55 protein-coding genes, 3 tRNA genes and 2 pseudogenes (1 of these 60 cut by a window edge) are annotated in these 56,239 nt (G+C 63.1%); 17 read left to right on the top strand and 43 right to left on the bottom strand.

Going from position 1 to position 56,239, the window contains the following annotated elements; all coding sequences use genetic code 11:
• The 21 genes from AB7D48_RS10250 to AB7D48_RS10150 form a co-directional block, all read right to left on the bottom strand.
• Positions 1–37, bottom strand: partial view of an OmpH family outer membrane protein gene (locus AB7D48_RS10250; RefSeq protein WP_427978504.1) — the beginning only. It extends 746 nt beyond the left edge of the window; the window shows 37 of its 783 coding nt (coding positions 1–37); the start codon lies at positions 35–37; its stop codon lies beyond the left edge, outside the window.
• Positions 38–2,422, bottom strand: coding sequence for an outer membrane protein assembly factor BamA (gene bamA, locus AB7D48_RS10245; RefSeq protein ID WP_427978501.1), 2,385 nt, complete (start codon positions 2,420–2,422; stop codon positions 38–40).
• A 112-nt stretch (positions 2,423–2,534) separates the two neighbouring features.
• The gene (gene rseP, locus AB7D48_RS10240) at positions 2,535–3,614 is read right to left on the bottom strand and encodes an RIP metalloprotease RseP (protein WP_427978498.1); all 1,080 of its coding nucleotides are present in this window, start codon (positions 3,612–3,614) and stop codon (positions 2,535–2,537) included.
• A gap of 2 nt (positions 3,615–3,616) precedes the next feature.
• On the bottom strand, positions 3,617–4,780 hold the full coding sequence (locus AB7D48_RS10235; protein ID WP_427978496.1) for a 1-deoxy-D-xylulose-5-phosphate reductoisomerase: 1,164 nt from the start codon (positions 4,778–4,780) through the stop codon (positions 3,617–3,619).
• Positions 4,771–5,586: a phosphatidate cytidylyltransferase gene (locus AB7D48_RS10230; RefSeq protein WP_427978494.1), complete on the bottom strand. Its 816-nt coding sequence runs from the start codon at positions 5,584–5,586 to the stop codon at positions 4,771–4,773. Before AB7D48_RS10230 ends, AB7D48_RS10235 begins: the two co-directional genes overlap by 10 nt.
• The gene (gene uppS, locus AB7D48_RS10225; protein WP_427978492.1) at positions 5,570–6,280 is read right to left on the bottom strand and encodes a polyprenyl diphosphate synthase; all 711 of its coding nucleotides are present in this window, start codon (positions 6,278–6,280) and stop codon (positions 5,570–5,572) included. Before uppS ends, AB7D48_RS10230 begins: the two co-directional genes overlap by 17 nt.
• Positions 6,280–6,843 (bottom strand): ribosome recycling factor, encoded by a 564-nt coding sequence (frr, locus tag AB7D48_RS10220; protein ID WP_427978489.1) that lies wholly within the window; start codon positions 6,841–6,843, stop codon positions 6,280–6,282. Before frr ends, uppS begins: the two co-directional genes overlap by 1 nt.
• A gap of 16 nt (positions 6,844–6,859) precedes the next feature.
• Complete coding sequence (pyrH, locus tag AB7D48_RS10215) at positions 6,860–7,582, bottom strand: UMP kinase (RefSeq protein WP_427978486.1); 723 nt, start codon at positions 7,580–7,582, stop codon at positions 6,860–6,862.
• Positions 7,583–7,658: 76 nt separating this feature from the next.
• A complete protein-coding gene (gene tsf, locus AB7D48_RS10210; protein WP_427978484.1) occupies positions 7,659–8,564 on the bottom strand; it encodes a translation elongation factor Ts in 906 nt (301 codons plus the stop codon).
• A gap of 95 nt (positions 8,565–8,659) precedes the next feature.
• A complete protein-coding gene (gene rpsB, locus AB7D48_RS10205) occupies positions 8,660–9,418 on the bottom strand; it encodes a 30S ribosomal protein S2 (RefSeq protein WP_427978482.1) in 759 nt (252 codons plus the stop codon).
• Between the two features lie 266 nt (positions 9,419–9,684).
• Entirely contained in the window at positions 9,685–10,368 is a 684-nt protein-coding gene (locus AB7D48_RS10200; RefSeq protein WP_427978479.1) for an OmpW/AlkL family protein, read from the bottom strand.
• Between the two features lie 156 nt (positions 10,369–10,524).
• Positions 10,525–11,871 carry a Tol-Pal system beta propeller repeat protein TolB gene (gene tolB, locus AB7D48_RS10195; RefSeq protein WP_427978477.1) on the bottom strand — a complete coding sequence of 449 codons (1,347 nt, stop codon included), beginning with the start codon at positions 11,869–11,871 and terminating at the stop codon, positions 10,525–10,527.
• An 8-nt stretch (positions 11,872–11,879) separates the two neighbouring features.
• Positions 11,880–12,833, bottom strand: a complete 954-nt coding sequence (locus AB7D48_RS10190; protein ID WP_427978475.1) for a hypothetical protein — start codon at positions 12,831–12,833, stop codon at positions 11,880–11,882.
• Positions 12,834–12,853: 20 nt separating this feature from the next.
• A complete protein-coding gene (tolR, locus tag AB7D48_RS10185) occupies positions 12,854–13,285 on the bottom strand; it encodes a protein TolR (protein WP_427978473.1) in 432 nt (143 codons plus the stop codon).
• Entirely contained in the window at positions 13,286–14,002 is a 717-nt protein-coding gene (gene tolQ / locus AB7D48_RS10180; protein ID WP_427978471.1) for a protein TolQ, read from the bottom strand.
• A gap of 13 nt (positions 14,003–14,015) precedes the next feature.
• On the bottom strand, positions 14,016–14,411 hold the full coding sequence (locus AB7D48_RS10175) for a YbgC/FadM family acyl-CoA thioesterase (RefSeq protein WP_427978469.1): 396 nt from the start codon (positions 14,409–14,411) through the stop codon (positions 14,016–14,018).
• A gap of 57 nt (positions 14,412–14,468) precedes the next feature.
• A complete protein-coding gene (gene ruvB, locus AB7D48_RS10170) occupies positions 14,469–15,497 on the bottom strand; it encodes a Holliday junction branch migration DNA helicase RuvB (RefSeq protein ID WP_427978467.1) in 1,029 nt (342 codons plus the stop codon).
• 69 nt (positions 15,498–15,566) lie between these two features.
• A complete protein-coding gene (gene ruvA / locus AB7D48_RS10165) occupies positions 15,567–16,163 on the bottom strand; it encodes a Holliday junction branch migration protein RuvA (protein ID WP_427978465.1) in 597 nt (198 codons plus the stop codon).
• On the bottom strand, positions 16,160–16,675 hold the full coding sequence (ruvC, locus tag AB7D48_RS10160; RefSeq protein WP_427978463.1) for a crossover junction endodeoxyribonuclease RuvC: 516 nt from the start codon (positions 16,673–16,675) through the stop codon (positions 16,160–16,162). The genes ruvA and ruvC overlap by 4 nt, the downstream gene beginning before the upstream one ends.
• A complete protein-coding gene (locus AB7D48_RS10155) occupies positions 16,675–17,424 on the bottom strand; it encodes a YebC/PmpR family DNA-binding transcriptional regulator (protein WP_427978461.1) in 750 nt (249 codons plus the stop codon). Before AB7D48_RS10155 ends, ruvC begins: the two co-directional genes overlap by 1 nt.
• A 53-nt stretch (positions 17,425–17,477) precedes the next feature.
• Positions 17,478–20,531 (bottom strand): PAS domain S-box protein, encoded by a 3,054-nt coding sequence (locus tag AB7D48_RS10150; RefSeq protein WP_427978458.1) that lies wholly within the window; start codon positions 20,529–20,531, stop codon positions 17,478–17,480.
• A 214-nt stretch (positions 20,532–20,745) separates the two neighbouring features.
• On the opposite strand from AB7D48_RS10150, the gene AB7D48_RS10145 reads away from it, so the two are divergent.
• Positions 20,746–20,820 (top strand) — tRNA-Val (locus AB7D48_RS10145).
• Between the two features lie 156 nt (positions 20,821–20,976).
• Here the strand turns inward: AB7D48_RS10145 and acnA are convergent.
• Positions 20,977–23,664 carry an aconitate hydratase AcnA gene (acnA, locus tag AB7D48_RS10140; protein WP_427978455.1) on the bottom strand — a complete coding sequence of 896 codons (2,688 nt, stop codon included), beginning with the start codon at positions 23,662–23,664 and terminating at the stop codon, positions 20,977–20,979.
• A 90-nt stretch (positions 23,665–23,754) separates the two neighbouring features.
• Here acnA and ccmA point away from each other — a divergent pair, with 90 nt between their 5' ends.
• Both ccmA and ccmB read left to right on the top strand, forming a co-directional pair.
• A complete protein-coding gene (ccmA, locus tag AB7D48_RS10135; RefSeq protein ID WP_427978452.1) occupies positions 23,755–24,321 on the top strand; it encodes a heme ABC exporter ATP-binding protein CcmA in 567 nt (188 codons plus the stop codon).
• Entirely contained in the window at positions 24,318–24,962 is a 645-nt protein-coding gene (gene ccmB / locus AB7D48_RS10130) for a heme exporter protein CcmB (RefSeq protein WP_427978450.1), read from the top strand. The genes ccmA and ccmB overlap by 4 nt, the downstream gene beginning before the upstream one ends.
• Positions 24,963–25,043: 81 nt before the next feature.
• Here ccmB and AB7D48_RS10125 read toward each other — a convergent pair whose 3' ends face one another.
• The 4 genes from AB7D48_RS10125 to AB7D48_RS10110 form a co-directional block, all read right to left on the bottom strand.
• Entirely contained in the window at positions 25,044–25,748 is a 705-nt protein-coding gene (locus tag AB7D48_RS10125) for a CBS domain-containing protein (protein WP_427978447.1), read from the bottom strand.
• A gap of 64 nt (positions 25,749–25,812) precedes the next feature.
• Positions 25,813–26,589 carry a Crp/Fnr family transcriptional regulator gene (locus AB7D48_RS10120; protein ID WP_427978444.1) on the bottom strand — a complete coding sequence of 259 codons (777 nt, stop codon included), beginning with the start codon at positions 26,587–26,589 and terminating at the stop codon, positions 25,813–25,815.
• 9 nt (positions 26,590–26,598) lie between these two features.
• Positions 26,599–27,522: a lysostaphin resistance A-like protein gene (locus AB7D48_RS10115; protein ID WP_427978441.1), complete on the bottom strand. Its 924-nt coding sequence runs from the start codon at positions 27,520–27,522 to the stop codon at positions 26,599–26,601.
• A 114-nt stretch (positions 27,523–27,636) separates the two neighbouring features.
• On the bottom strand, positions 27,637–28,866 hold the full coding sequence (locus tag AB7D48_RS10110) for an MFS transporter (RefSeq protein WP_427978438.1): 1,230 nt from the start codon (positions 28,864–28,866) through the stop codon (positions 27,637–27,639).
• 45 nt (positions 28,867–28,911) lie between these two features.
• Here AB7D48_RS10110 and AB7D48_RS10105 point away from each other — a divergent pair, with 45 nt between their 5' ends.
• The gene (locus AB7D48_RS10105; protein WP_427978436.1) at positions 28,912–29,040 is read left to right on the top strand and encodes a hypothetical protein; all 129 of its coding nucleotides are present in this window, start codon (positions 28,912–28,914) and stop codon (positions 29,038–29,040) included.
• 81 nt (positions 29,041–29,121) lie between these two features.
• On the opposite strand, the gene AB7D48_RS10100 is transcribed toward AB7D48_RS10105, so the two are convergent.
• A tRNA-Pro gene (locus AB7D48_RS10100) sits at positions 29,122–29,199 on the bottom strand.
• Between the two features lie 187 nt (positions 29,200–29,386).
• On the opposite strand from AB7D48_RS10100, the gene AB7D48_RS10095 reads away from it, so the two are divergent.
• Both AB7D48_RS10095 and AB7D48_RS10090 read left to right on the top strand, forming a co-directional pair.
• Positions 29,387–30,181 carry an N-acetylmuramoyl-L-alanine amidase family protein gene (locus AB7D48_RS10095; RefSeq protein ID WP_427978434.1) on the top strand — a complete coding sequence of 265 codons (795 nt, stop codon included), beginning with the start codon at positions 29,387–29,389 and terminating at the stop codon, positions 30,179–30,181.
• Between the two features lie 61 nt (positions 30,182–30,242).
• Complete coding sequence (locus AB7D48_RS10090) at positions 30,243–32,852, top strand: penicillin-binding protein 1A (protein WP_427978432.1); 2,610 nt, start codon at positions 30,243–30,245, stop codon at positions 32,850–32,852.
• A gap of 66 nt (positions 32,853–32,918) precedes the next feature.
• Here the strand turns inward: AB7D48_RS10090 and AB7D48_RS10085 are convergent, their stop codons facing one another.
• Both AB7D48_RS10085 and AB7D48_RS10080 read right to left on the bottom strand, forming a co-directional pair.
• On the bottom strand, positions 32,919–33,629 hold the full coding sequence (locus tag AB7D48_RS10085) for a molybdopterin-dependent oxidoreductase (protein ID WP_427978429.1): 711 nt from the start codon (positions 33,627–33,629) through the stop codon (positions 32,919–32,921).
• On the bottom strand, positions 33,626–34,213 hold the full coding sequence (locus AB7D48_RS10080) for a cytochrome b/b6 domain-containing protein (protein ID WP_427978426.1): 588 nt from the start codon (positions 34,211–34,213) through the stop codon (positions 33,626–33,628). Before AB7D48_RS10080 ends, AB7D48_RS10085 begins: the two co-directional genes overlap by 4 nt.
• A 168-nt stretch (positions 34,214–34,381) precedes the next feature.
• Here AB7D48_RS10080 and AB7D48_RS10075 point away from each other — a divergent pair, with 168 nt between their 5' ends.
• The 3 genes from AB7D48_RS10075 to AB7D48_RS10065 all read left to right on the top strand — a co-directional run bounded on the left by AB7D48_RS10075 (position 34,382) and on the right by AB7D48_RS10065 (position 36,243).
• Positions 34,382–34,645, top strand: coding sequence for a hypothetical protein (locus tag AB7D48_RS10075; protein ID WP_427978423.1), 264 nt, complete (start codon positions 34,382–34,384; stop codon positions 34,643–34,645).
• A gap of 114 nt (positions 34,646–34,759) precedes the next feature.
• Complete coding sequence (locus tag AB7D48_RS10070) at positions 34,760–35,383, top strand: peroxiredoxin-like family protein (protein ID WP_427978420.1); 624 nt, start codon at positions 34,760–34,762, stop codon at positions 35,381–35,383.
• Positions 35,374–36,243 carry a LysR family transcriptional regulator gene (locus tag AB7D48_RS10065; RefSeq protein ID WP_427978417.1) on the top strand — a complete coding sequence of 290 codons (870 nt, stop codon included), beginning with the start codon at positions 35,374–35,376 and terminating at the stop codon, positions 36,241–36,243. Before AB7D48_RS10070 ends, AB7D48_RS10065 begins: the two co-directional genes overlap by 10 nt.
• 30 nt (positions 36,244–36,273) lie before the next feature.
• On the opposite strand, the gene AB7D48_RS10060 is transcribed toward AB7D48_RS10065, so the two are convergent.
• The gene (locus AB7D48_RS10060) at positions 36,274–37,740 is read right to left on the bottom strand and encodes a glycosyltransferase family 39 protein (RefSeq protein WP_427978414.1); all 1,467 of its coding nucleotides are present in this window, start codon (positions 37,738–37,740) and stop codon (positions 36,274–36,276) included.
• A gap of 93 nt (positions 37,741–37,833) precedes the next feature.
• On the opposite strand from AB7D48_RS10060, the gene prfB reads away from it, so the two are divergent.
• Positions 37,834–38,965, top strand: a protein-coding gene (prfB, locus tag AB7D48_RS10055) for a peptide chain release factor 2 (protein WP_427978647.1) whose coding sequence is annotated in 2 segments (ribosomal slippage) — positions 37,834–37,902 and positions 37,904–38,965 — 1,131 coding nt in all. Because the reading frame shifts where the segments join, the coding sequence is not laid out codon by codon here.
• Between the two features lie 80 nt (positions 38,966–39,045).
• Here the strand turns inward: prfB and AB7D48_RS10050 are convergent.
• Positions 39,046–39,507 carry an Hsp20 family protein gene (locus AB7D48_RS10050; protein WP_427978411.1) on the bottom strand — a complete coding sequence of 154 codons (462 nt, stop codon included), beginning with the start codon at positions 39,505–39,507 and terminating at the stop codon, positions 39,046–39,048.
• A gap of 204 nt (positions 39,508–39,711) precedes the next feature.
• On the opposite strand from AB7D48_RS10050, the gene AB7D48_RS10045 reads away from it, so the two are divergent.
• Both AB7D48_RS10045 and AB7D48_RS10040 read left to right on the top strand, forming a co-directional pair.
• Entirely contained in the window at positions 39,712–40,584 is an 873-nt protein-coding gene (locus AB7D48_RS10045; protein WP_427978409.1) for a PrsW family glutamic-type intramembrane protease, read from the top strand.
• 69 nt (positions 40,585–40,653) lie between these two features.
• Positions 40,654–41,067: a hypothetical protein gene (locus tag AB7D48_RS10040; RefSeq protein ID WP_427978407.1), complete on the top strand. Its 414-nt coding sequence runs from the start codon at positions 40,654–40,656 to the stop codon at positions 41,065–41,067.
• 10 nt (positions 41,068–41,077) lie between these two features.
• Here AB7D48_RS10040 and cydC read toward each other — a convergent pair whose 3' ends face one another.
• Both cydC and cydD read right to left on the bottom strand, forming a co-directional pair.
• Positions 41,078–42,706 (bottom strand): thiol reductant ABC exporter subunit CydC, encoded by a 1,629-nt coding sequence (gene cydC, locus AB7D48_RS10035; RefSeq protein WP_427978404.1) that lies wholly within the window; start codon positions 42,704–42,706, stop codon positions 41,078–41,080.
• Positions 42,703–44,391, bottom strand: a complete 1,689-nt coding sequence (gene cydD, locus AB7D48_RS10030; protein ID WP_427978402.1) for a thiol reductant ABC exporter subunit CydD — start codon at positions 44,389–44,391, stop codon at positions 42,703–42,705. Before cydD ends, cydC begins: the two co-directional genes overlap by 4 nt.
• 77 nt (positions 44,392–44,468) lie before the next feature.
• Between cydD and panC the strand changes: the two genes are divergently transcribed.
• The gene (gene panC / locus AB7D48_RS10025) at positions 44,469–45,293 is read left to right on the top strand and encodes a pantoate--beta-alanine ligase (protein ID WP_427978399.1); all 825 of its coding nucleotides are present in this window, start codon (positions 44,469–44,471) and stop codon (positions 45,291–45,293) included.
• Between the two features lie 47 nt (positions 45,294–45,340).
• Here panC and AB7D48_RS10020 read toward each other — a convergent pair whose 3' ends face one another.
• From AB7D48_RS10020 to AB7D48_RS10010, 3 genes are read right to left on the bottom strand one after another with little or no spacing between them, the layout of a single operon-like run.
• On the bottom strand, positions 45,341–46,768 hold the full coding sequence (locus AB7D48_RS10020) for a hypothetical protein (protein ID WP_427978396.1): 1,428 nt from the start codon (positions 46,766–46,768) through the stop codon (positions 45,341–45,343).
• Positions 46,768–47,502: an ABC transporter ATP-binding protein gene (locus AB7D48_RS10015; RefSeq protein WP_427978393.1), complete on the bottom strand. Its 735-nt coding sequence runs from the start codon at positions 47,500–47,502 to the stop codon at positions 46,768–46,770. Before AB7D48_RS10015 ends, AB7D48_RS10020 begins: the two co-directional genes overlap by 1 nt.
• 42 nt (positions 47,503–47,544) lie before the next feature.
• Positions 47,545–47,940 (bottom strand): winged helix-turn-helix transcriptional regulator, encoded by a 396-nt coding sequence (locus AB7D48_RS10010; protein WP_427978391.1) that lies wholly within the window; start codon positions 47,938–47,940, stop codon positions 47,545–47,547.
• A 108-nt stretch (positions 47,941–48,048) separates the two neighbouring features.
• On the opposite strand from AB7D48_RS10010, the gene AB7D48_RS10005 reads away from it, so the two are divergent.
• Entirely contained in the window at positions 48,049–48,912 is an 864-nt protein-coding gene (locus tag AB7D48_RS10005; RefSeq protein ID WP_427978389.1) for an NAD(P)H-binding protein, read from the top strand.
• Between the two features lie 34 nt (positions 48,913–48,946).
• On the opposite strand, the gene guaB is transcribed toward AB7D48_RS10005, so the two are convergent.
• On the bottom strand, positions 48,947–50,443 hold the full coding sequence (gene guaB / locus AB7D48_RS10000) for an IMP dehydrogenase (protein WP_427978387.1): 1,497 nt from the start codon (positions 50,441–50,443) through the stop codon (positions 48,947–48,949).
• Positions 50,444–50,548: 105 nt separating this feature from the next.
• Positions 50,549–51,631, bottom strand: coding sequence for a hypothetical protein (locus tag AB7D48_RS09995; RefSeq protein ID WP_427978656.1), 1,083 nt, complete (start codon positions 51,629–51,631; stop codon positions 50,549–50,551).
• Here AB7D48_RS09995 and AB7D48_RS09990 point away from each other — a divergent pair.
• Complete coding sequence (locus AB7D48_RS09990) at positions 51,616–51,834, top strand: hypothetical protein (protein ID WP_427978654.1); 219 nt, start codon at positions 51,616–51,618, stop codon at positions 51,832–51,834. The two genes, AB7D48_RS09995 and AB7D48_RS09990, sit on opposite strands and share 16 nt — an antisense overlap.
• Positions 51,835–51,968: 134 nt before the next feature.
• Here the strand turns inward: AB7D48_RS09990 and AB7D48_RS09985 are convergent.
• The 3 genes and pseudogenes from AB7D48_RS09985 to AB7D48_RS09975 all read right to left on the bottom strand — a co-directional run.
• A pseudogene (locus AB7D48_RS09985) lies at positions 51,969–52,595 on the bottom strand (hypothetical protein); the annotation flags it as partial.
• Positions 52,596–52,763: 168 nt separating this feature from the next.
• A complete protein-coding gene (locus AB7D48_RS09980; RefSeq protein ID WP_427978385.1) occupies positions 52,764–53,438 on the bottom strand; it encodes an RlmE family RNA methyltransferase in 675 nt (224 codons plus the stop codon).
• Positions 53,435–54,493: a Ppx/GppA phosphatase family protein gene (locus AB7D48_RS09975; protein WP_427978382.1), complete on the bottom strand. Its 1,059-nt coding sequence runs from the start codon at positions 54,491–54,493 to the stop codon at positions 53,435–53,437. Before AB7D48_RS09975 ends, AB7D48_RS09980 begins: the two co-directional genes overlap by 4 nt.
• Before the next feature lie 147 nt (positions 54,494–54,640).
• On the opposite strand from AB7D48_RS09975, the gene AB7D48_RS09970 reads away from it, so the two are divergent.
• Together AB7D48_RS09970 and AB7D48_RS09965 are read left to right on the top strand one after the other, a co-directional pair.
• Positions 54,641–54,714 (top strand) — tRNA-Gln (locus AB7D48_RS09970).
• Between the two features lie 89 nt (positions 54,715–54,803).
• Positions 54,804–55,079, top strand: a pseudogene (locus AB7D48_RS09965) (transposase); the annotation flags it as partial.
• 50 nt (positions 55,080–55,129) lie between these two features.
• On the opposite strand, the gene AB7D48_RS09960 reads toward AB7D48_RS09965, so the two are convergent.
• Entirely contained in the window at positions 55,130–55,564 is a 435-nt protein-coding gene (locus AB7D48_RS09960) for a hypothetical protein (RefSeq protein ID WP_427978380.1), read from the bottom strand.
• A gap of 65 nt (positions 55,565–55,629) precedes the next feature.
• Complete coding sequence (locus tag AB7D48_RS09955) at positions 55,630–55,989, bottom strand: tlde1 domain-containing protein (protein WP_427978378.1); 360 nt, start codon at positions 55,987–55,989, stop codon at positions 55,630–55,632.
• Positions 55,990–56,239: the final 250 nt, after the last annotated feature.

Here is a 56,239-nt window from a genome sequence, read left to right as displayed (position 1 = left end):
GCGGCAAGACGAGCGCATAGCGGGAAAGAGCGGACACTTAGAACCTCGTACCAAAAGAAACGCGGAATTGCTGGACCTGATCGCCCTCCTGCTTGACCACGGGCTGGGCCAAGGAGAGGTTGATCAGCCCGAAAGGCGTATTCCAGGACACACCAACACCCGCGCCGACACGCGGCGCGGAACTATCGTGGAGCGTCGCCGTGCCAATCGGGTTCGCCCCCCAGAGAGAGCCGACATCGACGAAGGCGAAACCTGAAATGCCAAGATCCGGGGAAACCGGCAACGGGAAATGCAGCTCGGTGCTCTGCGTCCACATGTAACGGCCACCGATCTGGCCGCCGCTGCTGGTGAGCGTCCCGGAACTATTATAAACCGGCTCGACATAAGGGCCGACACCGCCATCGGCAAAGCCGCGCAACGTGTCGCCACCCAGGAAGAAGCGGTCCTCGATCTTGTCCTGGTAGCCGCGCATATCGACCAGATAGCCCGCCGAACCGCTGAACTTCAGCACCCAGCGCTTATTGCCGAATATACGCTCCAGGGGAATGTAATAGGAGACATCCGGGCTGATACGGAGATATTTCGCATCCCCGCCCAGACCCGCCAGATCCGTCGTCAAATTCACCATCAGACCGGAAGTCGGGTTCTGGTCGTCGTCCAGATAGTCGAAAGTCAGGGTCTGGCTGAGCTGCGAAAGCGAGGATTTGCCGGCTTCGCTCTCAATGTAGATATTGGTGCTGCTGCCGGTTGGAATGTCGTAAATGTTACGTTCGCTGACCGTATAGGTGAAGGTCTGGCGTACATTCTGGTTGAAGCGGTAACCCAGCCTGACATCCGCGCCGATCGAGCTTTCGGAATAGGAATAGGCTTGCGAGGTGGCGGTATAGGAATCCGTCACCGTGCGGAACACATCCCAGCCCGCAATCAGGTTGCGATCCAGGAAATACGGGTCGGTCATGCCCAGATTGATCTGGGTGCCGCGCTGGGCGATCAACGCGTTGATCGAGGCATTGATGCCCGTGCCCAGGAAGTTATTCTGGCTTAAGCCGGTATTCAGCAGCGCGCCGATCGAGGTGGAATAACCACCCCCAAGAGAAAACTGGCCGGTCGCCTGCTCCTGCACAGCCGTATTGAGCACAACCTGCTGCGGCGTGGATCCGGGCGAGGTGGTAATCTTCTCATCCTTGAAGAAGCCCAGATTTTTCAGGTTTTGCGTCGATTTATCAATCTTGCTTTGATTATAGGCGTCGCCTTCCGCCACCGTCAGCTGGCGGCGGATCACCTTGTCCTCGGTGCGGGTATTGCCGGTGATATCGATGCGCTGGATCCAGACGCGCGGCCCATTGACGACATTGAGAACAATATCGAGCGTATGGGTTTTCTTGTCGCTCTTCACCTGCGGGTTCACCGTCGCGAAGGCATAGCCGAGATCGAGCGCTCGCTTGTTCAAGGCGTCGATCCCTTCTTGCAGGGCATCGCCGTCGAACCAGTCCCCCTTGGAAAGCGGCACCAGCCCGCGCAGATCCTTCTCGGACAGATGCGGAATGCTTGAAACGATCTTGACCGAACCGACCTTGTAACGCGCCCCTTCATCGACCGTGAAGGTCAGGTAGAAGGATTTGCGATCCGGGCTGAGATTGGCATTGGCGCTCAACACCTGGAAATCCGCATAACCCTTATGAAAATAGAATTTATGCAGCAGATACTCGTCATATTCCACACGCTCGGGATTGTATTCATCGGCGCTGGAGAGGAACCGCCACCAGGCGGACTGGCGGCTGGAAACGACTTGGCGCAGCGTGGATTGCGAGAAATGATGATTCCCAACGAAGCCGATACGGCTGATCAGCGTCTCCTTGCCCTCATCACACTGATACACCACGTTCACGCGGTTGTCCGGCAGCTTGATGATATTGGCCGTGACCTGAGCGTTGTAATGGCCCTTCTTGGCATAGGCATCCAGCAAGGCGCGCCGCCCGGCCTCGGCGGCCTCGGGCGTATAGACCGAGCGCGGCTTCATACTGACGGCGGCCAGCGCGTCCTTGTCGGACAAGGCGCTGTTGCCTGAGAACAAAACCTGGTCCACCAGCGGGTTTTCCACCACCGCCACATCAAGATCATTGCCCTTGCGGGTAATGTTCACGCTCTTGAACAGGCCGGTGGCATAGAGCGTCTTGACCGATTGGTTGATCTGCTGCGGATCGAACGGCGACCCTGGCTGCACCACCATGTAAGCGGTGATGGTGCTGGCTTCTATTCGCTTGTTACCCGTGACATTGATGGCGGCTATCGTTCCGCCCGCGGGCACCGCGGCGGCGGCCGGCGTGGCGGCCAGCGCCCTGGTGCTGCCAGGGCTTGGGGCGGCGAGCATGGCCGGCAGCAGGCAGACAGATGCCAGAAGAACGGAGCGCGGCTTTAGCAATCGAAATCTCCCAACCAGGAACCCCCGGACCCCCGGGACTTGTCATCTCGCGGCGTTTGGCACGCGCCAGCCCTCCGGGCAAGGTGTCCGCACTGTACCGTGCCGCTTTAACTTAAAGTAAATGTGCAAACCACGCGACCGCACCCAGCCGCGTGAGATCGTTAAATGTCACTAAAACCACCAGCGACAGAATAATGGCCATCCCGACGCGCAAGCCAGCCTCACGCGCCTGTTCCGGCACGGGCCGGCGAATCAGGAACTCCACGGCATAGAAAAAAAGATGGCCACCATCCAGAATCGGAATGGGAATCAGATTGACGAGCCCTAGATTGATCGACAGCAGCGCGATCAGGCTGATCAAGGGCACCACCCCCATCGCCGCGGCCTGCCCCGACACTTCGGCGATGCCTAGCGGCCCGGCCAGATCCCTCAATCCCTTATGCTGCACAATCAAAGTGGCCATGCCCGAGAACCAGCCCGAAATCTGGCGCCCGGTTTCCCGGAACGCGGCGGCGACAGCCTCCGGCGGCGACAGCCGTTTCAGGGTGGACTGCGTGCCCACAACCCCGAGATGACCGATTTTATCGCCATCGAGCGAGCTCTCGCCAACCGTAACGGGCAGCACCAGACGGGCATCGCCACGCTTGACCGTGAAATCCAGCACCGTATCCGGGTGGTCCATCACGATCCGCTGGAGATCGGAAAAATTGCGGATCTGCGTGCCACCGATGGCGAGCACCTGATCTCCCGCCAGCAGATGCGAGCGCGCCGCCGGTGAACCGGCCTCGATCTGGCTCAGCACCGGCTTCGTGTGGAGTTGCCCGGCGGTCATGAACAACCCGGCATAAATCAGCACGGCCAGCAGCAAATTGGCGAGCGGCCCGGCCGCGACGATCACGGCCTTGGAGCCGAGCGAGGCCGCGGCAAAGGAGCCTGGTTTGGCGGGGCCGGAGATGGTTTCCTCTCCCCAGCCCTGCATCTTCACATACCCGCCGAGCGGCAAGGCTGAAATCTGCCAAACCGTGCCGGATTTCGCCTTGAATTTAAGCAGCGCGGGACCGAACCCGACCGAAAACGTCTCGACCGTGACCCCCTGGCTGCGCGCCGCGAGATAATGCCCCAGCTCATGGAAAAAGATCAAAATGCCTATATCGACGACAAAGGCGAGAATCGTGCGCAGCGTATCCAGCATGTTCAGGCCGCCTTGGCACTGGCCAGGGCCGCGGCCGCGGCCCGCGCGGCCTCGTCGATGGCCAGCACGGCCCCAAGGTCGGGCACGGCGGGCGCGCCAAGCTTCTGCATCACGGCTTCGACAATCCCGGCAATATCCAAAAATCCGATCTTACGGTCCAAGAAGGCCGCCACGGCAACCTCATTGGCGGCATTCAACACGGCCGGCGCGCCCGCTCCCTCCGCCAGCGCCTCACGCGCCAGACGCAGCGCGGGAAAGCGCGTTTCGTCCGGCGCATGGAATTCAAGCCGCGCCACCTGCGCCAAATCCAGCTTTGGCGCCTGGGTGGCGAGCCGCCCGGGCCAGGCCAACGCGTGGGCGATGGGGATACGCATATCCGGCGAGCCGAGCTGCGCCAAAACCGAGCCATCCGCATAGCAGACCATGCCATGGATGACCGATTGCGGATGCACCAACACCTCGATTTTTTCCGAAGGCAGGCAAAATAATCTCGCAGCCTCAATAACTTCGAGGCCTTTGTTAAACATCGTGGCGCTGTCGATGGAAATCTTCGCGCCCATCGACCAAACCGGATGGCGCAAAGCCGCCTCACGGGTGATGGAGCGCATCTCCTCAAGGCTGTGATTGCGGAACGGGCCACCGGAAGCGGTCAGCACGATCTTGTCGATGGCCTTAACATTTCCATCGGCCATCGCCTGCAAAATCGCGTTATGCTCTGAATCCACGGGCAAGAGCGTGGCTCCCGCGGCCTCCACCTCACGCAGAAACACATCGCCGGCCGAAACCAGCGATTCCTTGCAGGCAAACGCGATCGTGCCGCCCTGCCGCACGGCGGCCAGGGTCGGCTCTAGCCCAACGGTGCCGGTAATGGCACACATGGTCCAGTCCGGCTTGCGCGAAGACGCTTCCAACACCGCCTCCCGTCCCGCCGCGACCGCGAGCCCACTGCCCGCCAAGGCCTCGCGCAAAACCGGCAGCAGCCCCTCATCCGCGATGACCGTGATTTCAGGACGGAATTTCCGGGCCTGAGCCGCCAGCAATTCGACATTGCGTCCGCCTACAAGCGCGCAAATCTTATAGGCCGACGGGTTTTCAGCGACCAGATCGAGGGTCTGCGTGCCGACACTGCCCGTGGAACCCAGGATTGTCAGCCGCTTCACCCCCATAATGCCGTGCCTCCTTGCATGAACACGGCAAATAACGCCGCCAGGGGCGCTGCCGTCAAAAACCCATCGAGCCTGTCGAACAATCCACCATGACCGGGAATCGTCCGGCCGGAATCCTTCACGCCCAGTTTGCGCTTGATCGCGCTTTCCAGCAAATCCCCGGCCTGCGCGACGAGGCTGAGCAACACCCCCACGCCAAACGCCCGCAACGGCGCTCCCAGCGTGGCCGCCGCCAAGCCCGCCCCGCAGGCCGCCCCTATCACCAGCCCACCCAGCGCGCCGCTCCAGGTCTTGCCTGGCGAAACGCGCGGCGCCAGCTTCGCGCCCCCCAACCAGCGTCCGGTTACATAGGCGCCAATATCCGTTCCCCAGATCACCAGAATCAGAAACGCGGTATCGAGCATGCCGGTTTCGGGCCTGTGCCGAAGCCATAGCAGCGCCACGCCGCACAGCCCGGCATAAGGCACGCCGGCGGCGGCAAACCGGCCAAACCCCGGCCAAGCGGCAATGCCCAGAAACAGGACGGCTTGCAAACCCGCGCCAACGCCCATCGACAAGCTCACGGCCCAGACGATCAGCATGAGTCCCGCCAAGGGCCAGCCATGCTTACGGCCGGAGAGCTTGGCCCATTCATGCCCCAGCCCCACCATCGCCGCGCCGACCAGCACGTCCCACCACAGGCCGCCGCGCCAGAGGCATAACAACGCCACCGGTCCCAGCACCAGCGCCGATGCCGCGCGGACGGACAGATCGGACCAACGGTTGCGTGTTGCGGGCTTGTTCACGGCCTCAAACAGGGCGGGCACCGAATCGCCGCTCCCTGCCCGCATAATCCTCCAAGGCGCCGGCGAAATCCGTGGCGCAAAAATCCGGCCACAGCACCTTGGTGAACCAGATCTCGGCATAGGCAAGCTGCCAGAGCAGAAAATTACTGACCCGCTGCTCCCCCGAGGTGCGGATCACCAGATCCGGGTCGGGAATACCGGCGGTAAACAGAAAATTCACAAAGTTCTGTTCGGTCAGCTCCTCCGGCCTGAGCCCCGCCTCGATCGCGCGCCGCGCCGCCGCCACGATCTCCGCCCGCCCGCCGTAAGACAGGGCCAAAACCAGCGTCAGGCGTTTATTATCGGCGGTTTTTCGCTCGGCCTCTTCCAGTTCCTTCGCCAAGGCCGGGCCGAAGCGCTCCCGCTCGCCGATGACTTTGAGCTGCACGCCCTCGGCATGCAGTTCCGCCAGTTCTGAGCGCAGATAATGCTTCAGCAGAAAGGTCAGGTCCTGCACCTCCCCCGCCGGACGCTGCCAGTTCTCCGAGGAAAAGGCGAACAAGGTGAGATAGCGCACACCATGATTGACCGCCGCCTCGATCGCGCGGCGCACGGCCTTGGCCCCCTCGCGGTGGCCGGCCACGCGCGGCAGCCCACGCGCGGCGGCCCAACGGCCATTGCCATCCATGATGATGGCCACATGCAAAGGCACGGAATGGGAGGCGGCGTCAGCCATCAGACCTGCCGGATATCCTTTTCCTTCTCGGCGAAGTTCTCATCCACCCGCTTAATATAGCTGTCGGTCAATTTCTGCACCTGCTCCGCCCAGTCACGCTCCTCATCTTCGGAGATTTCGGACTTCTTCTGCAAGGCCTTGATCTGCTCCATGCCGTCGCGGCGCACACCGCGCACAGCGATACGCGCGGCCTCGGCATATTTATTCGCGGCCTTCACCAGCTCAATGCGTCGCTCCTCGGTCAGCACCGGCAGCGGCACGCGGATCATCTGCCCATCCGGCTGCGGGTTGAGCCCCAGCCCGCAATCGCGAATGGCCGCGACGGTGGAATTGACCATCGAACGGTCCCAGACCTGCACGGTGATCATCCGCGCTTCCGGCACGGCGATGGTGGCCACCTGATTCAACGGCATCAGCGAGCCATAGGCCTCCACCTTCACCGGCTCCAGCAAGGCGGGGCTGGCGCGGCCGGTCCGCAGGCCGGAGAATTCGCGCTTCAGCGCCTCAAGCGCGCCATCCATGCGGCGGGTGAGGTCGGTCTTGATCGTTTCTAAATCGGCCATTTGGTGAACCTTCTTTTCAGCTCTCGATAATCCGGGTGAAGGGGCCCTCGCCGCGCATCACGGCGGCGAAGGCGCCTGGCGCATGGATGTTGAAGACGAGAATCGGCAGCTTGTTCTCGCGCGACAGCGAGATGGCGGAGGCATCCATCACGTTCAGATCCCGCGCCAGCACATCCAGATAGGTCAGCTCCTCATATCGCTTGGCGTTCTGGTCCTTGCGCGGGTCGGCGGAATAAACGCCATCGACCTGCGTGCCCTTCAGCATCGCGTCGCACTTCATCTCCGTGGCGCGCAGGGCGGCGGCGGTATCGGTGGTGAAGAAGGGGTTACCGGTGCCAGCGGCGAAGATCACCACCCTGCCCTTTTCCATGTGCCTCTCGGCGCGGCGGCGTATATAGGGCTCGCACACCGACTCCATGGAGATGGCGCTCTGCACCCGGGTCGGCACACCGGCCTTCTCCAGGGCGGATTGCATGGCCAGCGCATTCATCACCGTGGCCAGCATGCCCATATAGTCGGCCTGGGCACGGTCCATGCCCGACGAAGCCCCCGCCACGCCGCGGAAGATATTGCCACCGCCGATCACCAGGCACACCTGAACCCCCATGGCGATCACATCGCGCACATCGGCGGCAATGGCCTTCACCGTTTCCGTATCCAGCCCGTAATCGCGCTGGCCCATCAAGGCCTCGCCGGAAACCTTCAGCAATACGCGTTTATATTGGGGGGAATTGCTCATGGAACGTCCTTATAGGAAGGGCGGTGCCAAGCAAAATGCCCGGACCGCCCCTTGGGTAGCGCAAAGACGGAAAGGATTAAACCCCAGCCGCCGCCGCAACTTCAGCCGCGAAATCAGACACTTCTTTCTCGATGCCCTCACCGAGGGTAAAGCGCGCGAACCGGACGACATTGGCGCCGGCCTTCTTCACCACGTCCTTCACCTTGCTTTCGCCGTCATGCACCCAGACCTGCTCCAGCAGCACCACGTCTTCGTAATATTTCTTCACACGCCCCTCGACCATCTTTTCAATGATGTTTTCGGGCTTGCCGGAGGCGCGGGCCTGCTCGGAGAGCACTTTCTTCTCGCGCTCCAGGGCGGCGGGGTCGACTTCGGCGACAGACAGCGCATCCGGACGGGTGGCCGCGACATGCATGCCGATCTGACGGCCAAGCTGCTCCAACGCCTCGTTGGCGTTGCCTTCCAGCCCGACAATCACGCCGATCTTGCCCAGACCCGGCTTCAGCGCGCCATGCACATAGGCGGCGGCGGTCCCGCCGGGAACATCGATGACGGCGGCGCGGCGGACATTCATGTTCTCGCCGATGGTGGCGACCAGATGCACGGTCTCCTCGGCCACGCTGCGCCCGGTACCGGGATAAGCGGCGGCCTTCAAGGCCTCCACGTCCTCACCCACCTCAAGCGCCAGCTTGGCGACGGTCTCGACAAAATTCTGAAAAGCCTCGTTGCGGGCCACGAAATCCGTCTCGGCATTCACCTCGACCATGGCGGCCTTGCCGGCGGCCAGGGCAACGCCCACCAGCCCCTCGGCGGCCACGCGGCCGGACTTCTTGGCCGCGGCTGAAAGCCCCTTCTTGCGCAGCCAGTCGATGGCGGCTTCCTTGTCGCCATTGGTCTCGGTCAGCGCCTTCTTGCAATCCATCATGCCAGCGCCAGTGGTCTCGCGCAGGTCTTTCACCAGGGCGGCGGTAATCTCGGCCATGTGCTTTTGCTCCTTACGACGTGTTTGCGCGGCACCCGGAGCGGGCACCGCGCGAATTTCTCAATAGTTTCCTAGCCAGGAAGGCCGGGAAAAGCTCAACCTTCGGCCGGAACCTCTTCCAGCACCGGCTCGGCGGCCGCGCCGAGATCCACGCCGGCGGCGCCCAGCTCGGCGGAAATGCCATCCAGCACCGCGCCGGCGACCAGGTCGCAATACATGGTGATGGCGCGGATCGCATCGTCATTGCCCGGGATGGGATAGGTCACACCCGCGGGATCAGAGTTGGAGTCGAGAATGGCGACAACCGGGATACCCAGCTTGTTGGCCTCCTCGATGGCCAGCTTCTCCTTGTTCGTGTCGATCACAAACAGAATGTCCGGCAGGCCGCCCATATCCTTGATGCCACCCAACGCCCGTTCCAGCTTCTCGCGGTCACGGGTGAAATTCAGAATTTCCTTCTTGGAATATCCCTGGGTCTCACCGGACAGCATCTCGTCCATCTGGCGCAGGCGCTTGATGGAACCGGTGATGGTCTTCCAGTTGGTGAGCATGCCGCCCAGCCAGCGGTGATTCACGTAATACTGCCCGCAACGCTGCGCGGCGTCGGCCACGTGCTCGGCGGCGGCGCGCTTGGTGCCGACAAACAGCACCCGCCCGCCAGCGGCGGTCACATCGCGGATCGCCTTCAGCGCACGCTCCATGAGGGGCACGGTCTGCTGCAGGTCAATGATATGGACCTGGTTGCGCACGCCAAACAAATAAGGCGCCATGCGCGGATTCCAGCGCCGGGTGTTATGGCCAAAATGCACGCCCGCTTCGAGGAGCTGACGCAGGGAAACATCGGGAAGTGCCATCGGCAGTTCTCTTTCCTGTCTTAATCCGGTTCTATCCTCCGTGGGGGAAGCACCCTGCTCCAAACTTGAAGCGGACACCGGACCTTCGGCTCTCGCCAGGAAAGGCCCCCACGTGTGAATTTGCCCGCACCATGCGGACGCGCGCCCTATGACGCATTTTTACACGAGATTCAACCCGAAACCGGACCAAAGCCCGGCGGACAATAACCTCCAAACACAAAAGAGGCGGCCAAAGCCGCCCCTTCGCGTCTCCAATCCGTCGTGGATCAGAATTTGTAACCGACACCGAAGCCCACCACCGTGGGGTCCAGCCCGGTCATCGCATGAATGGAGCCATGGTCCAGGCGCGCCGCCGTGGGCAGGATCATCTGCTTCACATCCACATTCATGCTCCAGTTCCCCTTCACCGGAACGTCGAACCCCACGTCGAAGGACGGGCCAACCGCAGTGCGCAGACCGAGCTTATCGCTGGTGCCAAGCAATTGGGAGCTGGGGCTGGTGCCATAGAAGAAAGCCACGGTGATACCCACGCCGACATAAGGCCGGACCACGCCGATCTGCGGGAAATGCCACTGGGCCGTCAGGGTCGGCGGCAGCACCCAGGTGGAACCCAATGTGGCGCCATTCCCCAGCGCGCCGCCCTTGGCGGTGATCGTGTGGCGGCTCGTCGCCGCGATCAACTGGATGGAGAGATTCGGAGTCAGGAAGTAAGACGCATCCAGTTCAGGGGAGACGCCGCTGGAAATGCCAAGCCGCGCGCCGGGAACACCGGTGATATGGCTGTCGATATTCTGCGGTATCACACCGATGATGCTCAAATGCGTCATGATGTTCCCGGCCTCATAGCCGGTGGGGCCGGAGAAGAGGCTGTAGCTGTCCGCCAAGGCCGGGGTGGCAGCCATGCCAGCCAACAGTGCGGCCGAGGCAACTGTACGGAATAAGGGGTTCATAGTGTGAGGCTCCGAATTGACTTAACGAGCTACCGGATACCTCACCGCTTCATGACCAATCTTTGATCTGGAGCAAAAATTCCCGGCTGAGCCGGGAATTGGGAAACTGTGACATTTTTGCAAAACTCAGCCGGGATACACGGGCCGGGCCCGTCCTCACGCCAGCAACGGCCCCCAGGACGGGTCGGAGGCATAAGTGGGCGTGTCGACCATGCGTTCATTGAACCCGTCCACGCCGATTGTCACCAGATTGGAGCTATGTCCCGAAGCGGTGGGAGACTGACGATAGAACATGATCACACGCCCGTTCGGACAGAAGGAGGCTCCCTCCACCAGCCACCCCTGGGCAATGATCCGCTCGCCGGTGCCGTCGGGCGCCATCACGCCAATGGAGAATCCGCCCGACCCCCAGAAGGTATACGCGATGAGATCGCCGCGCGGAGACCAGCACGGCTCGGCATATTGGCCAGGACCGAAGGAAATGCGCTTCACGCCCGAGCCATCGGCGTTCATCACAAAGAGCTGCTGATTGCCATCGCGGTCTGAATTGAAGGCAATCTGCGACCCATCGGGAGAATAGCAAGGGGTAACGTTGATCGAACTGCTGTCGGTCAGCTGCGTCATGCCTCCGCCATTCAGATTGGTCCTTATGATCGAAGCGCCGCCATTATGGCCGACGGACATCAGCAAGGAATTACCATCCGGCGAGAAGCGCGGACCGATGGTCATTTCACCGAAGCTGCCCACCAGCTTGGTGGCGCCCGTCTGCAAATCGAACAGATAGACGCGCGGGCTGCCGCCGCCGCGATAGCTGACAAAAGCCAGTTGCTGGCGCACCGGGTTATATTGCGGCGAAAGCGCCATGTTGGCGCCGTTCGTGAGAAACTGCACGTTCGCGCCATCATAATCCATGACGGCGAGGCGGCGAATCGGGCTGGTCACCGGCCCTGAAACGGAGATGAAGGCCACCCGGCTGTCGAAATAGCCCTTCTCCCCGATCATTTGCTGATAGACGGTATCGGCGATGATATGGGCAATGCGCCGCCAGTTATCCTTGGTGGTGGTATAGGCCGTGCCCTGTACCTGCGCCTGGCTCTGCACGTTCCAGAGCCGAAATTCGACCCGCAACTGGCCGCCGCCGGAATCCTGCACATCGCCGGTCACCAGCCCCTGAGCCCCCAGTAGCGACCAGTTCTGCCAAACCGGCGTGCCGTTATTGACGGAGTTCGGCACGAAGCTGGAAGGGTCGATGGCCCGGAACAAACCGGAATGAGACAGATCGTCCGTGATCACCTGGGTGATCTGCGCCCCGACCCCGGAGGTGGCGAAAGGCGAGATCGCTATGGGAATGGGAGCGTTCTGCGCGCCGCTCACCTGGATGGCGGGACCATTATCCGCCGTGGCGGACTGTGCGTGGGCGCCGGAGGCCAGAAGACTCGCGGCACCCGCGGCACCCAGCAGGCGGCGGCGGGAAAACGGCGGCAAAAGAAGACGCGTCATCATCGAACCTCTTAGGGCGTGAAATTGAACAGGAAGGTTTGCACCTTACCCAGCATGTAGGACGGCAAGGGCAGCGTCGCACATTGATAATTCTCCACAGCCGCGATCGCGCGCTGGGCATAGGCCGCATAAAGCGGATTACCCATATCGCCCTGCGAGGCCGGCGCCACCACGGCTTGGCGCACCGTGCCGGACGCATCCGTGGTCACCAGCAATTGCACGGAGAACCCCTGTATCCCGGGCGCCCCCGCGTCGATGCCCCAGCAAGGACGCACATGCGCGCCGATAGCGTTGCGGTCCGCTTCGCTGAGATGCGAATTGGCCGTGCTGTTGGGGCTGCCGCCACCATCGGGCGCCCCACCCTGGTCCGGGTTATATTGCGAGGTGGGTGGCTTGTCCTGCTTCTGGTTCACACGCAGCTGCGAGAGCGTGTTGAGCACGTTCTTACTGAGCGGCATGGGGTTTTTCACCTCATGCTGCTGGTGCGTGGCCGATTTTTCGGGCGCGGGCGGCTTCTTCTCCTCCACCGGCTTCGGCGGCGGCTTTTGCGTGCTCTGCTGCTTTTGCGGCGGTTGCGGCGGCGGCGGCGGCGGCACTGGCTGTGGCGTCGGCGTGGGGGCTGGCGGCGGCGGCGGAGCCGCCGGCGTTGGTGGGGTGGGTGTAGGTTTCTGCTCCGGCGCCGGTGGTGGCGGCGGGGGCGGTGGCGGGGGCGCCACCACAGGCTGCGGCTTTGGCTGGGTGGGGTTCACGGGCCCTTCATGCGGCACCGGCGTATTATTGGGGGCCGCCACCTTGCCGGCGGTTTGCGCCGTCTGCGGCTGGGTGGGGCCGACAAGGTCGACATCCACGCTTTCATCCGCCGATGTGTTCAGCGGCTGCATGGGCAGCGTCACGATCGCGGCGATGATGATCGCCGCGTGGATGACAAAAGAGACAATCGCGCTACGGCGCAGATCGCGGTCCAATTGTAACTCCCTGCCTGGCCTTATTGTCCAGGCTGCTGGGCCAGCAGCGAAACCTTGGTGAAACCGCCCTGAACGATGTCCGCCATCACCTGCAGCATGGTGCCGTAATCGACTTCCTTGTCACCACGGATAAAGATGCGTTGCTCGGCATTGTTCTTCGCGGCTTCCTGCAGCGTGCTCACCAGATTATTCAGCGGGATCTCGCTATTGTTCAGATAGACCTTGCCCTTGCTGTCCACTGTCACGGTAATCGGCTTGGCATCGGCATTGGCCGGCTTGGCATTGGCCTGCGGCAGATTCACCTGCACGGAGGAGGTGATCATCGGCGCGGTGACCATGAAGATGATCAGCAGCACCAACATCACGTCCACCAGCGGGGTAACGTTGATTTCGGCCATGGGCCGGTAACGGCGCCTGCCGCTCCCCGGGCCGCCGATCAGCCCGCCCGCCATTTACTTATGCTCCTCGGTCTGGCGGGACAGAATGGCGGAAAACTCCGTGCCAAACCCTTCCAGCCGGCTGGCGAAACGCGAAAGATCGTTGGAGAGCTTGTTATAAGCCAGCACGGAGGGGATGGCGGCGACAAGGCCGATGGCCGTGGCGAACAAAGCCTCCGCGATGCCCGGCGCCACCACCGCGAGATCGGTATTATGCATGGCGGCGATGGCCGAGAAGGAATGCATGATGCCCCAGACCGTGCCAAACAGGCCGATAAACGGCGCCGTGGCGCCGACGGAAGCCAGAAAGATCATGAATCGCTCCAGCCGCTCCATCTCGCGCATGATGGTTACGTTCATCGCGCGGTCCACGCGCTCCTTCACACTGGTCTTGGCGATCTCGGCCCCGGCGATGCGGGCGGTGCGCTTCCATTCGCTCATCGCGGCGCCGAACACGGCGGCCATTGGATTGGTGGGGTCAGCCCCCTCGCGCTCATAAAGCTCGTCCAGGCTGCCACCGGACCAGAAACCATCCTCGAACGCATCGGCTTCGCGGTTCACCCGGCGGAGAATCATCACCTTCTCGATGATGATCGTCCAGACCCAGATGCTGGCGATCAGCAGGATGATCATCACCAGCTTCACCACCGCGTCCGCCTGCAGGAACAGGCCGAGCAGCGAGAGATTCGCCTGCGGCGCGGCCATGGCCGCCTGAGACACCGTTTGGTCCACTATATTTCCCCGTTCAAAATTTCAGGCGCGCAACCCATTCGCGCGGGATGCGCGCCGCCCGGCCGTCGGACACGCGCGCGCAACCCAGCCGGAGATCAAGCACGGCAAGCGAGTCGCTGTCTCGCAGGAATTTCTGGCGTAATGTAACGCTTGCACCGCTCAACTCCATGAATTCCGTTTCCACCGTCACCAGCTCGTCGATTCTGGCGGGGCGCTGATAGAGCAAATTCACGCGGTACACCACAAACATGACCCCGTACTGGGCAACCATTTCGGCATGCGGGGCCCCCATCTCGCGCAGGGCCTCGGTGCGGCCGCGCTCGGCAAGGGCGAGGTAATTGGCATGGTAGACGATGCCCCCCGCATCCGTGTCCTGATAATAGATGCGCGTGGTGTAACGATAGATCAAGATTCCGCTCCAACCTCATGATTAAGGCTGAAAAAGGTTTTTTTGTGGCGGGGCCGTTCAGTCACTCAGCAGATCAGGCTGATCCGGCCCGCGCTGGGGCGGGTTGAGGCCGAGATGGCGCCATCCCGGGTCCCCCAGCATGCGCCCGCGGGACGTCCGCATCAGCAAGCCTTCCTGAATCAGATAAGGCTCCACCACATCCTCCAGCGTATCGCGTGCTTCCGCCAGGGCGGCAGCCAGCGTCTCCACGCCCACCGGGCCACCATTATGATGCTCGGCCAAGCGCTTGAGGTAGCGCATATCCATTGCATCCAGCCCGATCTGGTCGACATCCAGCCGGGTCAGCGCGGCATCCGCGACCTGCCGTGAAATTTCGGCAACATTCGCGGCGGTGGCGAAATCGCGCACCCGCCGGGTGAGCCGCCCGGCGACACGCGGCGTGCCGCGCGAGCGCCGGGCGATTTCAAATGCGCCATCGTGGGACAGATTCATGCCCAGCTTCTGCGCCAGCCGGATGACGATGCCGGCGAGTTCGTCGGGTGTGTAAAACACGAGACGCAGGGGAATGCCGAAACGGTCCCGCAGGGGGGTGGCCAGCAACCCGGCGCGGGTGGTCGCCCCGACCAGCGTGAAAGGCGGCAAATCGATACGCACCGTGCGCGCGCCGGGGCCTTCTCCAATGATCAGATCGAGCTGGAAATCCTCCATCGCCGGATAGAGGATTTCCTCGATCGCCGGTTGCAGGCGGTGGATCTCGTCGATGAACAGCACATCCTTGGGCTGCAAATTGGTGAGGATGGCCGCGAGATCGCCGGATTTCTGAATCACCGGACCAGACGTCGCCTTGAACCCCACCCCCATCTCATGCGCCACGATCTGCGCCAGGGTCGTCTTGCCCAAGCCCGGCGGGCCGTGCAGCAGCACATGGTCCAGCGCCTCGCCACGCGTCTTGGCGGCGCTGACAAAAATTTTCAAATTCTCGCGGCTAGCCGCCTGACCCGTGAAATCCTCCAGGCTTTGCGGCCGCAACGAGGCTTCGCCATGATCGTCGGCCAACGGCTCGCCAGACGTAATACGCTCACTCATAAGATTGAATTTGCAGCTTTTTGGAAAAGGTTGCACCAAAAACCTTCATCCTGGGCCCAAACCACGCCATCATTTGGCCAACGCCTTCAATCCGGCGCGGATCAGAAGATCCAACGAAGCCCCCTCCCCATGCGCCTCGATCGCCTTGGCAAGGGCCGCCTCGGCTTCCATCCGGCGGTACCCCAGATTGGTCAGCGCGGAGAGCGCATCCGCCGCCACGCCCTGAGGGGCCTGCGTCATGGGGAAGGCCGCCACACCGCCACCTGGCATCACACCGGCCTTCTCACGCAATTCGGTGAGAATTCGTGCCGCCAGCTTCGGGCCCACGCCCGGCGCGCGGGTCAAGGCACCTTTATCCTGGCCGGAGATCGCGCCAATGAGCTGGTCCGGCGACAAGGCCGAGAGAATGCCGAGCGCTACCTTCGCCCCCACCCCCTGCACGGTGGTGAGCAGCCTGAACCATTCACGCTCCGCGGAGGTGAAAAAACCGTAAAGAGTGATGGCATCCTCTCGCACCTGGGTTTCGATGAGCAAGGTTGCCAACCCGTCCGGCAACGCCCCTAATGTGCGCGAGGAGCAAAAAACCAGATACCCCACCCCATTCACATCCACCACGCAACGTCCATCCTCGATGGAATCGATCATTCCCCGCAACCGTGCGATCATGAGACGGATTTCCAGACATTGACGGTGGAACGATGATGGGCATGGCAGATAGCCACCGCCAGCGCATCCGCCGCATCGGCGCGTTTCTGCGCGGCGCCGGGCAACAGGCGGCGCACCATCAGCCCCACCTGCTCCTTATCCGCCCCGCCCGTGCCGACAACGGCCATCTTCACGGTTTTCGCGCCATATTCGAACACGGGAATCCCCGCGCGCGCTGGGGCCAGCAGCGCCACACCGCGCGCATAACCCAGCTTCAGCGTGGCGGTCGCGTTACGGTTCACATAAGTCTCCTCCACCGCCGCTTCGTCGGGGGCATAACGGCCCAGCAGATCGGCCAGAGCCTGATCCAGCGCCTTCAGGCGTAACGGCACGTCCTCACCGCCATCCGTCGCCACCACCCCGTCCGCCACGTGGCGCAGCCTGTTACCCTCGGCCTCCAGCACCCCCCAGCCCGTGAAACGCAGGCCAGGGTCGATGCCGAGAATACGGACCTTACCCCGGCTTTGCGGCATCACGCCGAGAGCTTCGCCAACACGTCTTCCGGCAGCTCGAAATTGGCATAGACGTTCTGCACGTCGTCGTCATCTTCGAGCGTATCGATCAGCTTGAGCACGGAAGCCGCCTTGTCCCCATCCAGCGCCACGGTCATGTTCGGGCGCCATTCGATGCCCGCCTCAGCCGGGTCGCCGAATTTTTGCGCCAGCGCGTCGCGCACCGCGAAAAAACTCTCCACCGCCGCCTGCACCTCGTGGCCCTCCTCGTCGCTCGCCACATCCTCCGCCCCGGCCTCGATGGCCGCTTCCAGCATCGCATCCGCCGTGGCTGCACCCGCCGGATACCGGATCGCCGCCAGCCGGTTAAACATGAAGGACACGGAATTGGTCTCGCCCAGCGCCCCTCCCGCCTTGTTGAAGGCTGCCCGCACCACGGAAGCGGTGCGGTTGCGGTTATCGGTCAGCGCTTCCACGATCACGGCCACGCCCGCCGGGCCATAGCCCTCATAGCGCACGGCCTCATAATTATCCGCTCCGGCGGCTCCAACCGCCTTCTTGATCGCCCGGTCGATCGCATCGCGCGTCATGTTCTGCTTCAACGCCGCCGCCACCGCCGCGCGCAGGCGTGGATTGGCCGCCGGGTCTGGCAATCCTTCCTTGGCGGAAACGGTGATCTCGCGGATCAGCTTGGCGAAAATACGGGCACGCTTGGCATCCTGCGCGCCCTTGCGGTGCATGATGTTCTTGAATTGCGAATGTCCAGCCATGGGCGGGCTTTAGCATTAGCCGCGCGGCGCCGGAAGCACCGTCGGGGCGCCAATCACGCCTCTCCGGCGATCATGCCGCGTACCCGTGCCGCCAGCATGTCCATGGTGAAGGGCTTGGCCATGATCTCCATGCCCGGTTCCAGCCCCCCGGCCTTCATCACCACGCTTTCCGCATAGCCCGTCATGAACAGGATTTTCAGCTCCGGCCGGCTGAGCCGCGCGGCATCGGCCATCTGCCGCCCGTTCAGGCCAGGCAAGCCCATATCCGTGATCAGCAGATCGATCCTTCGGCGCGATTGAAGAATCTCAAGCCCGGCGGACCCGTCCTTGGCCTCCAGCGCGGCATAGCCCAGCATGCCCAGCACCTCGACGATCAATGCCCGCACGGTCGGTTCATCCTCCACCACCAGCACGCTCTCGCCGCTGGCGGCGGCGGGCAGGCCGGTTTCAGGCCGGTCCGGCCGCTCCTGCGCCAATTCGCCCTCACAGCGTGGCAGAAGCAACCTCACCGTGGTTCCCGCGCCCGGCTTGGACATGATCTTCACGCTGCCGCCGGATTGCTGGGCAAACCCGTAAATCATCGACAAACCCAGCCCGGTGCCCTGCCCCAGCGGCTTCGTGGTGAAAAAGGGCTCGAACGCCTTGGCGATGGTGGCGCCATCCATGCCAACGCCGGTATCCGCGACACTGATGCAAACATAAGAGCCTGGCATGAGATCCCGTTGGCGCGACCCCGCCGCGGCCCGATCGACATTGGCGGTTTCAATGGTCAGTTGCCCACCCTCGGGCATCGCATCGCGCGCGTTGATCGCCAAATTCAGCACCGCGTTTTCGAGCTGGTTGGAATCACAAAGCGTCAGCCATAATTCCTCCTGCAAGATCAGGCGCAGCTCCACCCGCTCGCCCAGCGTGCGGCGCAGCAGGACCTCCATTCCCGCCACCAGCGGATTGGCGGCCACCGGCTTGGGGTCCAACGATTGCCTGCGGGAAAAAGCGAGCAGCCTGTGCGTCAGCGCCGCGGCACGTTCCGCCGCCCCCATGGCCACGCCGATCAACCGCTCCAACCCCTTCATCTCCCCCCGCGCGAGCCGTTTGCTCAGCAATTCGAGGCTGCCATTGATCCCTTGCAGCAAATTGTTGAAATCATGCGCGATGCCACCGGTCAGTTGCCCCACCGCCTCCATCTTCTGCGCCTGGCGCAACTGCTCCTCCGCGTCGTGCTGGGCACTGACATCGCGTCCCACAAAATAAAAAGCCTCTCCCAGCGGATCCGCCGACCATGAAAGCAAACAAGGCCGCCCCTGCGCGTCGTTCATCCGGCATTCGACATCCCGCACGGGCCGTCCGCACGCCAGCTCCTCAAGCGCCTGTTCGACAACCGGCTTATCTTCCGGCAGCACAAGGCCGGTGAGCGGCATATTCAAAAGCGCCGCATCCGAGTGGCCCAGCCATTTTTCCCAAGCCGGATTGACCGAGCGCAACCGGCCGTCGAGCTCCGCAATGGCCAGCAGATCATTGGCTGACACCCATATCCGCTCACGCTCGGCACTGGCCCTGGCCGCCGCCGCCGCCGCGCGCCGTTCAGCGGTCACATCGCGCCCAAACCCATAGAGCGAGCCGCCATCCACCACATTGATCCAGACAATATCCCGCCTTTCTCCCTGCTTCGTCGGCATGGAAACGGTCAGCTCTCCCACTCCCGCCTCCAGGCCCGCGCCAACCTGCTGCGCGCGCATTCGCCTGACATCCTCAGGCGCCATGAAGGCGCTCAAATCCTGCCCCCGGCTTTCGGTCTCGCTCCATCCCAGCGCCTTGCTCCAGGCCGGATTGGTGGTCACGACCGCCCCCCTGGCGTCCAGAACGAATTTCAGGACCGGTGAAAGCACCCAGGTACGTTCCAGCCCCTTCTGGGCGATATGCTGCTCGGTCAAATCCCGGCCGACGGCGTGGTTCATGTCGCCGTCGGGCACGACCTCCCAATCGATCACGCGGTACTGGCCGTTGCGCATGCGGCACCGGCACTCGAAACTGCGAATGGTTTCCCCCGTGGCGACCCGCGCGAGCGTCACCAGCGCGGCTTCCACATCCTCGGGATGAATGAAGGCGAGAAGATTTTTCCCCACCAGCGCGCTCTCGCGCCAGCCAGTGCCATATTCCACGGCGGGATTGCTCTGCCATATCATGCCCTGGCGATCGAAGATCAGCATATAAACGCGGCTGAGCGACCAGATCCTGTTGCGGATCCGCCCCGATTCATATTCAGCCATCTTGCGGGCATGGATATTCACATTGCTGCCGACCCACCCCGCCACCGTGCCCGCGGCATCGCGCAGGGGCGTGGCATGGACGAAATGCCAGAGATAATGGCCAGATGCCGACCGCAGACGGCACTCCACCTCATAGGAGACACCGGAAGCGACGGCCTCCGCCCAGCGCCGGGTAATGAAAGGCAGATCCTGCGGATGCACCAATCCCGACCAACCCTCCTCCAGCGCTGGGGCGCGCTCCTGCCCGAGGGCGGCGCACAGGCGTTGGTTCATCCAGTCCACACGGCCATCGGCCCTGGCTGTCCAGACCTGCCCAGGCATGGTCTGGGCCACCAGCCGAAAGGGAGCAAATCTCTGGCCGCCCCCCAACTCCATGCCCCCGCCAGGCTGTCCGTCCACGAACCGCCCCGACACACCGAGCATTTTGCCCGTCTCGCTCATCAATGGCTGGCAGAGCAGATTGCGCTTGAGCGTCCGCGCAGCACTTTCCAGCTCAGCCACGAACCGCCGCTCCTCAGCCCCTTGATCGGCTAGCAGCATCAGACTCATCACATCGGCGAGTTCAGGCCACAAGGCGCTCACCGGCAGGCCCAGCGCCAGAGGATCCCGCTCCGCGATAAACGCCATGCACGGATCGTTATATAAAAGCAGCCCCTCCGGCCCGGCCAAAATCAGCATCGGCTCGGGCGCGCGCAGCATCGTGGCGACATGCGCGCGGAGGCTGGCGCTCCAGTTCTCCAGCGGCCCCAGGGCAGTGCCCGCCCAATCGAATCCGGCAATCAGCTCTCCCATCGCGCCGCCATGGGCCAGAAAAGGAAAACCACCGCTTTGCGCGCTCAATTGACGGCCTGACTGCCGGGGGGAAAACATCACCATCTATTTTTCACTGTTTCACGGGCTTTCATGCCACCACAAGAGCGACACCCCCAAGGAAATTGCAAAATTTTGATACCCAAGATGGGAGCCAGGAAAACCAGTTTCGGAGATGGATGGCTTTTCAATCGGTCATGGGCGATTGACAGCGCCTTCCAGGCGAATTAAGCAGCCGCCCACCGGGCGCGTAGCTCAGCGGTAGAGCATTCGCTTCACACGCGAAGGGTCACAGGTTCAATCCCTGTCGCGCCCACCATTTCCATTTAAAATCAGACGCCTAAAACAAAGCCCTCAAGGGCTTTTGGTGTTTTTGGCCCATAAAAAATACCGCCTTCTTGAAAAAGGCGGCATCCGAAAACTTTCAAAACCCCGTCCGGGGGCACGGCGCAAACCGCGCCCCCGGAGCGGAAAATCAGGCGGCCTTGGCCATGCCACGCAGCACATACTGCAGGATGCCGCCATTTTTGTAATACTCGACCTCGTCCGCGGTATCGACACGGCAGAGCAGTTCCACCTCTTCCTTGGACCCATCCGGACGGGTGATCACCGCCTTGATGTCCATGCGCGGAGACAATTTGTCGAGGCCGACAATATCCACGGTCTCCTCACCGGTCAGGCCCAGGCTCTTGCGGGTCTGGCCATTCTTGAACAGCAGCGGCAGCACGCCCATGCCCACCAGATTGGAACGGTGGATACGCTCGAAGCTCTCCGCGATCACCGCCTTCACGCCCAGCAGCATGGTGCCCTTGGCCGCCCAGTCGCGGGAGGAGCCAGTGCCGTATTCCTGCCCGGCGAACACCACCAGGGGCACGCCCTCGGCCTTGTACTTCATCGCCGCATCGTAGATCGGCATCTCCTCGCCACCGGGATAATGCTTGGTGTTGCCCCCCTCGGCCCCACCCATCATCTCGTTCTTGATGCGGATGTTCGCGAAGGTACCGCGCACCATGACATCGTCATTGCCACGCCGCGAACCATAGGAGTTGAAGTCCTTCTGCTGCACCTGGTGCTCGGAGAGGAACACGCCCGCCGGAGAGGATTTCTTGATGTTGCCCGCCGGGGAGATATGGTCGGTGGTGATGGAATCACCCAACAGCGCCATGATGCGCGCCGCCTTGATGTCGGAAACCGGCTTCGGCTCCTTGTCCATGCCCTGGAAGTAAGGCGGGTTCTTCACATAGGTCGAACCGGACGGCCAGGCATAGGTGTCGGTGCCGCCGGTGACTTCGATGGCCTGCCACTCCGCCGGGCCCTTGAACACGTCCGAATAGCGCTCCAGGAACATCTCGCGGGTCAGCACCTGGCCCACAATCTCCTGGATCTCCTTGTTGGAGGGCCAGATATCCTTCAGATATACCGGCTTACCGTCCTTGGAGGTGCCAATCTGCGCCGTGGTGATATCCTCGCGCATATTGCCGAACAAGGAATAGGCCACCACCAGCGGCGGAGACGCCAGATAGTTGGCGCGCACATTCGGGTGCACGCGGCCCTCGAAGTTACGGTTGCCGGACAGCACGGACACCGCCACCAGCTTGTTGTTCTCGATGGCATCCACGATCGGGTCCGGCAACGGGCCGGAATTACCGATGCAGGTGGTGCAACCATAACCGACCGTCTCGAAGCCGATCGCATCCAGATCCTGGGTCAGGCCGGATTTGTTCAGATAATCGGTGACCACCTGGCTGCCAGGAGCCAGCGAGGTCTTCACCCAAGGCTTGGGCGCCAAGCCCAGCGCGCGGGCCTTGCGGGCCACCAGGCCGGCGGCGACCAGCACATAAGGATTGGAGGTGTTGGTGCAGGAAGTGATCGCGGCGATCACCACATCGCCATGGGTGATCTCATAATTGGTCCCGGCGACCGCGCCCTTGTTGGAGAGCGCATCGGCCGGCACGCCCAGGCTCTTGGTCAGCTCGCCCTTGAAGGCGGAGGCGGCTTCCTTCAGCAGCACGCGGTCCTGCGGGCGCTTCGGGCCAGCCAGGCTCGGCTGCACGGTGGAAAGATCCAACTCCAGCGTGTCGGAGAAGACCGGCTCATGCTCGTCGCGCCACAGCCCCTGGGCCTTGGTATATTCCTCGACCAGCTTGATGCGGTGCTCGTCGCGGCCGGAAAGGCGCAGATAATCCAGGGTAACCTCGTCGACCGGAAAAAAGCCGCAGGTGGCGCCATATTCCGGAGCCATGTTGGCGATGGTGGCGCGGTCCGCCAGCGCCATCTCGGCCATGCCCTCGCCATAAAATTCGACGAACTTGCCGACGACCTTCTTGGCGCGCAGCATCTGGGTGACGGTGAGCACCAGATCGGTCGCGGTCACACCCTCGGAGAGCTTGCCCGTCAGCTTGAAGCCGACAACATCCGGGATCAACATGGCGATCGGCTGGCCAAGCATCGCGGCCTCGGCCTCGATCCCGCCGACACCCCAGCCCAGCACGCCCAGCCCGTTCACCATGGTGGTGTGGGAGTCGGTGCCATACAGCGTGTCAGGATAAACATAGGTCTTGCTGCCGTTCTCGGAGGTCCATGCCACCTGCGCCAGATATTCCAGATTCACCTGGTGGCAGATGCCGGTGCCGGGCGGCACGACGCGGAAATTATTGAAAGCCTCCTGCCCCCAGCGCAGGAAGCGGTAACGCTCGCCATTGCGCTCGAATTCCAGGTCGATATTCTTCTGCAGCGCGTCCTTGGAGGCGGAATAATCCACCATCACGGAATGGTCGATGACCAGATCGACCGGGATCAGCGGGTTCACCTTCTCGGGCGCGGCGCCCAGCTTGCCGATGCCATCGCGCATCGCGGCAAGGTCCACCACGGCGGGCACGCCGGTGAAATCCTGCATCAGGATGCGGGCCGGCTTGAAGGGCACTTCCTTGGTGGAACTCGCCTTCTCCAGCCAGGCGATGATCGATTTGGCGTCTTCCTGGGTGTAGCTGCCGCCATTCTCAAAGCGCAGCACGTTTTCCAGGAGCACCTTCAGGGTCTTGGGCAGCTTGGAAATATCGCCCAGCTTGGCGGCAGCGGCCGGAAGCGAGAAATACTCGTAAGATTTGCCGTCAACGGTGAGGGTTTTCTTGGTTTCCAGGCTATCGTGGCCGATCGCTGTCATGGGGCAAAACCTTTCGCTTGTTGCCGCTTGTGATTTGGCTCGGCTTAAACCATAGCCGTACCCGCCCGTCCATTCCGGCCTTAAGGATTTTTGCACCTGCTCACAGCTCAGAAACTCTCGGTTTTTCGCGGAGAAAGGCTTATTTTTAAGGGTCTAGGCTTCTCGCTACGCCCTGGGGGCATCCTGCTTCTGCGCGGGGCGAATGGCACGGGCAAATCCAGCTTGCTGCGGGCCCTGGCCGGGCTCACTCCCCTGGCCGCGGGTGAACTCTTTTGGAACGATTTGTCCGTCTTCAAGGATCGGGAAGGCCATGCCGCGCGGATCGGCTGGCTCGGGCATCAAGATGCGGTGAAACCGGCCCTCACCCCGGCCGAACAAGTCCCCAAAGCCGCTCTGGCCGCCATGGGGCTAGAAAAATTCGCGCATTTACCTTCACGTTTCCTCTCCGCCGGGCAAAAACGCCGCCTCGCCATCGCGCGCGTGGCGGCGGCGAAAAAGCCTCTCTGGCTGCTGGACGAACCAACGACGGGACTCGACACAGCCTCCATCGAACGTTTCCTGACCCTTTGCCGCCATCACCGCGACCAGGGCGGCCTGATCATCGCCAGCACCCATACCCCCATCGACCTGCCTGATACGGAAGTGCTCTCGTTATGATCGCCCTGATCGCCAAGGAATTGCGCCTGTCTTTGCGGCATGGCGCCGAAAGCATGGCCGCCCTGCTGTTTTTCATTATCGCGGGGACCTTATTCGCCTTCGGGGTCGGGCCGGACCCCGCCATTCTGGGGCGCATCGCCCCGGGCGTGGTGTGGGTAACGGCATTGCTGGCGGCCCTGCTGCCTCTGGAACGCCTTTTTGCGCCTGATTTCGAGGATGGCACACTGGACCTGCTGCTTTTGTCGGGTTGGCCCGCTTATGCCATCGCCGCCGCGAAAACCGCCGTCCATTGGGTCACCACCGGCTTGCCCCTGCTGCTCATCGCGGCACCGCTGGCGGTGATGCTGCGCCTGCCCGGCGACAAATTACCGCTGCTCATGCTCTCCCTGCTGCCCGGCACCCTGATTTTTTCGCTGCTCGGCACATTGGCGGCGGCCCTGACCACCGGCGCGCGGCGCGGCGCGATCCTGATGCCGCTGATCACCCTGCCGCTGATGATCCCAAGCCTCATTTTCGGCACGGCGGCCGCCAGCAGCCCGAACCCAGCCCCATCTTTCTATATGATTTTCGCCATGCTGCTGGTGGCGCTGCCCCTGGCGCCCATCGGCACGGGCCTCGCCTTGCGCGCGGCCGCTGAATAAACAAAATGCCGCCGAACAAACAAAATTCAGGGGGCCGTCAGGCCCCCTGTTCAAACGCCGGCCACCGGCCGGGAGCCCTTTTCAGGCCGTTGCTGGAAAAGCGAGCCCCGAACCGGGATCGACGAAAACCAGCTCGTCCTTGACCTCCTTCACGCCCGGCGCATTCTCGGCGATGGTATTGACCGCGCGGCGTTCCTCATCGGAGAAAATCGTCCCCTCCAAGGTCACCACTTTGTCCTTCACCGCCACGCGCAGGCCGGATTTAGGCGCCCATTTGGCCTTCTCGATCTCAGCCTTGATATAAGCCAGGATCGTATCGTCACTGACATTCTCATCGGTCTGGATCAATTTGGAGGTCAGCGCCTTCAGCAGATCCGCGCGGCTGACCACCCCGATCAATTTCTGATTCTCCAGCACCGGCATGCGCTTGATGCGTTTGCGCAGCATCGTGTGGGCCACCTCGGTCAGCTCCGTCTCGGGCGTGACGAAAATCGGGCTATGCGTCATCACCCCGCTGACATGGCGGGAATGGGTCAGCACATAATCCTCCGCCACGGCGGCTGGTTGCAGCAAGGCCTTCAGCCAGCCCGCCTGCTCGCCCTCGGTGCCAATTTCAGCCCGGCGCAGCAAATCGCCCTCGGTCACCACGCCAACCAGCGCCCCCGCTTGATCCAGAACCGGCAAACCGCTGACATGATTGGCCAGCATGATCCGCGCCGCATCGACCACGCTGGTCTGCGGCTGCACGGAAATCGCGTTGCGGGTCATCACATCGGAGACTTTCATGACATCCTCCATTCATTCCTTATTGAAAAATAGCACCCTGTTTCGGCTTACGCCTTGATGCGCGTCAATTGGCGGCTTCCGCGATATTTTCCAGCATCTTGGGGCGCAACAGCACAATTTCATGGATGCTCGGAATCTCGATCAGCCCGTCTTTCTTAAGATTGCTCAATGAGCGGGAGACCGTTTCGATCGTCAGCCCCAGATAATCGGCGAGATCCGTCCGCGAGAGCGGCAAAACCAGCCTCACATTGGCCGACGGCAACCCTCCCCCCGTGCCGCAGACCTCCTGGCGTTGCGCCCAGGAGAGCAGAAAACTCGCGATCCGTTCCAATGCGGTCTTGCGGCCCAGCAGCAGCATCTGCTGTTGGTTCAGCACCAGCTCATGCATCGCGACATCCAGCAGCTTGCGTTCCAGGGCCGGATATTCCGCGAACATGCCGCGCAGCCCCGCGCGGGAGAACCGGCAAAGCCGCACCGGCTCCATCGTCTCGGCTGAAACCACGTTCTGCTCGACCGCCGCCAGACCTATGAAATGCCCTGGCCCCGCGAAGCCGGTAATCTGCCTGCGCCCGTCCGGCAACGCCTTATAAAGCCGCACCGTACCTGAATTCACGTTATAGAAATGCTGCGCCGTCTCGCCCTCTTCCATGATCTGCTTGCCCGCCGGCAGGCTCATGCGTTGCGCCGCGCGGGAGAGAAACACCAGCTCCGCATCGGACAATGCATCGCAAAGCCCCATATGCCGCGCCCCGCAATCTTCGCACGGCGCGGGAGACGGACCGGCGGCCAGATTGATGGCGACCGGATGGCGGAGAGACGCGATATTGCCAAATGAACTCATACGACCTGCTTACCCTTTAGGGCCGCACTGATCCATATCAAAAGACGCCGGGCTCCGGTGAAGAAACAACAAAAGCCATCCGGCCACCAGACATTCAACCCCCAACCCGAGTAAACTGCCCTCCGGACCGGTCAGCCCGCCGGAAAACCAGGCCGCGCCATGCGGCAACGTGTCCAACAGCGCGCCCGCGCAGGACTGGCCGCTATCATGCGTGCCAAACAAAAAATTTTCTGAAAAATCCCAGCCTGCATGAAAACCTATGGACCACCACAGCGTTCCCGTCCGCCACAAGCCCAGACAGAATATCAGCCCCGCGCCGCAAACATTGAGAATTCCAATCACGCTCTCATGCTGGTTCGTGACATGCAGCCCGCCAAAGATCAGGCTGGTCGCGCATGCCGCGGGCCAGAACCCCATGCCGCGCGTCAGGGCCTGCTGGATATAGCCGCGAAACGCCAGCTCCTCCGTCAGTCCCGTCAACAAACAGGCCGCCAGCCAGCCAAACCCGCTCAGGGCGATTTGGTGCACCCCCTCCCCTTGCCAGCGCAGCGAGGCATGGCCGCTCACCAGCAGCAGCCCCTCCAACAATGACAGGGCGGCAATCCCCACCCCCAGCCCCTTGAGCAGCAAGCGCCAGACATGCCGCCCCTCAAGCCCACAGGAAACAACGGAACGCTTTTCCATCCGGGCCATGACCGCCGTCGCGGCGAGAACCGGCATCAGCAAAAACAGCTCGTTCAGCATGACGAAATCCGCGCTCAACGCGGCTTGCGGCTTCAGCCAGGGCGGGTGCAGCCGGGCCAGCCCCCAGATCTCGCCCGCCACGACCAGCATGAGCAGAACGACATAAAGCGCCGCGCGCCAGCCGGCTTTTACCCCTTGGGCGCCACGCCACCACCGCCCCGTGCCGGAACGCCCCAGCCAGCCTTCCATTCCGCCTCCCATGATAAAAGACCAGGGGCGCCATCCGGCCTTGGCAGGCAAGATGGCGCCCCTGGTCTTCCAAGGATCAGGCCAGGGCCGGAACCGGCCCTGGTTGTCTCCTCCCTAGGCCTCGCCAGAGCGATGCGTCATGGAGACGTTGCGAGCCTCGGGGCCGAAGATCATCAACCCGATGAGCACCACCGCGACGATCCCACCGACCAGTTCCAGCGAATAACCGTAATCCCCGCCATTCACCGCCGCGATATGCGTCTGGATCGGCGCGTTGAACGAAGCCACGAAATTACCGAGCTGATAGACAAAACCCGGGAATGTCGCGCGAATCTCCGAAGGAGACAATTCGTTCAAATGCACCGGCACCACGCCCCAGGCGCCCTGCACGCCGATCTGCATGAAGAAGGCGGCGATGGCGATGGTGGCGAAAGTGGTGCCATGCGACCAGGGCCACAGAGACAGCAGCACGATCACGCACGCCCCGATGATCGCGTAACGGCGGCCGATCTTCTGGCTGAGGAACCCGAACAGGATCCCGCCGATCACGGCGCCGGCGTTGAAGATCAGGCCCGCATTGGCCATCTCGCTGTGAGTGAAGTGAAGCTGTTTGCCCAGGAACAGCTTCACATAAATATCCTGCGTGCCGTGGGACAGGAAATTGAACGCGGCCATCATCACGACACCGTAAACGACCAGCTTGGCATTCTGCCGCAGCACCGTGCCGATGGACACCTTGGTCTTGCGGTGATGCATGGTTTCGAAGGCCGGGCTCTCTTGAACCGAAGTGGCGATGAAGAACACCAGCAAGGCCGGAAGGGCGCCGATGAGGAACATGCCGCGCCAGCCAAGCGAGCTGAAGCCGAAATCGAAAACCAGCGTGGCCAGGAAGAAGCCGAACGGATACCCCGCCTGCAGCAGGCCGGAAACCCAGCCGCGCCAGCGGTCGGGAATCGTTTCCATCGCCAGGGAGGAGCCAAGCCCCCACTCACCGCCCATGGCAATGCCGAACAAGGTGCGGATCACCATGAAGGACATGAAGGACCACGCAAAACCGGTCAGGGCCTCGAAGAAGGAATAAAGCAGGATCACCAGCATCAGGATCGGCTTGCGGCCATAAATATCGCCCAGCCGTCCGAAAATGAAGGCGCCGATGGCACGCGTCGCCAGGGTCAGCGTGATGGAAAACGCCACCGAGGTGATGCTGACGCCAAATGCCTTGGAGACATTATCGAGAGTCAGAATCAGGATGAAGAAATCGAACGCATCGAGCGTCCAACCCAAAAACGCGGCGGCGACGACATTGCGCGCCCGCCTCACATCAACCGCCGAGGTTCCCGACATATTCTTCCCTTCCTAAAACTGCGTTTGCCATGACCGGCAAAATAAATGACCGGCAAAATAGATCCGGTGGCGGGTTACGCACCGATACAAGAAGAAGCTTATGGTTCAGCGATGGGGCCGGAGCAATTGGTTATAATAATTTTTTTTATAAATTCTGACATGTATTATGCATGATACTGCACATTCATGCGCCACGCATGCCAAAGCCAGCCTTCCAGAGCAAGGCCGCATAAAACCAGACAAGGGGGAAAATGATGGTCGGAGTGAGAGGATTCGAACCTCCGGCCCCTGCGTTCCGAACACAGTACTCTAACCAGGCTGAGCTACACTCCGATGCGGCGAGCCTATAGCCGAAGCGGGGCCGGTTCCGCAAGACCCGCCTGCAATCTCTCCTTCATCACGGAAAAACGCGGCGGGAAAATGAGTGCCAGACATAATCGCGTTACCTTTGCTTTCTAAAACCCACGAAAAATCAGCGAGTCCTAGCCAGAAATGAAAGCCGCATGATAAGCTTGCCGCCATGTGCCTGATTTGCGACGCCTCAAGACGCGGCTTTTTACGCCTTGGCCTGGGCACGGCCGGGCTGGCCGCCCTGCCCCGCTTCGCCTGCGCCACAACGCGAAAACCCCTGGTCATGCTCGATCCCGGCCATGGCGGACATGACCCCGGCACCATCGCCCCCGACGGTTATTATGAAAAGACCATCGCGCTCGCCACCGGGCTGGAATTGCGCCAGGCCCTGCTGGCCACCGGGCGCTACCATGTCGCCATGACGCGCGTGACGGATGTTTTCATCTCCCTGGAAGAGCGCGTGCGCATCGCCCAGGAGCATAAGGCCGATCTGTTTTTGTCCATGCACTGCGATCATTTGCCGGAGGAAGATCTGCGCGGCGCCTCGATCTTCACCTTATCCGACAAGGCCTCCGACAAACTGGCCGCCGCCGTGGCGCAGGATGAAAACAGCGCGGACGGACCCGGCGCGGCTGCTTCGGGCGTCTCGCCCCAGGTGGCCAATATCCTCGCCAGCCTGGAAACACGCGCCACCAAGGTCGGCTCCGCCACCTTCTCGCAAAACCTCGCCGCGGCCTTGTCCGGCACCACCCCCATGCTGCCGGATCCGCAGCGCAGCGCCAATTTCGCGGTGCTGCGCGACCCGTCGATTCCCTCCGTCCTGCTGGAAATGGGTTGCCTCAGCAATGTGGAGGATGAACAGCGCCTGCGCGACCTCAAGAAACGCCATCTTCTGGTGGCGCAACTGACCCGCGCGGTCGATAGCTACTTCACCGACTCGGCCGGCGGCCGGATGGCGGGCTGAATTGCAAAGCTGTCACTTCCCCCGTCTCGCAGCCCGGGCGGCGAGATGCTAAGAGCCCGGCATGTCCGATCAGAATGACGATTTCCCCGCTGGCGAACGGCTGGCACGCTCCAGCCGCACCCCACAGCAAAAGCGCCAGCCCGCGCGTGAGCCTCGTGCCCCCCGGCCGAAGCGCCGCGGCCTGATCGGGCGGATTTTCGGCTTCTTCATCACCAGCCTGTACAGGCTGGCTTTTCTCGCCGTCGTCGCGGGAATCGTGATCGCCGGGGGCTGCTTTCTTTATTTCTCGGCGGGCCTGCCCAGCATCGACAGCCTGAAGACCTATAAACCCCCCCTGGAAACACGCGTCTTCACCTCGAATTTCCAGCTGCTTTCCGAAATGGGCACGCAGCACAGCATCTACGTGACCTATGACCAGATCCCTCCGGTGGTGGCCAACGCCTTCATCTCCGCCGAGGACAGGCTGTTCTGGGTGGAACCCGGCATCAATCCGCTGGCCGTGATTCGCGCCGGGTTGACCGACATCGCCCGGATTGGCTCCGGCCGGCGCCCGCTCGGCGCCTCCACCATCACCCAGCAGGTGGTGAAGAACATGCTGCTGGACAATCACATCACCTTCGTCACCAAGATCAAGGAAGCCATCCTGGCGATGCGGGTGTCGCAGGCGATGAGCAAGCAGCAGGTGCTGACGCTGTACCTGAACGAAGTCGATCTCGGCCATAACTCCTTCGGTGTCGCCGCGGCCGCGATGACCTATTTCAACAAGCCGCTGTCCCAGCTCGACATCGCCCAGGCCGCCACCTTGGCGGCCTTGCCCAAGGCGCCCACCAATTACGATCCCTTCCTGCATCCGGACGCGTCCCTGCAACGGCGCAACTTCATCATCGGGCGCATGCAGGCCGATGGCGTCATCACCGCCGCCCAAGCCAAGACCGCCCAGGCCGAGCCCTTGCTGCCGCAAGCCGAGACAGCCACCAAGGGCGTGCCGAACGGCGGTTATTTCGCCGACGCCGTACGCGCCCAGCTCATCCAGCAATTCGGCCTCAAGGCGGTGAATACTGGCGGGCTGATCGTGCGAACCAGCCTGAACCCGGCATTGCAGGAGGCCGCCACCAACGCGCTGCGCAACGGGCTCGAATCCTACGACCATGATTACGATGGCTGGCATGGCTTGGTGAACCATCTCTCCGACAAGGATCTTTCCAGCAATTGGCAAGCCCTGCTGGCCAAGCAACCCACGCCCGCGGGAATGCGAACGGGCTGGCGCCTTGGCATCGTGCTGTCCGCCGGCGCGACCGAGGCACGAATCGGCACCACGGCCGGCTCCAACGGCACCCCGGAAACCGGCACCCTGCCGCTCGCCAACATGCGTTGGGCCCGTCCACGCGTGAACGGGCATCCCGGCGCGCGTCCAACCTCCACGGCGCAGGTGCTGCATCCGGGCGATCTGATCATGGTCTCCGGGGATTTGAAGTCCCTCTCCCTCGAACAGATCCCGAACGTGCAGGGCGCGCTGATTTCAATGGATCCCCGGACCGGGCGCGTGGTCGCCATGGTCGGCGGCTGGAGCCATAGCCTCAGCCCCTTCAACCGGGCCGTTCAAGCCCAGCGCCAGCCGGGCTCGTCGGTCAAGCCGCTGGTCTATCTCACCGCCATGGAGCAGGGCATCCAGCCAGACGCCCCGGTGCTGGACGGGCCCTTCGTGCAAGTCATGTCCAACGGCACGGTCTACCGCCCCGGCAATTATGAAAACACCTTCCAGGGCCCCGTGCCGGTTTTCCACGCGCTGGAGCAATCCCTCAATCTGGCCACCTTGCATCTGGCGCGTCAGGTCGGGCTGCCGGCCATCGCCAAGACGTTTCATGATTTCGGAATCGTCGATAAGATGCCGCCTTATTATCCTTCCGTCATCGGCGCGATCGATACCACGCTCTGGAAGATGACCGCCGCCTATGCGAGCCTCGACCAATATGGGCGGCTGGTGACACCCAGCCTGATCGACAGCGTGACCAACCCGGATGGAACGGTGCTCTATCAGGCCCCCGACGAACAATGCGCGAACTGCGTGAACGGCAACCCCGACCAGCCGCCGCAGCTAAACCCCACCGGCCCGCAAGTCGCGGATCCTGATTCGGTCTATCAGATGCTTGTGATGATGCGCGGGGTGGTTCTGCGCGGCACCGGCGTGCCCGCGGTCAGGGGCATCTCCCAGCCGGTCGCCGGTAAAACCGGTACCACCAACAATTTCAACGATGCCTGGTTCATCGGCTTTACCCCCGGAATCGTCACTGGCTGCTGGGTCGGGTTCGACACGCCGACCAGCCTCGGCAACAATGAAACAGGCGGCAATGTCTGCGGGCCGATCTGGAATGAATATATGAAGGTGGCGCTGAAGAATCAGCCCGACATCGATTTCGCGACCCCGCCCGGCATGACCCTGCAGCAGGTGCCCGAGCCAGATGGCCGCCTGGTCACCGAAGCCTTCAAACCCAACCAGAGCCCCGGCGCCCAAAACGGCAATGGCCTGTTGGGCGGCGGCATGGACAGCCTGGATGGTTCCGATTCCTCGAACCCATTGACAGCCCCCGACAATAATGGCGCGCCCGCGCCAGGTTCCTCGGCCCCCGCGCCAGCCGCGACAATCGATAAATCCCTGGGCGGTCTTTACTGAAGCCCGATAAAGGATGAGCCCGCCAACGCGACGGGCTCATCCGGCCACGAACCTTCCAGCGGTGACTTACGAACCGCTGAACCAGTTATAACCCTGGTCCTCCCAATAACCGCCGGGATAGATATTGGTGACGGCGAGCTGAACGATGGATTTCGGGTTCTTGAAGCCGAGCTTGGTGGGAATCCGCAGCCGCACCGGCGCGCCAAAGGCCGGTGTGAGCTTCTGGCCCAGAAAATCCAGCGCCAGAATCGTCTGCGGATGCAGGGCGGAGGGCATGTCGATGGAACTGTAATAACCATCCGCGCATTTGAAGCCGACATATTTGCACCGCGTATCCGCCCCGACCCGGCGCAGAAAATCACTCAACCTCACCCCCGACCACTCGCCGATCGTACGCCATCCCTCCACGCAAACGAAACGGGTGATCTGGCTTTCCCGTGGCAAACGCCGCAATTGTTCCAGGCTCCAGGGCGTCTTGTCCTGAATCCGCCCGCCAAGTTCGAGCCTGTAGCTGGCTTCGTCCACCACCGGCGCCTGGTCGATCCCGTAAAAGGCGTTAAAGCGCGGCGGGCGGGTGATCTGCTCCGGCCGGAAGGTTGGCGCCAAAGTATGCGGGTTGAACAAGGCCGCCTGCACCTTGTCGTTCCAGGCGGACATGGCGTGCAGGAACCGATCCGCCAGGTCCGGGTGGGCAGGGTCGTCGTAATTGCAGCCGCCCAGCGGGGCCGCCGCCCCCAGCGCCATGGCGCGCAGCAGAAGGAAACGCCGCTTGATCATGGCAGGCGCCCCCCGGTGATCATCGGCGGCAAGACTTTCGGCACCATCGCCACCAGCAGAAGATGAACGAGGATGAACAGGCAAATGCCGGTCATCGCCAGAAAATGCACATAGCGCGCGCCAATATACCCGCCGCACAGATCGCACAGAAACCAAAGCTGCACCGGTTTCCAGATGGCCAGCCCCGAGAACACGGCCACCCCGCCCGCCAGCAGAACACCCGCATAAAGCAGCTTCTGCACGGCGTTATAAACGCCGGTTTCATGTTTCAGACGAAAGCCCAGCGCGGCGCGGAAATCCCGCCACAGCTCACGCGGCCCGATCGGAAAAAATTTCCGGTAATGTCCGCTGGCCAGGCTCCAGCCCAGATAGACCAGGCCATTGGCCACCAGCAGCCACATGGCCGCCAGATGCCAGGCAATGGCCGCCCCCAGCCACTGGCCGATGGTAACGGGAAAGGTAAAATCGAACAGCGGCGAGGCATTGTAAATCTGCCAGCCGCTGCCGATCATCACCACCATCGCGATGGCATTGAGCCAATGGGTCAGCCGTAACGGCCAGGGGTGAATGACGCGCCCACGCATGGGTTGCACTCCGTTCTCCGGTTGAAATCATATAAGCAGCATGAAAGCCGGAACGCATGCGCGGCAAGGCATGGATTCGATGACAAGACGGCATTGGCGCGGCCGGGATGACCGGCGGCATATGCCTTTCATCCGGAGCGATCCGGTTTTTCAGCAAAGGAGATCAACATGTCCCGCTTTCTCGCCGTTGCCGCCTGCCTTCTGTCCCTGACCGGCGCCAGCGCCGCCTTCGCGCAAACCTCCGGCGATATGGGCAATGGCCAGGCCATGAGCCATGATGCCATGGGCAAGGATAACGGCACCGCCGCCGGCGGGGCCACCATGAGCCATGACGGCATGGGCAACGGCAATTCCGCCATGAGCCACGACAATATGAGCAATGGATCGGCGATGAGCTCTGGTGCCATGAGCCATTCCAGCGCCAAGCAATAATTGCCAGGGGGGCGCCACGCCGCCAGAATGGAGTAGCTTCCCTCTCACACGGCATGGCGCCCTCGCGCATACGGAGGACAGACAATCGGCCATCTGACCCAGACCCTGCGGGACTTGCGCGCCAGCCGGCGCCAAAATGCCGGATGGGACGCGGCCTATCTGCAGATTATCGGCAGGCTGGAACGCGAAAGCTTCCATGAGGGCATCGTGCGCGAGGGGGAAATCTTTCCGGATTTCATGCTGCCCAGCGCTTCGGGGCGGCTGGTGACGCTGTCTGAGCATCTCTCCAAGGGCCCCGTGGTGCTGGGGTTTTTCCGTGGCACCTGGTGTCCGTTCTGCAAGTTGATGCTGGAGGCGCTGGCCCAGGCCATGCCCCGCATCGAGGCCAAGGGGGCCACGCTGCTGGCCCTCACACCCGAAACCGGCGCCCAGCCCGCCGCGTTGCAAGCCAGGCATGAAAACCGCTTCGAGGTGCTGTGCGACGTGGATTTCGGCGTCGGGCTGCAAGCTGGGGTGGTGTATAAAATCCCGCCCCTCTACCGGGCCAATCTGATTGCTTCCAATCTCGATCTTGCCATCCGCCAGGGCAATGCCGCCTGGTGCCTGCCCGTACCCGCGATCTTTCTCATCCGGCCGGATGGCATGGTCGCCCGGCGTTTCGTGGATGTGGATTTCACCAAATGGCCGGAACCTGACGAGATCATCGGCGCGCTGGAAGGGCCGGGCCGATGGAGCTGACGCAGGTCCGGTATTTTCTCGCCCTTTGCCGCACGTTGAATTTCTCGCGTGCCGCGCAAGACTGCAACGTCACCCAGCCCGCCTTCTCACGCGCCATCCAACGGCTGGAAGAAGAGCTTGGCGGAGCCTTGATCTTCCGTGAGCGCACCCTCAGCCGCCTGACCGAGTTGGGGCGGGAGATGCAACCGCATTTCGAAACCATGCAGGAAGCCGCCGAGACGGCGCGCGCCCTGGCCGCCACGCGGCATAAGGCGGTGGCGCGTCCGCTGCGGATCGGGCTGGGGCCCGGCATCCCCGCCGCCCCCATCACCGGCGCCATGGCCGAAATCCTGCGTGTGCTCCCCGGCACGGACATCCATTTCACCGAGGCGCCGCCCGGCACGCTGGTGGACAACATGCTGGCGGACGGGCTGGATTGCGCCTTCCTTCCCGAGAACGCCCCCTTGCCCGAACGGCTGAACCGCTGGCCTGTCTTCACCGACAAAGCTGTGCTCATCTGCCAGGAAACACATAGGCTGGCCCAACGGAATCAATGCCGCCTGGCCGACCTGGAGGATGAAACCCTGCTCCTTGGCGATGAATGCGGCGATTTCGCAGACAGGCTGGCCAGCATGGCGCAAACGCCCTTGCGGACCCGGCGCATCCGGGCCAGCGCCGCGCAAATGCAAGAGCTTGTGCGTGCCGGGCTGGGGCTGATGCTGCTCTCCAACCGCGCCACCATCGCCCCGCCCCTGGCCGCGCGGGCCTTCGTGGACCCCATGCTGGAGCGCCGGATTCTGCTCACCGCCGTGGCGGGCCGGCCCCTGAACCAAGCCGCCGCCGGCTTCATCCGGCTTTGCCGGGCACAGGCCTTCGATTAGAAACCGCCGCAAAATCACGGCCAAACAATTCTAACCGGGAATATGCTTCAGATCCGTTCCGATAAATGTCGGGATCAACAGCAGGATACGGCCATGATCCAGAACCGGCAGAACAGGACCGGGCTTGAGGCTGACGAAATCCGGCGCGAAGCGGTTCCAGGTCGCGGTGCTGCTGCCGGGCATGGCGATCAGCAGAACCGTCTTGCCGAGCAGGCTCTGCGGCGGGGTGGTGAAGACGAATTGATGCGGGGCGCGGCCAAACACCGTAACCGGTATGTCGATCCCGTCGCGCCGCAGCGCATACCCGATCTTGCCGGCGTCGAACCAGCGTTGCGCCGCCACCGCGTCGATCCCTGGCGGCATGGCCCTGCCGATGCTCACCCAATCCACCGCCTGCAGCATGGGGGATTTGCCCGGCTTAAAGCTATTGGCCAGCACGGGCGGCAGGCCGAATTGCACCAGCCCCACGATGAGCAGGGCGGCACATGCCAGCAAGCCGCCGGAAATGGCGGCAACGGTGCCCATGAGCCGCGGCGAGCGGCGCACCGCCCAATCCCCCAGCAGCGGAAACAGCATCAGATACCCAGGGGCGGCCCAATGAAACAGGATATGGGTGTGCGACCATAGCCCCACGACGGCAAAGAGCAGAACGGGAATGACAGAGGCCCAGCCCAGCAGCCAGGATGCGCGCTGGGCGGCCCCCGCGATAAAAGCGCGGATCAGCAGCCATATCATCGGCGCCCATAGCCAGGGCAACACATAGAGCGCCTCGCCACCCCAGATGGAAAGCGGCATCAAGGGCCGCAGCCTCAGGCCCGTGGCGCGCCCGCCCTGGTAATCGAAACTCGCCCAGTGATGCTGGGCATTCCAGATCACCACCGGGGAGAACAGAAGCAACGCCAGCAACACGCCCAGCCAGGGCCAGGGGCGGCCTAGCTCCCGCCGCCCGGCCGGGTCCAGCACCACGCTCAAGGCCGCTCCCATCAGCACCAGGGCCGCGTTATATTTGGAGAGCATCGCCACCCCCGCGAACAGGCCCGCCGCCAACCACCAATAAGGGGCCGGTTTGCGCTCCGGCAGGCCCAGGGCGCGGATCAACGCATACAAAAAAGCCAGCAGCGCCGCGTTCAAGGGCCCGTCCGGCAGCACCCAACTGCCGAATGCCAGGGAAAAAACAGGCGCGATGGAAAAAGCCACCACCGCCCAGAAACCGGCCTTGGCGCCGAACAAACGCCTGGTGACGAGATAAAGCAGCCAGGAGGAAACCCCGGAAAGCAGCACGAAGGGAAGCCGCACGACCAAGGGCGCGGCCGAGCCGAAAACATGGCGCGCGCCCAATTCCAGCCACCAGGAAGCAAGCGGATGATCGAAATAGGAGGCCGCGAAATGCGAACTGGCCGCGACCATATAACTCTCGTCGATACCAAGGCCCGAGCCTCCGGCCAGGATGAACCGGAAACAGAGCGAGGCGAGGACAACCAGAAGCGTGGCGTTCATGCGCACCTGCATGGCAATCCCCCCGCGGCTTGGCAAGCAGGGGGCAAACGAATGGCACTACCAATCCACCGCGCCAGCGCGTATATCGCCGGAATGTCCGCTGAATCCATCCAACTGAATGAGCAGATCGGCCGCTCGGTCGCCCTGCTGAGGAGGCATCTTTGACTGGGATGCCGCTGTTCTCAAACTCGCCGAGCTGAACCACCGGGCCGAAGACCCGAATCTCTGGAACGACGCGGACACCGCCCAGGCGGTGATGCGCGAGCGCAACCGGCTGGCCTCCATGGTCGATGGCGTCAACGCCATCGAAACCGAGACCAAGGACACGCTGGAGCTGATCGAAATGGCCGAGGCCGAGGCCGATGAAGCCATGGTCAAGGACGGTCTCGCCACGCTGGAACGCCTGGCCGCCTCCGCCAAGGAAAAAGAGATCGAATCGCTGCTCTCCGGCGAGGCCGACAGCCGCGACGCCTTCGTGGAAATCAACGCCGGCGCCGGCGGAACCGAGGCACAGGACTGGGCCCAGATGCTGGCGCGCATGTATCTGCGCTGGGCCGAGCGCAAGGGCTTCAAGACCGAGATCATGGAAGAATCCGAGGGCGAGCAGGCCGGGATCAAATCCATGACAATCCAGATCTCCGGCACCAACGCCTATGGTTGGCTGAAGACCGAGGCGGGCGTGCACCGGCTGGTGCGCATCTCACCATTCGACGCCAATGCCCGCCGCCAGACCAGCTTCGCCTCCGTCTGGGTCTATCCGGTGGTGGATGATTCGATCGAGATCGAGATCAACCCGGCGGATCTGAAGGTGGATACGTTCCGCGCCTCCGGTGCCGGCGGCCAGCATGTGAACAAGACCGAATCCGCCATCCGCATCACCCATATTCCGACCGGCATCGTCGTCGCCTGCCAGACGGACCGCTCACAGCACCGCAACCGCGCCACGGCGATGAACATGCTGAAGGCGCGCATGTATGAGCAGGAATTGCAGAAGCGCGAGGCGGCGGCGGCGGCCACCGAAGCCTCCAAGACCGACATCGGCTGGGGCCATCAGATCCGCTCTTACGTGCTGGCGCCATACCAGTTGGTGAAGGATCTGCGCAGCAACCACGAATCCAGCAACCCGGCGGCGGTGCTGGATGGCGCGTTGGACCCGTTCCTGGCCTCCTCTCTGGCCGCGCGGGTGGGCGCCACGCGCTCCGAAGCCTCGGCGATGGCGGAATAACCCCACACGGGCACATAAAAAAGGGGGCCTTACGGCCCCCTTCGTTTTTCCAACCACCCAGGAATGATATCACCCAGGCATTATGCCGCGTGCGGAAGCTGCGGCGTGTCGATCGTCTGGTTCGCGGCCTTGGGCGTGGTGATCTCGATCCGGCGCGGCTTGGCGCTCTCGGGCACCACGCGGCGCAGGCTCACATTCAAAAGCCCATTCACCAGTTCGGCGCCCTCCACCACCACATGCTCAGCCAACACGAAACGGCGCTGGAAGGCACGGGCGGCGATGCCACGATGCAGGAACTCGCCCTTGGCAGCATCCTCGGCGACACGCCCGCTGACCAGAAGCGCGTTGTCCCTCACGGTCAACTCAATATCTTCCGGCGCGAACCCAGCCACGGCAAGGCTGACACGGTAGCTGTCCTCGCCGGTTTTCTCGATATTGTACGGCGGATAGCTGGTCGCCTCCTGCGGCAATGTATCAACGAGGCGGGCGAGACGGTCGAAACCAACGGCGGTACGGAAAAGCGGCGCGAAATCGTAAGTCATGATCAAACCTCCTTCAGAAGCAAGGTATATTCATAGTTTCTTAAAACAGCTCTTGCGGTTCCCGTCCTGGCGAACCGTATGAGCGCCTAGCCCCTCATCGAGGCGACCAAGCACCATCCATTATGGGCGTTTCACGCCGGGCTTCAAGAAAAAAACGCATGGCCTATGATGAACAAATCAGCCTGAACAGACATAAGAGGCCGCATGCTTACTTTCCTGATCGCGCTTCTGGCGGCTTTCTTCCTGTGGGAAATCGCCGTCATCAAGGTCAATCTCCGCCTTGACGCCACAACGCGCAAACGCCTGTTCAAGGCTGGCGGGCGCTTTGCCATCGTGGCGCTTCTGGTCGAGTTCACGGAATCGCTTGTGCCGCAATCTGGCCTCTCCCCCGCCGCCCATGCCGCCGGGCATGCCTTGCTGATGGCGGCCATTCCAGAGGAATTCATCAAATTCCTGGCTGTTCTGCGCTTTGGCAAACGGGAATTGAACGCAACCGGCCCCGGCATCGCCGTGCTGCTGGCGGTCGGCACATCGCTTGGCTTTGGTGTTCTGGAAAGCCAGTTCGCCAGCCAAGGCGGCGATTGGATGCTGCGCGCGCTCGCCGCCTTGCCGATGGATGCTATTTTCGGTTTCACCATGGGCAGTTTCATGACCTTCGCCTGGCGCGTTCCCGGCAAGACCGACGAGACCATGCTGCTGCTGGCATTGCTCGTGCCGACGGCCTTTCATTTCCTCTTCACATTCCTGCTGATTTTGCACGGCTTGGAGCCCTCCCTCCTCTGGCCTCTCGCCGCGCTGCCCGCCGCCATGCTGCTGGAGGGCGGCTTCGCGCTCATTCTCACCAATCATGCCGTGAACCGGCTGGCGGATCCCCCCGCGCCACGGCGGCCCGTGGATCCGGCGGGGCGGCGGGCCTTCCAGTTCGCCGGCATTTCGCTGGTCTTGACCCTCACCGCCCTGGTCATGGCGGCCGAGCATGCGGACCTGCGTGCCTTGGCCCCCTGCGCGGCCTTGCCGCTTCTCTTCACGCTGGATCTGGGGCTCGTCGCCCTGGCGCGGGCCAAGGGGTACACATAAAATCCGTGGGGGATGTCGCCGGCCGGCGTAAAGAGAGAATCGCCCTTCTCACCGAAACGGGACCCCGCATTGAAAGCCGGACCTTTTCTCCTCGGGCCAGCCGCCTGCCTGCTGGCCATCTGCCTGACACCCCCGTCATGGGCCCAGAGCCCGCAACAGCCATCCAGCACCGCCGCCAATGCCGCCAGATCCGGCGCGCGGCTCGCGGGCATGAATGTCGGAATCGCGAAGCGCTATTGCCAGATGCCGCCCGCCATCGCGTTTCCGCCCGGGCTGCTTGAGCGCTATTGCGCCGATGCGCGCAGGCATTTCGCCGCCGACCCCACATTCGGCGAGGATTTCGCTTATGGTCAGAGCATCAAGACCGTCGATGCCTTCTATGCCATGGCCGCGCAATCCAGCCCCGCCACGGCGGAACAGGCGCGCCGCGATTCATGCACCCGTCTCATCGCGGCGATGGAGCGGGAAACGCACAGCCCCTGATCCGGCTGGACTATCCCGCCGCGGCCACCAGCGTTCCACCGGTAAAGCGCCAGATGCGGTCCAGATACTCCACCCCGGTCAGGCGATGCAGGATCAACAGCACCGTGCGCCCTTCCGTGGCGGTGTTGAAGACACGGAAAAACTCCTGCTCCGTGGCTGAATCCAGCCCCGCGCACGGCTCGTCCAGCAGGATGATCGGGGCATCCATCAACAGCGTGCGCGCCAGGGCGAGCCGGCGCCCCTGCCCACCGGACAACGTGGCCCCGCCCTCGCCCAACCAGCTATCCAGCCCCTCTGGCAGAGCGCGAATCACATCCGCCACCTGGGCCGCCTCCAGCACCTCCCAGAGCCTGGCTTCTTCCGCCGCCGGGTCGCCGAGCAGCAGATTATTGCGAATGCTGTCCGCGAAGAGATGCGTGGTCTGTCCCAGATACGCGATCCGCTGGCGCAGCGCCTCGGCGGGCAGTTGCGCGATGTCCGTCCCGCCGAAACGGATCTGCCCGCTCACCGGCTTGATCAGCTTCAGGATCAGCGCCGCGATGGTGGATTTGCCCGCTCCCGACGGCCCCAGAATCGCGGTGCGGGAGCCTTCCGGCAATTGCAGGGACAGATTCTCGAACACGAAGGGCCGGTTGGGCGCATAACGGAAACTGACATGCTCGAAGGCAATGGCGTTGCGGCTGGGCATCGGTGCCGGGGCGGCGGGGTCAGGCACGGGCGGCCCAGCCTCCGCGGCCTGCACCACCCGCGCCGCGGCTTTTCTGGCCTGGCCATAGAGCAACCCGGCGCGCGGCAGCCCCAGCACGGTCTCGAACGTGGCGGTCAACACCAGCACGGCGGCCACGGCGGCAATGGGAAGGCCAAAAAACCCCAGCAGGATGGCCAGCAAAATCCCTCCCTGGGCGGCGATGAAGGCAATGGCGTTCAGTTTCGCCCCCTCGCCCGCCAGCTCACGCTGAGCCGCCAGAAGCTGCGCCTCGCGCGCCTGCACTTCGGCCAGCACGCGTCCCTCCGCGGAGAAAATCTTTACCTCCCGCAGCCCATGCAACGCATCCAGCGCCGCGGTGCGCAAGGCCGCCATGGCCAGCCCGGCCTTGCCCGCGTTCGCCTCCGCCGCGCGCGCGGCGCGCCAGGGCAGCCAGAACGCCACGAAGCAGAAAGGCAGCAGCACCAGGAGGGCGAGCCCATGCTCGCGCATCAGCGTCCAGGCCAATATCGGCACCAGCACAACAGCCCCCAGAAGCGGCACGAAAACCCGCAGGAACAGACCGTCCAGCGTGTCCACGTCGTTCACCAGCCTGGACAGCGCATCGCCGCTGCGGCGCACACCCAGCCCACCCGCGGCACTGCGCGCCAGACCGCTGAACATCCAGACTCGCAGATCCGCCAGGGCGCGGAAAATCGCCTCATGGCCGACCACGCGCTCACCATAGCGCAGCACCACGCGGGTCACGCCGGTCCATGGCAGCAAGGCCGGCACGAACAGCACGGCACCCGCCACGGCCACGGCCAGATAATGACCCGAGAGCCCCATCAGCGCCACACCGGCCACCAACGCCCCGAGCGAGAGCAGCACCGCCAGCAGCAGCCAGCCAGGATGACGCGCCCAGAGTGAAACGATTCGCGTAACCGGGCTCATGCGTTCACTCCCCGCCAGCTGGCGTAACGTAATGCGTCGAGATCGATCCGCCGGGCGCCGATGGTTTTGGCGAAATCCATCGCCTGGGTGGAATGGGTGGCCAGCACCACGGTGCGCCCGGCGGCGAGATGTTTCAGGCTCTCCAGAATATCGCGCTCCACGGCCGGGTCGAGATGCGAGGTCGGCTCATCCAGCAGCAGCAGCGGCGCATCCTTCAGAAAGGCGCGCGCGATGGCGATGCGTTGCGCCTGCCCGCCGGAAACGCCAAACCCACCTTCGCCCAATGGCGTCTTGATGCCTTGCGGCAGGCTGGCGATCAGCTCCTCCAGATGCGCGTTGCGGATGGCCGCCTTCAGCTCTTCCTCGCTCGCGGCGGGGTTGGCGAAACGGATATTTTCCTCGATCGTGCCCGCGAAAATCACCGGCTTCTGGCCGATCCAGCCGATCATGCGGACCCGCGCGGCGGGCACCAGAATATCCATCTCCGCGCCATTGATGGTGATCCGCCCATCCTGCGGCGCCAGAAACCCGAGAATAAGGTCGATGATGGTGGATTTGCCCGTGCCCGAGGCACCTGTCAGCAGCAGCATCTCACCGCGCCCGACCTTGAAGGACAGATTCTCCAGCACCGGGCGTGTCTCATCCCAGCCAAAGGTCACATGCTCGAAAGCCAGCGTCACCCCATGCGCGGCGACGGAGCGTATATCCGCCGGCGGCACCGGCGCCGGCGCCGCCGGCAGGGCCTGGAATTCATCCGCCACCGCCTCCACCGCCATGCGGTCGCCATAAACGGCGGCGAATGCCCGCAACGGCGCGAAAAATTCCGGCACCAGCAAAATCAGGAACAAGGCGGTGGGAGCCAGCTCGTGCGCGCCATGCAGCACCGGCGTGAAACGGATGACGATGAGCACCAGCGCCACCGCCGCCGCCAGATCCAACCCCGTGGAAGACAGAAACGCCACACGCAACACCCGCATGGTGCGCTCGCGCAGATCCGTGGCGGCACGCCCCAGGGCCCGCGCCTCATCCTCGGTTCGCCCCGCCAGAACGATGGTGGAAATCCCCCGGATGCGATCCAGGAACCGCACCTGCAGGCGGGTCATCGCCACGAATTGTTTCTTGGCGGCAATGCCCGCGCCAATGCCCGACACCGCCATGGCGAAAGGCACGAACAGCCCGGCGATCCCCAGGATCAACCCGCTGCGCCAGTCCGTCAGCAGCGCCACCGTTCCGATCAGCACCGGGCCGATGATCGCCATGCCGGTGGCGGGCACCCAACGGGCGTGAAACCCTTCCATCGCCTCCACCCTGTCAACCGCCGTGGCGGCCAACTCGGCGGAGTGACGGCCGCGCAGCCCCGCCGGGCCCAGAGCCAGCAGCGCGCTGAGCACCTGGCCGCGCAGCCGCCGCCGCGCAGCCGCGCCAAGCTCGAAATTTCCACGCTCATTGCGCAATTGCAGCCCGGCGCGGGCCAGCACGGCCAGGATGAACATGAGCGCGCTGCCCCAGACAGACAGCCCGCCACGTTGCACATGCAGCAGCACCGCCAGCAGCCGCGCCGCCGCGCCCGCCTGGACGATGCCGCAAACAATCCCGGCCGCGCCAAAAAGAAAAGAGGTTCTCGCGGCCCTGACCCCGTGCTTTTGCTCCGATTTGATCCAGGGTTTCGTGGCTCTTTTGCTCATGGCCGCTTTTCTAACCGGCTCGTTCCGCCTTGCCCAGGGCTGGACGATGCGCGCAAATCGTGAAAAGCCGCTGCCAAATGATCATCGCCAGAACACTCGCAGAGCTTGAAACCGCCCGCACCCGGCTGGACCAGACCGGTTTCACCCCCACGATGGGCGCCTTGCATGAAGGCCATCTTGCCCTCATCGCCGCCGCGAAACAGGCCGGCCTGACCCCCACCGCCAGTATTTTCGTCAATCCCACCCAGTTTGGTCCAAACGAGGATTTTTCCCGCTACCCGCGCGACGAGGCCGGCGACCTCGCCAAGCTCGAACAGGCCGGCTGCGCGCTGGTCTGGCTGCCCTCGGCGGAAACGATGTACCCAGACCAAGCGGCCACCTCCGTGCGGGTCGCCGGTCCGTCCCGTCTTTGGGAGGGCACCATCCGCCCCGGCCATTTCGACGGTGTCGCCACGGTGGTCGCCAAGCTCCTTGGCCAGATGCGCCCCGCTTGCGCTTTTTTTGGCGAAAAAGACTGGCAACAGGTGCAGGTGGTGCGGCGCATGGTGGCGGACCTCCTGCTGCCCGTGCGGATCGTGCCGGTGCCGACGGTGCGCGAGGCCGACGGGCTGGCGAAATCCTCCCGCAACCGTTACCTTTCTTCACAAGAACGTGCCGCCGCGCCAAATCTTTTCGCCGTGATGCGCGAGACCGTGCGCCGAATCGAGACAGGAGACGCCGTGGAGGCCTGTCTCGCCGCCGCCCGCGCGGCCTTGATCGGCCATGGCATGGTGCCGGATTATCTGGCCCTGGTTCATGCCGAAAATCTGGAACCGCTCGACGCGCCCTCTCCCCCCTCCCGGCTGATCGCCGCCGCCCGGCTGGGGCCTGTCCGGCTGCTGGATAATCTCGCCGTCGGATAAAAGGGCCAGAAGGCGGGTTTGCCGCCCCGGGAAACAGCCCCCACGGCTTACTGAAGCCCCGCCACCAGCAGCGGATTCGGCGCCGCGAGTAACCATGACAGCAGCGCCCAGACCGAGCTGACCGACACACCCAGCACCAGCCCCAGCAACGTCCCCGTCTGGCTTTTGCCAAAGGCGGCCCGGCTGAGCGGAATCGGACAGCGCCGGCCCAGCACCAGATTACAGGCCAAAACTCCCGCCAGACATGGCAGCAGCACGGCGCCCAATGCTGGCGCCCGCGCCAGCACCGCCAGCACCGGCAGGATAACCACCAGCAAGGATGCCTGGGCCGAAGCCGCGAACGCCGCGCGCGGCACCAGCGCCGGGGCCACCGGCGCGGCTTGCGTGAGCTGGGGCATATCATCCATCGCCGCCAGCACGGAGATGAAGAACAAGCCGAGCTGTCCGGCCAAAAAGACCAGCAACGGCACCGTGACGGCCAAACCCAGCGCCACCTTGCCAAGCAGGATCGCCGCCACCGGCACCAATGTCAGGGACCGATAGACGATCTGTGTCGCCAAACCAGGAAACCGCGCCAGCAAGCGCCTGTTCCTGGCGAGGAGCACGGAAAAAGCTCCGCCCTGGAAGCGCGCCTGCTGCGCCATGGCCCGCCCGCCTGGCCGGTAGCTGGCCGCGCTGATGGCGCCGCGCGCGAACGGCCCCGCCAAAAACACCCAAACCAGCAGAAACACCAGCGCCGCGCAGGCCAGCCCTCCCAGCAAGGCGCCTGGCTGCCCCAGCAACCCGCGCGCGAAAAAATAGGCCAGGCCGCCGCCGCCGGGCCCCGGCAGCACCCCCGCCCAGAACGCGGCTAGCTCTGGCCTCGGCACGAAACGCGGCGCCTGCCCCAGAATGAAAATGCCAACCGCTGTGGACAGGGCCAGGGAATGCCCGGCCCGGCGCGCCGCCATCGGGCCGATTCGCCCCACCAGCGCGACCACCAGCGCGAAAGCCAGCGCCGCGACGATCAACGCCTCCCCCGCCAGCATGGGATAAACCGCGAGCGCCCAAACCTGCCCCTGAAGGGCCAGCCCATTCGCCAGCACACCCGCCAGCAGCAACCAGGGGGCTCCGATGCTGGCCGCCACCCCCAACATGCGCACCGCCAGCACGCGGTTGGGCGGAATCGGCGAGGCCAACAGAAAATCCGCGTCTCCGCGCGCATAGATCACATCCGTGCTCGCCATCATCGCCCGCGAAAACATCAGCACGAACAAAAAGGCGAGATTGATGTTGGCCGCCAGCAGCATGATGTTTTCCGCCACCGGATGCCGCGCGATCAGCCTTGCCACCAGCAGCCCGATGCCCTGGAACACACCGCCCACGATGAGCGCGGGCAGCAATACATAACGGTGCGTGCGCACCAGGATGGAACCGCGCCAAAGCACGCGCAGCTCATGGCGCAGCAGCCAGAAAAACCCCGGAGCGGCGAACATCAGAGCGCCGTGAGCTGAAGAAACACATCCTCCAGCGTGCCGGTCTCAAAGCCTGTATGCGCCCGCAGATCCTCAAGCCGGCCCTCGGCCACCAGCCTGCCGCCGGAAAGAATGCCGATGCGGCTGGCCAGGCGCTCCGCCACCTCCAGAATATGGGTGGTGAGAATAATGGCCGCGCCATTGCCGACATGCTTGGTGAGCAGTGTTTTCACCAGCCTGGCGGAGGCCGCGTCCAGCCCGGTGAAGGGCTCGTCCAACAGCAGGAATTTCGGATCGTGAATCAGCGCGCCCGCCAGCACGGTCTTCTGCTTCATCCCGCGGGAGAAGCCCTCGCAGCGCTCCGCCCGGTGCGGCCAAAGCCCCAGAAGATCCAGCAACTCCTCCGCGCGCCCCCGCGCCAGGGCGGGCGGCACCCGCCAAAGACCGGCGATGAATTCCAGATATTCGAGCGGGCTCAGCTTGTCATAAAGCAACGGCTCGTCCGGCAGCCAGGCCATGATGGATTTCGCCCCCAGCGGGTCGCGCGTCACATCCCGGCCGAATACCTCGATCCGCCCCGCATCCGGCGGCGTCAATCCGGCGATCATCCGCAGGCTCGTGGTCTTGCCCGCGCCGTTGGGGCCCAGCAGCGCATAAAACTCGCCGGGCCGGATGGACAGATCGAGCCCGTCCACCACCTTGCGGCCGAATGATTTGACCAACCCCCGCGCGTTCAGCGCCAATTCGGATTCCATGGCGTCAGCCTATCCAGCCAGACAGGCCGCCGCCAGGGGGGATCAGTCCTTCGCCGCGCCGTCGTAGCGCGCCCGCGCCGCCTCGATCTCACTGAAATGCAGGCCGGCCCAGTCCAGAAGCGCTCCCAACGGCACCAGCACGGACAGCCCAAGAGGCGACAACGCATATTCGACGCTGGGCGGCTTGGTGGGAAACACCGTCCGCGTCACCAGCCCGTCGCGTTCCAGCTCGCGCAATGTCTGGGTCAGCATCCGCCGGGAAATATCGGGCACCAGCCGCAGCAGCACGCTAAACCGGCAAGGCCCCTCGGCCAGGGCCATCAAGAGCAATGCCGACCATTTATCGCCCGTCCGGTCGAGCAGATTGCGGGCAGGGCAACGTTGCGCGTTGAACCCGGCGGCGGCCCACTGGCTGAAACGGCGGCCCTCGGCATCCATGGTTACTTTCTCCTTACCTCGGCACTGAAACATGCCTTCTTTCAAGCACGCTAAACAAACGCCAGCTTACATTTGGTTATCGAACGAGACCAATGAAAGGAATTTAGTATGTCGCCAACTCCACGCCTGCTGGTGACCGGCGCCGCCGGACAACTCGGGCAGCTTACTGTCCAGGCGTTGCTGGCGCGCCTCCCCGCCGCTGAAATCGCGGTGAGCGTGCGCAAGCCCCAGGATGCCGAACGCTTCACCGCCCAGGGGATCACGGCGCATATCGCCGATTACACAAACCCCGCCTCTCTGGATGCCGCCTTCGCCGGAATTGAGCGGTTGCTGCTCATCTCCTCCAACGCGCTGGGCCAGCGCGTCGAACAGCACCGCAACGTGGTCGTGGCCGCCATGAAGGCGGGGGTGCAGAGGCTGCATTACACCAGCGTTCTACACGCCGATGCATCCAGCCTTGGCCTCGCGGAGGAACATCGCCAGACCGAAGCGCTGATCACCACCTCCGGCATGGCCTTTGTGCTGCTACGCAATGGCTGGTACACGGAAAATTACGCGGCTGGCGCGAAAACGGCCGTGCAGCATGGCGTGCTGCTCGGCGCGGCGGGCGATGGCCGCATCGCCGCCGCCGCCAGGGCCGATTACGCCGAGGCCGCGGCCATGACCATGCTTGCCGCCATGCCCGCGCAAATTTACGAATTGGCGGGAGATACAAGCTTTACTTTAAAAGAGTTCGCGGCGGAAATCTCACGCCTGAGCGGCACCGGGGTCGCATATGAAAATCTCGACCCGGCGGCTTACGAAACCGTGCTGAAACAAGCTGGCCTGCCCGCCGGGCTGGCAAATTTGCTGGCCGACAGCGATGCGGCGGCCAGCCAGGGCGCGCTGTTCGACGATCATGGCGCCCTTGGCAAATTACTGGGCCGGGCCCCCACGCCATGGCGGGAAACCCTAGCTTCGGCTCTCGGGTAAGATCCCCTGGGGGCGCCGGATTTCAGCCTTCCTGTCAGCCTTCCTGGCGGTAATTGGGCGCCTCGCGGGTAATCGCCACATCGTGCACATGGCTTTCGCGCAACCCCGCTCCAGTGATGCGGCGGAACTTGGTCTGGGTTTGCAGGGCTTCGATGTCGGCGCTGCCCGTATAGCCCATGCCCGCGCGCAAGCCGCCCACAAGCTGGTGCACCACGGCGGCCATCGGCCCTTTATAGCCCACCCTGCCCTCGATGCCTTCCGGCACCAGCTTCAGCGTATCCTTGATCTCCTGCTGGAAATAGCGGTCCGCCGAGCCGCGCGCCATGGCCCCCAATGAGCCCATGCCGCGATAGGATTTATAAGAGCGGCCCTGATACAGGAACACCTCGCCGGGCGCTTCGTCGGTGCCGGCCAGCATGGAGCCGACCATCACCGCATCCGCCCCGGCCGCCAGAGCCTTCACCATGTCGCCCGAGGCACGGATCCCGCCATCGGCGATCGCCGGCACACCGGCCTTGCGGCAGGCGGCGGCGGTTTCCATCACCGCGGTGAATTGCGGCACGCCGACACCGGCCACCACGCGCGTGGTGCAGATGGAGCCCGGCCCGATGCCGATCTTGATCGCATCCGCACCGCTATCGATCAGCGCCTGCGCGCCCTCGGGGGTTGCCACGTTGCCGGCGATGATCTGCACATCGTTCGAGGCCTGCTTGATCTTCGCCACCGCCTTCAGCACGCCATCGGAATGGCCATGGGCGGTGTCCACCACCACCACATCCACCCCGGCCGCGATCAGCGCCTCCGCGCGCTCGGCGCCATCCTTGCCCACACCGGTGGCCGCCGCGACGCGCAGCCGCCCCAACTCGTCCTTATTGGCGAGCGGATAAGCCTCGGCCTTGTCCATATCCTTCACGGTCATCAGCCCGACGCAATGGAACGACTCGTCCACCACCAGCAGCTTTTCCAGCCTGCGCTTATGCAGCAAGGCCCGTGCCTCCTCGGGCGACACCCCCGCCGTGACCACGGCGAGATTCTCCCGGGTCATCAACTCATAAACCTTGGTGCTCGGATCGGTGGCGAAGCGCATGTCCCGATGGGTGAGAATCCCGACCAGCTTACCGTCGCGCTCCACCACGGGAAAGCCGGAAATATGATGCTGAGCCATCAGCGCCTGGGCATCGGCCAAAGTCTGGTCGGGGAAGATGGTCAGCGGATTCACCACCATGCCGCTCTCGAACTTCTTCACGCGGCGGACCTGGGCGGCCTGCTCCTCGATCGTGAAATTCTTATGGATCACGCCGATACCGCCCTGCTGCGCCATGGCGATGGCCATCTGAGCCTCGGTGACCGTATCCATGGCCGCTGAAATCAGCGGAATATTCAGGGAGATCCGCCGGGTCAGCCGGGTGTTGGTCTTCACCATGGCCGGCAGGACCTGGGAATAGCCCGGCACCATCAACACATCGTCGAAGGCCAGCGCCTCGGCGATCCGCCCCATGAAGTTCAAATTGTCCGAAATATCCAATGCCATGGCCATGCCTACCAATTAAGACCTTGGCGGTTCCCAATAACCGCCAAGCCCCCCCCGCGCAAGTCAGGCGGGCCATGCGCTGAGAACACGGGTGCCCAGACGGGCCTACTGCAAAAACCGCCGCCGCAGCACGCGCCGCACCCGCGCCCAGGTCACGCGCACCCCCGCCTGCCGCAGGGAAATCCAGCCTATGCGCATATAATCGCGCCAGCGCGTGACCCCAGCCGGGGCGACATAGGCACCGCCATCCGCCGGCACGCGCCAGAATGTGCCGATGGTGGCGAAATCCGATTTTCCATATTCCCGGTTATGCGGCAGCCCGGCCAGATCGTGATACTCAAACGATGTCGGGTGGTTCACCAGCGCGTCGAACAACAGGAAAAGCGTCTCCCGGAACTCCTCAAGGGTAATATCCGTCAGGAACGGCTTGATAAAATCCGCGAACGCCTCGGTCTGGCGGTGCATGCGTTTCACGAAAACTTCACGCACCATCTCGTATTGCGGCTCGTGCTCGATGGGCACCGCCACCACCGAGCCATCCGCGTTCATATCGAAACGGCAAATCTGCGCCTCAAGCGAGGCAAAAGGCAGTTCCAGCAGTTCCACCCCCCGCTCGGCTATGCTCACCCAGCCCTTATCCGTGCCCTTGTGGAACAGGAAGGATTTGATGCCGTCATGCATATGGGCATGCGCGAGCGTGCCGATATAATAACCACGGAACGTCTCTCCGGCGAACTGCTCCATGCGCCGCTGGGACGACAGCGCCCAGCCGCAATCGGCCACGGCATCGGTTTCCGGATCGAACCCTTCCTTGGACAGATAGGATCGATAGCCCGCCAGCTCCCCTTCGGCGATTCGTTGAATGATGGACTGGCAGTCCCGCAATGCCCGCAACGCCGCTTCCACCCGGCGCGGTCCGTTGATCGGCAGGTCCAGCGGCGTGATCTTGCCCAGCATTTTGAGCAATTCGGTGTCGTCGGCCAAACCCAGCCGGTGGATACAATTTTCCAGCGTCACCGAGGTGCTGGTCGTCAACAAGGAGGGAAGCTCCTTCTCGAAACCCGTCACCAATGCCGGCATCATCGTCAGACGGCGCGAAGTATGGAAGATGGAGGCCTGGCCCGGCAGACCAAGGCGCCGCCAGACACTCTGCGGTGATATAACCGTCCCGCGTGGCGAGACGTACATGCTTCACCTTGTCGGCCTCCGCCATCACGCTCAGCCAGTACGCAAAACCCACCACCAGCGGCCCGGCATACATGGCGCCATATTGCGACGCCACGCTGGCGGCTGGGCTGACGGCCCTGAACATGGACAGATGCGCCACCAGCACCGAGGCCAGCAGATTGCGCTCTGCGCCATTGCCACGCGTGGCCGCCACCCCAATCTGATGCACCGCCACCTGATTGTAACGCGTGTCGCGCCATAATTGCTCGCGCAAGGCGGGCAGATGATAACCGGCGACGCCCGCCTCCAGCGCCGCGGCGCAATCGGCCTTGAAATTATCGCCGAAATGCAAAACCTCCTCGGGCCGCAGCTTGAGCGTGGCGCAGACCTCGCCATAAAGCGAGCCTTCATGCTTGGATTTTCGATAGGCGCAGGAGACGAACATATGCGCCACCGGCAACCCGTTGGCGGTCAACAGATCCTGAATGAAATCAGGCGGCAAATACATGTCCGACACCGCGACGACCGGCTTTCCGGCCCTGACGGCCATTTCGTAAATCGCCTCGATTCCCGGGGAACGGGTCAGCACGGCGCGCTCCAGCTCCAATTCCAGCTCCATCAGCCGATGGGCCGTCCAGCCGCGCGCGCCATCGGCCGGCAGGCGCAATGCCTCGTAAATTTCCGCCAACGTCACTTCCGGCGAACCGGTTTTTTCAAGCAGCTTTTCCCGCGCGTCCGCCTCGGCCTTGATCCGCGCCTCATGAAAACCGGCAACACCCGAGCGGCGCTCGGCCAGCGCGAAGACATCCGTGGCGTTCAGCACCTTGCGCACCAGCAAGGTGTCGAACACATCGAAGGAAACAACCTTGGCCTTCGCGATCAGATCCTGAAGCTCATCGCCATCCGGGAGCGCCACGGGGGAAAACAATCCCTGGTGGCGGCGATCCTTGAGTTTCAAAAACGGCTCGGCCTCCAAATGATCCATAAAATACAATTAACCTCCTCGTTTCGTACCCCTGTCGCGGGGCACGGGCAACCATGCCAAAACCGGCTCCATCACGGAAAGCCGGGCCGCGGACAGATCGCGTGGCTTTCCAAAAAGCAGCCCATGACAACGCTTTACGTCAGGCCATAACTGTATTGCAACACTTTGTCACTCCGCCGGGCGAAAGCCGGTGGCCACCACATACATCTCCTTGGACTCCTTGCGGCTGGCCGGCGGCTTGGCATGTTTCACGCTCTTGAAGCGCAGCTTGAGCATGTTGAGCATCTCCTTCTCCGCCCCGCCCTGAAACAGCTTGGCCACGAACCCGCCGCCAGGTGCCAGTATCTCACAGGCAAAGGCCAGCGCCGTCTCGGCCAGGGCCATGATGCGCAGATGGTCCGTGGCGACATGGCCCGACGTGTTGGGCGCCATGTCCGACATCACCAGATCCGCCTTGCCGCCCAGCAATTCGGTCAACCGGGCCTCGATCCCCTCTTCCAAAAAATCGCCCTGAATGAAATCCGCCCCGGGCACGGGCGGGATTTCCAGCAGATCGACACCAACGACCTTCGCCGCCCCGCGCGCCAGCGCCACTTGGCTCCAACCGCCGGGAGCGGCCCCCAGATCCAGCACCCGCGCCCCCTTGCCGATCAGCTTATATTTGTCGTCCAGCTCGATCAGCTTGAAGGCCGCGCGCGAGCGCCAGCCCTGGGCCTTGGCCGCGGCCACGTAGGGGTCGTTGAGCTGTCTTTGCAGCCAGCGTTGCGAAGATGTGGAAAGCTTGCGGGCGTTTTTCAGCCGCACGGCCTCCCGGCGGGGAGGCAATTTGGAGGTCTCGGTCATATGTGCGGACGGTTTTTTTGATTCGGCATACCGCGCATCAGCCGCATCAGCATGCCCTCGCGCAACCCCCTATCGGCCACCACCAGCCGCGGTGCCTGCCATAATTCATGAATGGCGGCGAAAATGGCACAGCCTGGGAGCACGAACTCGACCCGCTCCTGACCGATGCAAGGGTGGCGGGACAGCCCTTCCCGTCCCAGCGCGCGCGCCTCGGCCAGCGCCTCGTCCACCGCTTGGCGGGTGAGCGAAACACCATCCACCAGCCCGCGCCGGTAACGCTCCAGCTTCAGCGAAACGCCGGCCAGCGTGGTCACCGTGCCCGAGGTGCCAACCATCACCACCCCGCCTCGCCTAATTTCCTCGCCGAAGCGATGCACCGCCTCGAAGGGGCGCAGCATCGTGACAATATCGTCCGTCAGGCGGGCAAACCCCTCCGGCTGGTAACAAGCCCCCGCGCAGCGCTCCGACAATGTGACCACGCCCACCGGCAAGGAGAGATAGCCGATCAGCTCCGGTTGCGCGCCGCCATCGAGCCGCACCCAGGCGATCTCGGTTGAACCGCCGCCAATATCGAACAAAAGCGCGCGCCGCCCGGCCTTGCGCAGCAGCGGGGCACAGCTTTCCACCGCCAGTTCGGCCTCCTCGCGCGGATTGATGATTTCCAGCGGCAGGCCGGTGACATCGCGCGCATGACGGATGAACTCCATGCCGTTCTCCGCCTGGCGGCACGCTTCGGTGGCAATGGCGCGCAGTTTGATCGGGCCGCTACATTCATCCCCCGCCCAGCGCTGAACGCGCTCCGCGCAGATCGAGAGCGAGGCGATCGCCCTGTCCATGGCCATGGCGGAAAGCCGCCCGGTTTCGTACAGCCCTTCCCCCAGCCTGACGACTCGCGAAAAACTATCCAATATATGAAACCCATGCCCCGTCGGCGTGCCAACCAGCATGCGGCAATTATTGGTGCCGAGATCAATCCCCCCAAACACGGCGCGGCGGCGCCCTCGCCGGTGCCACACCGGCCGCGTCGTCTGCGCGAGGGAGAACTGACTGGCCATCTCTTATATATTCGCGGATTAGCCCCGCTGGGCAAGCCGCAAACGCCGCGCGGACCGCCCAGAACCAAATATTTTATGATCGCTCGATGACAGCGGGCGCTTGCTCCTCCCGCCCAGCGGTGCTAGAGGCCCGCCACCGACACCGCTTGGGGGATAGTTTAGCGGTAGAACTCCCGGCTCTGACCCGGGCAGCCTTGGTTCGAATCCAGGTCCCCCAGCCACCGCTTATGCGCATGAATTAAATCAACGAGTTAGCAGAGCAGGAAGTTGAAGAATAAGGCCCAGAACATATGTGGGAACACGTCTACAGCGGCCCGTCTTCGCCGAGGGAGGCTACGCCGGGCCTAAACTGCAAGGACGCCTCGAAAAAATAGGGAAATGGACGATCCAAATCGTAAAGCGCTCCGACAATGCGGAAGGTTTCGAACTCCTGCCTCGTCGATGGGTTGTCGAGAGAACCTTTGCCTGGCTCGGCCGATGCCGACGTCTCGCCAAGGATGTCGAGGCAACAATCGCCAGTGCAACCGCTTGGGTACTGCTCGCCCACATCCGACTGCTTACAAGAAAAATCGCGCCGCAGAGGTAGTTATACTACCATTCAGAGTCAGGCTCTTAGACTAGCAGGAGCAGCTGCCGTCAGGACCCGTTAGTTTCATGAACCGGCACCGCCATAAAATCAGCCCGGCAGGCCGCCACCTTACTGGCAAGGCTCGCGGTCTTCACGCGAGACAGGGCTGCTAGAGCCTCTGCCTTCCACTTAGCCACTTGGGCATCTGTCGGTTCAATGAGCGGAACACCGCAAACCGCGTCCAAAGGAATATCTCCGCCCGTGAGAGGTAGGACGCCCTGGGGATTCTTGAGCAGCGCATAGGCCAGAGCGCCTGTCAGGTCCTCGCCCGTCCCCGCATCGGTGCCTGGGCGCAAGGCGGCGGCAACCTCCAGCCACTCATTATTACCCGTGGAAATCTGGTTCAGTACGTCCGTCCATTGATCTCCGGTGCCAGCCGACAACTGCACCACAACGCTTCGCGCCCCCTGCTGGTGAATGTCACTGAGCAGTTTCTGGGCCATGGGTGAAGCAGCAAAGGCTGGCCACGCACAGGCTGCGGTCAGTATTCCCAAAAGAGCCACACGTCTCATTGCGTCACCTGTAGGCGATGATCCCCGGAGGCCCAGATTTTATGCCGTATTTGTGGCCCCATGATGATGCAGCCCTGGGAAGCATCGTGGCGCCGGTTATCGCCATGAATAAGGAAACCGTTACGCCCAAAGGTAACCGAACCGGGAACAGGGGTTAAGCGCATGACATAAGGGCCGTGCGTCGTGGTATCGTGAGGAGCGCCGATGGTATAGGAGCCCTGGGGAATCGGGCCGATATTCGGGACAGACTGCATGGCTGGATTATTCCGCCCGCCCTGAGTTCCTGAGTACCCTTTCCCTACCAAACGGCCATTTTCGGATAGTTCGCCGGTCGATTGGCTATAGGTCCAGGCCATAAAGGCGCCTCTCGTTTAACTTGACGGGCAGCGTACTGGCTGCCATCTCTGATTGTCTACACAGTGGCAACATTACATTTGAATAACATTGCCTTGTGCTGCTCCCGCCCTTGGCCCGGCGGCCCAGACATGTATCATTCCGGCATGCCACCGTCCTACCAAATTCCCGGCTTAGCCGTCCTGGCACTTATCATCGCCGTCTTGGCGGTGATTACCATAGCGCCCCTGTTCAAACGCTCGGCCCGAACGA

Origin of the sequence: Acidocella sp., from assembly GCF_050253495.1 — a bacterium.
Lineage (GTDB): Bacteria > Pseudomonadota > Alphaproteobacteria > Acetobacterales > Acetobacteraceae > Acidocella.
This window is presented reverse-complemented; position numbering and strand designations above follow the sequence as displayed.

Coding starts and splice junctions, on each gene's coding strand:
- AB7D48_RS10045 (WP_427978409.1), top strand. CDS start 39,712: ATGCTTACTTTCCTGATCGCGCTTCTGGCGGCTTTCTTCCTGTGGGAA.
- AB7D48_RS10060 (WP_427978414.1), bottom strand. CDS start 37,740: ATGAACGCCACGCTTCTGGTTGTCCTCGCCTCGCTCTGTTTCCGGTTC.
- AB7D48_RS10075 (WP_427978423.1), top strand. CDS start 34,382: ATGTCCCGCTTTCTCGCCGTTGCCGCCTGCCTTCTGTCCCTGACCGGC.
- tolR (WP_427978473.1), bottom strand. CDS start 13,285: ATGGCGGGCGGGCTGATCGGCGGCCCGGGGAGCGGCAGGCGCCGTTAC.
- AB7D48_RS10090 (WP_427978432.1), top strand. CDS start 30,243: ATGTCCGATCAGAATGACGATTTCCCCGCTGGCGAACGGCTGGCACGC.
- AB7D48_RS10085 (WP_427978429.1), bottom strand. CDS start 33,629: ATGATCAAGCGGCGTTTCCTTCTGCTGCGCGCCATGGCGCTGGGGGCG.
- AB7D48_RS10010 (WP_427978391.1), bottom strand. CDS start 47,940: ATGGATGCCGAGGGCCGCCGTTTCAGCCAGTGGGCCGCCGCCGGGTTC.
- cydD (WP_427978402.1), bottom strand. CDS start 44,391: ATGAGCAAAAGAGCCACGAAACCCTGGATCAAATCGGAGCAAAAGCAC.
- AB7D48_RS10155 (WP_427978461.1), bottom strand. CDS start 17,424: ATGGCTGGACATTCGCAATTCAAGAACATCATGCACCGCAAGGGCGCG.
- tolB (WP_427978477.1), bottom strand. CDS start 11,871: ATGATGACGCGTCTTCTTTTGCCGCCGTTTTCCCGCCGCCGCCTGCTG.
- acnA (WP_427978455.1), bottom strand. CDS start 23,664: ATGACAGCGATCGGCCACGATAGCCTGGAAACCAAGAAAACCCTCACC.
- AB7D48_RS10020 (WP_427978396.1), bottom strand. CDS start 46,768: ATGTTCGCCGCTCCGGGGTTTTTCTGGCTGCTGCGCCATGAGCTGCGC.
- AB7D48_RS10005 (WP_427978389.1), top strand. CDS start 48,049: ATGTCGCCAACTCCACGCCTGCTGGTGACCGGCGCCGCCGGACAACTC.
- AB7D48_RS10115 (WP_427978441.1), bottom strand. CDS start 27,522: ATGGAAGGCTGGCTGGGGCGTTCCGGCACGGGGCGGTGGTGGCGTGGC.
- rseP (WP_427978498.1), bottom strand. CDS start 3,614: ATGCTGGATACGCTGCGCACGATTCTCGCCTTTGTCGTCGATATAGGC.
- AB7D48_RS10200 (WP_427978479.1), bottom strand. CDS start 10,368: ATGAACCCCTTATTCCGTACAGTTGCCTCGGCCGCACTGTTGGCTGGC.
- tsf (WP_427978484.1), bottom strand. CDS start 8,564: ATGGCCGAGATTACCGCCGCCCTGGTGAAAGACCTGCGCGAGACCACT.
- AB7D48_RS09955 (WP_427978378.1), bottom strand. CDS start 55,989: ATGGCCTGGACCTATAGCCAATCGACCGGCGAACTATCCGAAAATGGC.
- rpsB (WP_427978482.1), bottom strand. CDS start 9,418: ATGGCACTTCCCGATGTTTCCCTGCGTCAGCTCCTCGAAGCGGGCGTG.
- cydC (WP_427978404.1), bottom strand. CDS start 42,706: ATGAGCCCGGTTACGCGAATCGTTTCACTCTGGGCGCGTCATCCTGGC.
- uppS (WP_427978492.1), bottom strand. CDS start 6,280: ATGGCTGACGCCGCCTCCCATTCCGTGCCTTTGCATGTGGCCATCATC.
- AB7D48_RS10080 (WP_427978426.1), bottom strand. CDS start 34,213: ATGCGTGGGCGCGTCATTCACCCCTGGCCGTTACGGCTGACCCATTGG.
- ruvC (WP_427978463.1), bottom strand. CDS start 16,675: ATGCCGCAAAGCCGGGGTAAGGTCCGTATTCTCGGCATCGACCCTGGC.
- AB7D48_RS10120 (WP_427978444.1), bottom strand. CDS start 26,589: ATGAGTTCATTTGGCAATATCGCGTCTCTCCGCCATCCGGTCGCCATC.
- ruvA (WP_427978465.1), bottom strand. CDS start 16,163: ATGATCGCACGGTTGCGGGGAATGATCGATTCCATCGAGGATGGACGT.
- AB7D48_RS09980 (WP_427978385.1), bottom strand. CDS start 53,438: ATGACCGAGACCTCCAAATTGCCTCCCCGCCGGGAGGCCGTGCGGCTG.
- AB7D48_RS09975 (WP_427978382.1), bottom strand. CDS start 54,493: ATGGCCAGTCAGTTCTCCCTCGCGCAGACGACGCGGCCGGTGTGGCAC.
- AB7D48_RS10125 (WP_427978447.1), bottom strand. CDS start 25,748: ATGAAAGTCTCCGATGTGATGACCCGCAACGCGATTTCCGTGCAGCCG.
- AB7D48_RS09960 (WP_427978380.1), bottom strand. CDS start 55,564: ATGGCCCAGAAACTGCTCAGTGACATTCACCAGCAGGGGGCGCGAAGC.
- AB7D48_RS10095 (WP_427978434.1), top strand. CDS start 29,387: ATGTGCCTGATTTGCGACGCCTCAAGACGCGGCTTTTTACGCCTTGGC.
- AB7D48_RS10110 (WP_427978438.1), bottom strand. CDS start 28,866: ATGTCGGGAACCTCGGCGGTTGATGTGAGGCGGGCGCGCAATGTCGTC.
- panC (WP_427978399.1), top strand. CDS start 44,469: ATGATCATCGCCAGAACACTCGCAGAGCTTGAAACCGCCCGCACCCGG.
- pyrH (WP_427978486.1), bottom strand. CDS start 7,582: ATGAGCAATTCCCCCCAATATAAACGCGTATTGCTGAAGGTTTCCGGC.
- AB7D48_RS10065 (WP_427978417.1), top strand. CDS start 35,374: ATGGAGCTGACGCAGGTCCGGTATTTTCTCGCCCTTTGCCGCACGTTG.
- ruvB (WP_427978467.1), bottom strand. CDS start 15,497: ATGAGTGAGCGTATTACGTCTGGCGAGCCGTTGGCCGACGATCATGGC.
- ccmB (WP_427978450.1), top strand. CDS start 24,318: ATGATCGCCCTGATCGCCAAGGAATTGCGCCTGTCTTTGCGGCATGGC.
- AB7D48_RS10235 (WP_427978496.1), bottom strand. CDS start 4,780: ATGGGGGTGAAGCGGCTGACAATCCTGGGTTCCACGGGCAGTGTCGGC.
- AB7D48_RS10015 (WP_427978393.1), bottom strand. CDS start 47,502: ATGGAATCCGAATTGGCGCTGAACGCGCGGGGGTTGGTCAAATCATTC.
- frr (WP_427978489.1), bottom strand. CDS start 6,843: ATGGCCGATTTAGAAACGATCAAGACCGACCTCACCCGCCGCATGGAT.
- AB7D48_RS10105 (WP_427978436.1), top strand. CDS start 28,912: ATGACCGGCAAAATAGATCCGGTGGCGGGTTACGCACCGATACAAGAA.
- guaB (WP_427978387.1), bottom strand. CDS start 50,443: ATGGCATTGGATATTTCGGACAATTTGAACTTCATGGGGCGGATCGCC.
- AB7D48_RS10050 (WP_427978411.1), bottom strand. CDS start 39,507: ATGACTTACGATTTCGCGCCGCTTTTCCGTACCGCCGTTGGTTTCGAC.
- AB7D48_RS09995 (WP_427978656.1), bottom strand. CDS start 51,631: ATGTACGTCTCGCCACGCGGGACGGTTATATCACCGCAGAGTGTCTGG.